This is a genomic window from Methylacidiphilum caldifontis, from assembly GCF_017310505.1.
In the GTDB taxonomy this organism is placed as follows: Bacteria; Verrucomicrobiota; Verrucomicrobiia; order Methylacidiphilales; family Methylacidiphilaceae; genus Methylacidiphilum; species Methylacidiphilum caldifontis.
In genome coordinates, this window is the sequence record NZ_CP065957.1 from 864,479 (window position 1) to 921,218 (window position 56,740).

The 56,740-nt window shown below is 42.1% G+C and carries 58 protein-coding genes (2 of these 58 cut by a window edge); 16 read left to right on the forward strand and 42 right to left on the reverse strand.

The window, feature by feature from the left end:
- Window positions 1–644: the 3' portion of a lipid-binding SYLF domain-containing protein gene (locus IT6_RS04070; RefSeq protein ID WP_242524331.1), read on the forward strand. Its footprint begins 19 nt before the window's first position; 644 of the gene's 663 nt are visible here — the last part of the coding sequence; its start codon lies beyond the left edge, outside the window; it ends in the stop codon at window positions 642–644.
- A 220-nt stretch (window positions 645–864) separates the two neighbouring features.
- Here the strand turns inward: IT6_RS04070 and IT6_RS04075 are convergent, their stop codons facing one another.
- The 11 genes from IT6_RS04075 to erpA all read right to left on the reverse strand — a co-directional run bounded on the left by IT6_RS04075 (window position 865) and on the right by erpA (window position 8,385).
- Window positions 865–1,149 carry a ferredoxin family protein gene (locus IT6_RS04075; RefSeq protein WP_134440340.1) on the reverse strand — a complete coding sequence of 95 codons (285 nt, stop codon included), beginning with the start codon at window positions 1,147–1,149 and terminating at the stop codon, window positions 865–867.
- The gene (locus tag IT6_RS04080) at window positions 1,146–2,444 is read right to left on the reverse strand and encodes an FAD-dependent oxidoreductase (RefSeq protein WP_134440339.1); all 1,299 of its coding nucleotides are present in this window, start codon (window positions 2,442–2,444) and stop codon (window positions 1,146–1,148) included. Before IT6_RS04080 ends, IT6_RS04075 begins: the two co-directional genes overlap by 4 nt.
- On the reverse strand, window positions 2,441–3,565 hold the full coding sequence (locus tag IT6_RS04085) for an electron transfer flavoprotein subunit alpha/FixB family protein (RefSeq protein WP_206828485.1): 1,125 nt from the start codon (window positions 3,563–3,565) through the stop codon (window positions 2,441–2,443). Before IT6_RS04085 ends, IT6_RS04080 begins: the two co-directional genes overlap by 4 nt.
- 38 nt (window positions 3,566–3,603) lie before the next feature.
- A complete protein-coding gene (locus IT6_RS04090) occupies window positions 3,604–4,431 on the reverse strand; it encodes an electron transfer flavoprotein subunit beta/FixA family protein (RefSeq protein ID WP_134440338.1) in 828 nt (275 codons plus the stop codon).
- 9 nt (window positions 4,432–4,440) lie between these two features.
- The gene (gene nifW, locus IT6_RS04095; protein WP_206828051.1) at window positions 4,441–4,809 is read right to left on the reverse strand and encodes a nitrogenase-stabilizing/protective protein NifW; all 369 of its coding nucleotides are present in this window, start codon (window positions 4,807–4,809) and stop codon (window positions 4,441–4,443) included.
- 158 nt (window positions 4,810–4,967) lie between these two features.
- On the reverse strand, window positions 4,968–5,825 hold the full coding sequence (locus IT6_RS04100) for an SIR2 family NAD-dependent protein deacylase (RefSeq protein ID WP_134440336.1): 858 nt from the start codon (window positions 5,823–5,825) through the stop codon (window positions 4,968–4,970).
- Entirely contained in the window at window positions 5,818–6,036 is a 219-nt protein-coding gene (locus tag IT6_RS04105) for a hypothetical protein (RefSeq protein WP_134440335.1), read from the reverse strand. The genes IT6_RS04100 and IT6_RS04105 overlap by 8 nt, the downstream gene beginning before the upstream one ends.
- A 19-nt stretch (window positions 6,037–6,055) precedes the next feature.
- Window positions 6,056–7,204 (reverse strand): DegT/DnrJ/EryC1/StrS family aminotransferase, encoded by a 1,149-nt coding sequence (locus tag IT6_RS04110; RefSeq protein ID WP_206828053.1) that lies wholly within the window; start codon window positions 7,202–7,204, stop codon window positions 6,056–6,058.
- A 27-nt stretch (window positions 7,205–7,231) separates the two neighbouring features.
- On the reverse strand, window positions 7,232–7,441 hold the full coding sequence (nifT, locus tag IT6_RS04115) for a putative nitrogen fixation protein NifT (protein WP_134440333.1): 210 nt from the start codon (window positions 7,439–7,441) through the stop codon (window positions 7,232–7,234).
- Window positions 7,442–7,612: 171 nt separating this feature from the next.
- Window positions 7,613–7,969 (reverse strand): HesB/IscA family protein, encoded by a 357-nt coding sequence (locus tag IT6_RS04120; RefSeq protein ID WP_206828055.1) that lies wholly within the window; start codon window positions 7,967–7,969, stop codon window positions 7,613–7,615.
- A 14-nt stretch (window positions 7,970–7,983) separates the two neighbouring features.
- Window positions 7,984–8,385, reverse strand: a complete 402-nt coding sequence (erpA, locus tag IT6_RS04125; protein WP_206828056.1) for an iron-sulfur cluster insertion protein ErpA — start codon at window positions 8,383–8,385, stop codon at window positions 7,984–7,986.
- Between the two features lie 196 nt (window positions 8,386–8,581).
- On the opposite strand from erpA, the gene nifA reads away from it, so the two are divergent.
- Entirely contained in the window at window positions 8,582–10,168 is a 1,587-nt protein-coding gene (nifA, locus tag IT6_RS04130; protein WP_206828058.1) for a nif-specific transcriptional activator NifA, read from the forward strand.
- A gap of 368 nt (window positions 10,169–10,536) precedes the next feature.
- Here nifA and IT6_RS04135 read toward each other — a convergent pair whose 3' ends face one another.
- Genes IT6_RS04135 through nifB form a run of 9 tightly spaced genes read right to left on the reverse strand, consistent with a single transcriptional unit; the run spans window position 10,537 to window position 16,993 of the window.
- Complete coding sequence (locus tag IT6_RS04135) at window positions 10,537–11,394, reverse strand: sulfurtransferase (protein WP_134440585.1); 858 nt, start codon at window positions 11,392–11,394, stop codon at window positions 10,537–10,539.
- Window positions 11,395–11,413: 19 nt separating this feature from the next.
- On the reverse strand, window positions 11,414–11,971 hold the full coding sequence (locus tag IT6_RS04140; RefSeq protein ID WP_134440584.1) for a nitrogen fixation protein NifQ: 558 nt from the start codon (window positions 11,969–11,971) through the stop codon (window positions 11,414–11,416).
- Window positions 11,972–11,990: 19 nt separating this feature from the next.
- Window positions 11,991–13,214, reverse strand: a complete 1,224-nt coding sequence (locus IT6_RS04145) for a cysteine desulfurase family protein (protein ID WP_134440583.1) — start codon at window positions 13,212–13,214, stop codon at window positions 11,991–11,993.
- Between the two features lie 5 nt (window positions 13,215–13,219).
- Entirely contained in the window at window positions 13,220–13,489 is a 270-nt protein-coding gene (locus IT6_RS04150; protein WP_134440582.1) for a nitrogen fixation protein NifZ, read from the reverse strand.
- Window positions 13,470–14,285, reverse strand: a complete 816-nt coding sequence (locus IT6_RS04155) for a 4Fe4S-binding leucine-rich repeat protein (RefSeq protein WP_134440581.1) — start codon at window positions 14,283–14,285, stop codon at window positions 13,470–13,472. Before IT6_RS04155 ends, IT6_RS04150 begins: the two co-directional genes overlap by 20 nt.
- Window positions 14,282–14,797 carry a hypothetical protein gene (locus IT6_RS04160; RefSeq protein ID WP_206828060.1) on the reverse strand — a complete coding sequence of 172 codons (516 nt, stop codon included), beginning with the start codon at window positions 14,795–14,797 and terminating at the stop codon, window positions 14,282–14,284. Before IT6_RS04160 ends, IT6_RS04155 begins: the two co-directional genes overlap by 4 nt.
- 26 nt (window positions 14,798–14,823) lie before the next feature.
- Window positions 14,824–15,162: a HesB/IscA family protein gene (locus IT6_RS04165; RefSeq protein ID WP_134440579.1), complete on the reverse strand. Its 339-nt coding sequence runs from the start codon at window positions 15,160–15,162 to the stop codon at window positions 14,824–14,826.
- Window positions 15,163–15,164: 2 nt separating this feature from the next.
- Complete coding sequence (locus IT6_RS04170; RefSeq protein ID WP_134440578.1) at window positions 15,165–15,389, reverse strand: YfhL family 4Fe-4S dicluster ferredoxin; 225 nt, start codon at window positions 15,387–15,389, stop codon at window positions 15,165–15,167.
- 32 nt (window positions 15,390–15,421) lie between these two features.
- Window positions 15,422–16,993, reverse strand: a complete 1,572-nt coding sequence (nifB, locus tag IT6_RS04175) for a nitrogenase cofactor biosynthesis protein NifB (RefSeq protein ID WP_134440577.1) — start codon at window positions 16,991–16,993, stop codon at window positions 15,422–15,424.
- A gap of 313 nt (window positions 16,994–17,306) precedes the next feature.
- On the opposite strand from nifB, the gene merA reads away from it, so the two are divergent.
- Window positions 17,307–18,962 carry a mercury(II) reductase gene (gene merA, locus IT6_RS04180; protein WP_242524334.1) on the forward strand — a complete coding sequence of 552 codons (1,656 nt, stop codon included), beginning with the start codon at window positions 17,307–17,309 and terminating at the stop codon, window positions 18,960–18,962.
- Between the two features lie 27 nt (window positions 18,963–18,989).
- On the opposite strand, the gene IT6_RS04185 is transcribed toward merA, so the two are convergent.
- From IT6_RS04185 to nifH, 10 genes are all read right to left on the reverse strand, one after another.
- Window positions 18,990–19,589 (reverse strand): cation transporter, encoded by a 600-nt coding sequence (locus IT6_RS04185; RefSeq protein WP_134440576.1) that lies wholly within the window; start codon window positions 19,587–19,589, stop codon window positions 18,990–18,992.
- Complete coding sequence (locus IT6_RS04190) at window positions 19,586–20,005, reverse strand: heavy metal-responsive transcriptional regulator (protein ID WP_134440575.1); 420 nt, start codon at window positions 20,003–20,005, stop codon at window positions 19,586–19,588. The genes IT6_RS04185 and IT6_RS04190 overlap by 4 nt, the downstream gene beginning before the upstream one ends.
- A 65-nt stretch (window positions 20,006–20,070) precedes the next feature.
- The gene (locus IT6_RS04195) at window positions 20,071–20,658 is read right to left on the reverse strand and encodes an inorganic diphosphatase (protein ID WP_206828062.1); all 588 of its coding nucleotides are present in this window, start codon (window positions 20,656–20,658) and stop codon (window positions 20,071–20,073) included.
- 278 nt (window positions 20,659–20,936) lie between these two features.
- Window positions 20,937–21,407: a NifX-associated nitrogen fixation protein gene (locus IT6_RS04200; RefSeq protein ID WP_134440420.1), complete on the reverse strand. Its 471-nt coding sequence runs from the start codon at window positions 21,405–21,407 to the stop codon at window positions 20,937–20,939.
- Between the two features lie 2 nt (window positions 21,408–21,409).
- Window positions 21,410–21,808 carry a nitrogen fixation protein NifX gene (gene nifX, locus IT6_RS04205; RefSeq protein WP_134440419.1) on the reverse strand — a complete coding sequence of 133 codons (399 nt, stop codon included), beginning with the start codon at window positions 21,806–21,808 and terminating at the stop codon, window positions 21,410–21,412.
- Window positions 21,768–23,150, reverse strand: a complete 1,383-nt coding sequence (gene nifN / locus IT6_RS04210) for a nitrogenase iron-molybdenum cofactor biosynthesis protein NifN (RefSeq protein WP_134440421.1) — start codon at window positions 23,148–23,150, stop codon at window positions 21,768–21,770. Before nifN ends, nifX begins: the two co-directional genes overlap by 41 nt.
- An 11-nt stretch (window positions 23,151–23,161) precedes the next feature.
- Window positions 23,162–24,544 carry a nitrogenase iron-molybdenum cofactor biosynthesis protein NifE gene (gene nifE / locus IT6_RS04215; RefSeq protein WP_134440418.1) on the reverse strand — a complete coding sequence of 461 codons (1,383 nt, stop codon included), beginning with the start codon at window positions 24,542–24,544 and terminating at the stop codon, window positions 23,162–23,164.
- Between the two features lie 35 nt (window positions 24,545–24,579).
- Entirely contained in the window at window positions 24,580–26,160 is a 1,581-nt protein-coding gene (gene nifK / locus IT6_RS04220) for a nitrogenase molybdenum-iron protein subunit beta (protein ID WP_206828064.1), read from the reverse strand.
- A 39-nt stretch (window positions 26,161–26,199) separates the two neighbouring features.
- Window positions 26,200–27,675, reverse strand: coding sequence for a nitrogenase molybdenum-iron protein alpha chain (nifD, locus tag IT6_RS04225; RefSeq protein WP_206828065.1), 1,476 nt, complete (start codon window positions 27,673–27,675; stop codon window positions 26,200–26,202).
- Between the two features lie 111 nt (window positions 27,676–27,786).
- The gene (gene nifH, locus IT6_RS04230; RefSeq protein ID WP_206828068.1) at window positions 27,787–28,680 is read right to left on the reverse strand and encodes a nitrogenase iron protein; all 894 of its coding nucleotides are present in this window, start codon (window positions 28,678–28,680) and stop codon (window positions 27,787–27,789) included.
- A 365-nt stretch (window positions 28,681–29,045) separates the two neighbouring features.
- Between nifH and IT6_RS04235 the strand changes: the two genes are divergently transcribed.
- Window positions 29,046–30,194: a homocitrate synthase/isopropylmalate synthase family protein gene (locus tag IT6_RS04235; RefSeq protein ID WP_242524336.1), complete on the forward strand. Its 1,149-nt coding sequence runs from the start codon at window positions 29,046–29,048 to the stop codon at window positions 30,192–30,194.
- Window positions 30,195–30,293: 99 nt separating this feature from the next.
- Here the strand turns inward: IT6_RS04235 and IT6_RS04240 are convergent, their stop codons facing one another.
- A complete protein-coding gene (locus IT6_RS04240) occupies window positions 30,294–31,004 on the reverse strand; it encodes a phosphoadenylyl-sulfate reductase (protein ID WP_134440609.1) in 711 nt (236 codons plus the stop codon).
- A 76-nt stretch (window positions 31,005–31,080) separates the two neighbouring features.
- Here IT6_RS04240 and cysD point away from each other — a divergent pair, with 76 nt between their 5' ends.
- Window positions 31,081–31,884 (forward strand): sulfate adenylyltransferase subunit CysD, encoded by an 804-nt coding sequence (gene cysD, locus IT6_RS04245; protein WP_206828070.1) that lies wholly within the window; start codon window positions 31,081–31,083, stop codon window positions 31,882–31,884.
- Between the two features lie 31 nt (window positions 31,885–31,915).
- A complete protein-coding gene (cysC, locus tag IT6_RS04250) occupies window positions 31,916–33,826 on the forward strand; it encodes an adenylyl-sulfate kinase (protein ID WP_206828072.1) in 1,911 nt (636 codons plus the stop codon).
- 70 nt (window positions 33,827–33,896) lie between these two features.
- On the opposite strand, the gene IT6_RS04255 is transcribed toward cysC, so the two are convergent.
- The 6 genes from IT6_RS04255 to IT6_RS04280 are packed head-to-tail and all read right to left on the reverse strand — an operon-like array spanning window position 33,897 to window position 39,164.
- Complete coding sequence (locus IT6_RS04255) at window positions 33,897–34,313, reverse strand: molybdopterin synthase catalytic subunit (protein ID WP_134440606.1); 417 nt, start codon at window positions 34,311–34,313, stop codon at window positions 33,897–33,899.
- A 32-nt stretch (window positions 34,314–34,345) separates the two neighbouring features.
- Window positions 34,346–34,600 (reverse strand): MoaD/ThiS family protein, encoded by a 255-nt coding sequence (locus IT6_RS04260; protein ID WP_134440605.1) that lies wholly within the window; start codon window positions 34,598–34,600, stop codon window positions 34,346–34,348.
- A gap of 50 nt (window positions 34,601–34,650) precedes the next feature.
- Window positions 34,651–35,661, reverse strand: coding sequence for a GTP 3',8-cyclase MoaA (gene moaA, locus IT6_RS04265; RefSeq protein WP_134440604.1), 1,011 nt, complete (start codon window positions 35,659–35,661; stop codon window positions 34,651–34,653).
- Between the two features lie 15 nt (window positions 35,662–35,676).
- Complete coding sequence (locus tag IT6_RS04270) at window positions 35,677–36,051, reverse strand: DUF1844 domain-containing protein (protein ID WP_134440603.1); 375 nt, start codon at window positions 36,049–36,051, stop codon at window positions 35,677–35,679.
- 44 nt (window positions 36,052–36,095) lie between these two features.
- On the reverse strand, window positions 36,096–38,633 hold the full coding sequence (locus tag IT6_RS04275; RefSeq protein ID WP_206828081.1) for a M16 family metallopeptidase: 2,538 nt from the start codon (window positions 38,631–38,633) through the stop codon (window positions 36,096–36,098).
- A gap of 39 nt (window positions 38,634–38,672) precedes the next feature.
- Window positions 38,673–39,164, reverse strand: a complete 492-nt coding sequence (locus tag IT6_RS04280) for a Minf_1886 family protein (protein ID WP_206828083.1) — start codon at window positions 39,162–39,164, stop codon at window positions 38,673–38,675.
- A 416-nt stretch (window positions 39,165–39,580) separates the two neighbouring features.
- Here IT6_RS04280 and IT6_RS04285 point away from each other — a divergent pair, with 416 nt between their 5' ends.
- From IT6_RS04285 to pyrE, 7 genes are all read left to right on the forward strand, one after another.
- Window positions 39,581–40,435 carry a type 2 periplasmic-binding domain-containing protein gene (locus tag IT6_RS04285; protein ID WP_206828085.1) on the forward strand — a complete coding sequence of 285 codons (855 nt, stop codon included), beginning with the start codon at window positions 39,581–39,583 and terminating at the stop codon, window positions 40,433–40,435.
- Between the two features lie 104 nt (window positions 40,436–40,539).
- Window positions 40,540–41,802: a tetraacyldisaccharide 4'-kinase gene (gene lpxK, locus IT6_RS04290; RefSeq protein WP_206828491.1), complete on the forward strand. Its 1,263-nt coding sequence runs from the start codon at window positions 40,540–40,542 to the stop codon at window positions 41,800–41,802.
- A complete protein-coding gene (waaF, locus tag IT6_RS04295) occupies window positions 41,792–42,805 on the forward strand; it encodes a lipopolysaccharide heptosyltransferase II (RefSeq protein WP_206828086.1) in 1,014 nt (337 codons plus the stop codon). Before lpxK ends, waaF begins: the two co-directional genes overlap by 11 nt.
- A 4-nt stretch (window positions 42,806–42,809) precedes the next feature.
- A complete protein-coding gene (murJ, locus tag IT6_RS04300; protein WP_134440598.1) occupies window positions 42,810–44,429 on the forward strand; it encodes a murein biosynthesis integral membrane protein MurJ in 1,620 nt (539 codons plus the stop codon).
- 66 nt (window positions 44,430–44,495) lie between these two features.
- A complete protein-coding gene (locus IT6_RS04305; RefSeq protein ID WP_206828088.1) occupies window positions 44,496–45,410 on the forward strand; it encodes a hypothetical protein in 915 nt (304 codons plus the stop codon).
- Window positions 45,411–45,412: 2 nt separating this feature from the next.
- Window positions 45,413–45,934: a hypothetical protein gene (locus tag IT6_RS04310; protein ID WP_134440596.1), complete on the forward strand. Its 522-nt coding sequence runs from the start codon at window positions 45,413–45,415 to the stop codon at window positions 45,932–45,934.
- 437 nt (window positions 45,935–46,371) lie between these two features.
- On the forward strand, window positions 46,372–46,950 hold the full coding sequence (gene pyrE, locus IT6_RS04315; protein WP_134440595.1) for an orotate phosphoribosyltransferase: 579 nt from the start codon (window positions 46,372–46,374) through the stop codon (window positions 46,948–46,950).
- Window positions 46,951–46,992: 42 nt separating this feature from the next.
- Here pyrE and IT6_RS04320 read toward each other — a convergent pair whose 3' ends face one another.
- The 5 genes from IT6_RS04320 to polX form a co-directional block, all read right to left on the reverse strand.
- Window positions 46,993–47,811, reverse strand: coding sequence for an outer membrane lipoprotein-sorting protein (locus IT6_RS04320; protein ID WP_206828090.1), 819 nt, complete (start codon window positions 47,809–47,811; stop codon window positions 46,993–46,995).
- Window positions 47,812–47,869: 58 nt separating this feature from the next.
- The gene (glmM, locus tag IT6_RS04325; RefSeq protein ID WP_242524338.1) at window positions 47,870–49,327 is read right to left on the reverse strand and encodes a phosphoglucosamine mutase; all 1,458 of its coding nucleotides are present in this window, start codon (window positions 49,325–49,327) and stop codon (window positions 47,870–47,872) included.
- A gap of 195 nt (window positions 49,328–49,522) precedes the next feature.
- Complete coding sequence (gene cdaA / locus IT6_RS04330; protein ID WP_206828092.1) at window positions 49,523–50,266, reverse strand: diadenylate cyclase CdaA; 744 nt, start codon at window positions 50,264–50,266, stop codon at window positions 49,523–49,525.
- Window positions 50,263–51,111 (reverse strand): dihydropteroate synthase, encoded by an 849-nt coding sequence (gene folP, locus IT6_RS04335; RefSeq protein ID WP_242524339.1) that lies wholly within the window; start codon window positions 51,109–51,111, stop codon window positions 50,263–50,265. Before folP ends, cdaA begins: the two co-directional genes overlap by 4 nt.
- Before the next feature lie 273 nt (window positions 51,112–51,384).
- Entirely contained in the window at window positions 51,385–53,277 is a 1,893-nt protein-coding gene (gene polX / locus IT6_RS04340) for a DNA polymerase/3'-5' exonuclease PolX (protein WP_206828096.1), read from the reverse strand.
- Between the two features lie 138 nt (window positions 53,278–53,415).
- Here polX and hemL point away from each other — a divergent pair, with 138 nt between their 5' ends.
- The 3 genes from hemL to IT6_RS04355 all read left to right on the forward strand — a co-directional run.
- Window positions 53,416–54,702 carry a glutamate-1-semialdehyde 2,1-aminomutase gene (hemL, locus tag IT6_RS04345; RefSeq protein ID WP_206828098.1) on the forward strand — a complete coding sequence of 429 codons (1,287 nt, stop codon included), beginning with the start codon at window positions 53,416–53,418 and terminating at the stop codon, window positions 54,700–54,702.
- A complete protein-coding gene (locus IT6_RS04350; protein ID WP_134440388.1) occupies window positions 54,699–56,501 on the forward strand; it encodes a SpoIVB peptidase S55 domain-containing protein in 1,803 nt (600 codons plus the stop codon). The genes hemL and IT6_RS04350 overlap by 4 nt, the downstream gene beginning before the upstream one ends.
- A gap of 166 nt (window positions 56,502–56,667) precedes the next feature.
- Window positions 56,668–56,740: the 5' portion of a cytochrome-c peroxidase gene (locus tag IT6_RS04355; RefSeq protein ID WP_134440389.1), read on the forward strand. The gene runs 968 nt beyond the window's last position; only the first 73 of its 1,041 coding nucleotides appear in the window; it begins with the start codon at window positions 56,668–56,670; its stop codon lies off the right edge, out of view.

A 56,740-nucleotide genomic window follows, 5' to 3' on the forward strand; every position in this document is an offset into this window, starting at 1 on the left:
TGTTGCTTAGCTTTTTCTTTTTGAGCACCCCACTTCGGGCTTCATGGGACTTTCAGAAGACAATAGATCATTCCACAGATGTGGTCAAAGAATTTAAAAAGGATCCCAAAAAAGGTATTCCCGAGTCTGTGTTTAACAAGGCCAAAGGGGTTGCTGTTTTAAGGGTTTCCGAAGCAGGATTTATTTTTAGTGGGGAAAGCGGTCATGGATTGGTCATTGCTAGACAAGGCAATAGTTGGTCAGCCCCATCAGCCATTTCAGCTTCAGGGATGGGATTTGGACTTCAGGTAGGGGGAGAAACAACTCATTATATCTTCATCTTAAATACGAAAAAAGCGGTTGATACTTTTGCGCGGGGTGGAAAATTTAAACTAAAAGGTGAAATGGAAGGGGTTGCAGGGCCTACAACGGAAACTGCACATAGGCCTAAATCCCATATCTACGTTTACAAAAGAAGTAAAGGTTTTTTTGGAGGACTTGCCTTATCAGGATTAGACATAGCGGAAGCCAAGGACACCAACAAAAGGTATTACCATAGAGAGGTCAGTTCATCTGAGATCCTGAGTGGTAAAGTAGCGGTACCCAAAGGAGCCCATAAACTCATCCATGCTTTGAACGCTCCTTATGGATCCAAAAAGAGCTAAACATATCCCCTAAAGGCTAAATCCCTGGATCAAGCCCGTATTGATCTTGACCTAGAGGAAGTTGACTCACTTAAATACGTCGGCTCGGAAAGTCTTGCCAAATAAGCCGAAAATGTTCATAGGGTGGGGTTATAAACTTAATCCTTTTTGGCGTCATCTTTTTTCGAGCCGGCCTTAAGGGGCTGTGAATAATTAAAAAGAAAACCATTTAATTTCTTTCTTAACCAAACTTATAGAGAATCCCATATCCTCCCCTGGGATACTCCCAGAGTATGTTTTTATGCTCAAGGCAAATGACCTGACATGTTCCACATTCCAGACAACCATCGGTAATCAAGGAAACCGCGCTATCTGTGCCTTTCCGATAACACCCAGCAGGGCAAAGAACGGTACAGATCTTGTGGGAGCATAATGAACAGATTTCCCGATCCTTGATCTTAATATGCGGTCTTCCTTCGTCGACACGATAGCGGTTCTGGTAGAGTTTTTCTTCAACCTGTATCATCTTGTCGCCCTCCATAGCTGAATTGCATCTTGAAAAATGCCCGTAAGAGATCTTTTTTTCAGTATGTTTTTAAAGGTCTCCCTTTCCTTGGTTTTTTTGTCTGTGCCATCTACCTTGAGCAAAGAAAAGAAAGAAGAGTTTACAATCTGGGGATAAGTCGTTAGGAAATGGGTATTTGTCCTAAAAACGGAATGAAATTTCCTATACTTCCTAAGATCTTTAAGAACAAAACTGTTCTCCAATTTATCCCTATAAAGAGAGAGTTGCTCTTTGTTGAATGCTCCTCCCCTCTTTTTGATTTCAATCACGGTTTGAGCAGCAAGCATCCCCGTTTCCATGGCCAAGTTTGATCCTTCTCTATGAATGGAGTTGACAAACATGGCCGCATCCCCAACAACCATCCATCCCTCACCATAAATCTGAGGAATGCCATGATATCCACCTTCTGGGATCAAATGGGCAGCATATTCTTTCGTTTCCCCTCCTGAAATAAGAGGCTTTATCGCCGGATGATTTTTCAAGGACTCAAGGAACTCAAAAGGAGGTATATTCTTTTTTTTCAAATCGGCTAAAAGACAACCCATCCCAATAGAAACGGATTCTTTGTTGGTATAAAGAAAAGCTGTTCCAAGCATGCCCTGAGTAATCGTACCCACGATTTCAATGGCTACTCCCTGGTTATCAACAACTCCGAAACGGTTTTCCAATGTTTCCTGTGCAATAAAGACTGTTTCTTTTACTCCTAAAGCCACTTCATGAGGAAGAATATCTCTTCTGAATCCCGCTTTTCGTGCCAAAAGCGAATTGACCCCATCAGCCAGAATGACTACGTCGGCGTAAAGATCCCCTTCTTCCCTGTCGGTTCTAACCCCAATAACTCTATTATTTTCTTTGATCAAATCGGTTACTGTCGTTTCACAAATCAACAAAACACCCGCTTCTTGTGCTTTTTTAGAAAACCACCTATCGAACTGGGCACGCAATATGGTATACCGATCGGCCGTCTGCCAGTTTAACGAGTTGGCTCTATGAGTAGTTCCTACATAAGAGTCGCCATCCACAATCCAAATTCGCTGCTCAGCTACAAACCGCTCAAGAGGAGCATCTTTACGAAAATCAGGAATCATTTTTTCTAGCGAATGAGCATATAAAACAGCACCCTGGACATTCTTGGAACCCGGATATTCTCCACGCTCCAACTGTATGACATTAAGTCCAGCTTTTGCCAGGGTGTAAGCCGCTGCCGTCCCTCCAGGCCCGGCACCGACAACAATGCAATCAAATTTTTCTTTCATTTGAGCTCAATTTCAAACGGTTTATCTTTAGCGTGTAGCTCGGTTTTTGTAGATTGCCTTTTCTTGAGTACTCGGATCAAAGCGGGAATAATTTCAAGAAAATCTCCAACAATACCGATGTCCGCATAATCAAAAATCGGGGCGTTGGGATCACTATTAATGGCCACAATCATACCCGCTTTCTCGATTCCTACCCTATGCTGGATCGCCCCCGATATCCCCACAGCAATATAGATTTTAGGCCTTATTGTTTTGCCCGTCTGTCCTATTTGTCTTTCCGCTTCTAGCCAGCCAGCCTGGACCACAGGTCGGGTTCCTCCTACTTCCCCACCTAAAAGATCGGCAAGCTCTCTTAAAAGAGCAAAATGACCCGGTTGTTTTAGCCCTCTTCCTCCCCCCACTACGACTTCTGCTGTAGAGAGTTTTTCGGCCGTCTTATAAGGCTCAGGGATAAAGCTCAATACCTTGGTAAGTATCTTCTCTTCATCAATCTGCATCTGTTCACGGATAACTATCCCTTTTCTACCCGGCTCGGCAGTGGGGATGGGCAATACCCCGGGCCTTGCCGTTGCCATCTGGGGTCTATAATTTAAGGTCAATATCGTACAAAGAAGGCTTCCTCCAAAAGTGGGCCGCGTTGCTTCTAAACTACGGCTTTCCACATCGATGGACAGTTCAGTGCAGTCAGCGGTTAGTCCTGTTTCGAGAAGGGTTGCTACACTACTGGCAAGATCCCGACTCAAGGCGGTCGCTCCGAGCAAAAGAATTTCAGGTTTATATTTCCTTACCAAGTTGACCAAGCAATCGGTATAGGGATCACTCCTGTAATCGCAAAGAGCGGGATCTACTACCTGGTAGACTTTGTCAGCCCCATAACTCAAAGCTTCTGCCGTTATCTTTTCAACCTTTTCTTGGCTCTCCCCAAAAACGACCGCCGCAACTTCAACTTCCAAGGTTGTTGCCAAATATCGAGCTCTTCCCAACAACTCCCAACTTACAGGATGAGCTATCCCCTCTTCTTGCTCTATAAATACCCATATCCCCCTGTACTCAGCGAGTTTTGGGTCTAACGCAATCTTTTTTCTTTTTGACGATTTTGTTTTCTCTGCTCCTTCAGCCATAGTGAATCTTTCTCCTTTTTGCTCAGCAAACAGAATGCTCAAACCCACTTTTTTTCCATTTCTGGATATTTTTCTAAAATTTTTTCTACTAAAAGAGTGCAGGTTTCTTCTGGATTTCTACCCTCTAATTTTTCTGCTGGGCCTCTAGAATTTTGTGGGGCAAACACTTTGCCCACAACCGTTGGAGATCCTTTAAGACCAATTTTTGAAAGCTCTTCTATACCAGCTTCCAAACGGTTCCATATTTTTACAGGTGCCCTCGCAGCCCTAATCATATGAGGTAGGGAAGCATAACGAATGGTTTTTTTGCCTTCGAGCACGGTAATCAGGCAGGGAAGCTTTGAAGCCACAACCTGGATGCCTCTCTCACTTTTTCGATGAACCATAACCGTCTTTTTGTTAAAATCGACATGGCTGATTTCTTGGACGTAGGTAAGTAGCTGGAAACCAAGACGTCGCGCAACACCGGGTCCCACTTGTCCCGTATCCCCATCAATAGTTTGTTTCCCTGTAAAAACGATGTCTATCTTCCTATAAGAGTCGATCTTTCTAAGTGCTGCGGCCAGTGCGTAGGATGTAGCAAGGGTATCAGAGCCAGCGAATGCCCTATCCGATAAAAGAATAGCCTCATCCACTCCATAAGAAAGGGCTTTTCTCAAGGCATTTTCTGCTTGCAGAGGACCCATGGAAAGAACAGTTAAGAATGCTCCATATTTATCCTTAAGCTGCAAAGCCTCTTCTAGAGCATATAAATCATAGGGGTTTAAAATAGCGGGAACTCCTTGACGCATGATAGTCCCTGTTTGGGGATGCACCCGGATCTGGCTTGAATCGGGCACTTGTTTTACCAAAATAACAGCATGCATAATTTAATTTTAAACTTTTTTTCTTTTCAGTTTTGAGCTGCCAATCAAGGAATCCAAAGAGACGAACTGCACCCCTTTGCTTGGGGCAGCAGGTTGCTCTTGCTCTTTAAAAACTTTAAAAACCTTTTCCTCCTGGGCTGTAGAATGGATAAAGTCTTCGTAGGCTTTTGCAAGCAAGGAGCCGTAATATTGCTTGAGTTGTTCTTCGGTTTTGCTTTTTAGATCCATGGTTCCTGCCGCAATATAATCGTGGAATCTCTGGAGGATATGAAGCCTATACACCCTCAGGACTTTCATATCGAAGGGAATCTCCAGCAACCTGAAGAAATCTTCAGCAGCCTCGAGCTTTTCCATCCGTTTTAAAAAAGAATCAGCCATAGCTCTTTTATTTTAGCAGATTGCATGCCAAGCCTTTTATTTTTTAACGTCTAAGCTGGACAAACTCTGAAATAGCTGTAAGCAAGAAATCCAGTTATTTTGAACTTTCTGTTATTTTTCCTACATTGTCGGGTTTTCCTCAATAGCCAGCTGTCATTTTATAAAGAGGAAGCAGGGCTAAAACTAAGAAACTTTTGGACAAAGTCTTCCAGGGATATGTCCAGCTGCTTAATATTCAGCTCAGAAAGGAAACGGGCTTCATTTTTTGTAAGGGGACTTGAAATAACAGCCCAATGGGAAGAGGATGATCGCTTGGTGATCTGTCTTGCCCAAGTCCTTTCAATTTGACTCTGGAAACGGCAACCGAGGAAAAGAAACTGTTTTGCTTTCCTTAATTCCTTTATAAGATCAGGTATAGGAGTCTGGATATCGATTTCGGTCAACACCTCAACATAATCCGAATCGGATATGATAAAATTTTTTTGGGGTTTGACTGAACCCAATGGTTTATAGAGGACCGTATTCCAGCTATACGCCTCGCTAATTTCTACCTCTTTATCCTCGGCATTGTAAGCTTTTACCCAACTACCAGGATATTCCGCCTGACTTACACCTTGAATCTGTCCCCAAGACGGCCTTTCTTTCAAAGCTAAACTCAGTGAGCCATCATACCAAACATCCACAACAAGAGGGAGCCGTGGAATTCGAGCTATCCATTGCTGTAATTCGTTGGGTTCGCATTCTCCATCGAATAGCTGGCTTAAAAGGGCTTTTAGTGTTTTTCTATGCCTATAATTTTCGATGTATTGGCTGGTACTCCATAGGTTTTTCCTTATCCTGGAGGGAACGGCAACCAAAGAGGCAAGCCTTTCTGAAAGCATTTCTGGATTTTGTGGAAGAGATGCCCCTTCTTTGCTTAACCCTAATATCCCTGGACCTAGATAGGGAACAACTTGTCCAGAATCAATGGCTTTCAAAATCTCTTCTATACAACTCTCAACGCTCGCATTATCCATGGCTTAATGTTTCCTTTTTTAGTTCTTCCAAAAATTCTACAGGTAGCCTAAATATGCCTCTACCTCCAGACAAGGCTTGAAACTTATCTCCCGCTTTTCCCCATAGAAAACTAAACCATTGTTGGGGAGTCATGTGCTGAGGTCTCTCTGCAATTTCCATGACCTGTCCATCTGGTCCAAAACGGACATGCAGTATAAAGGGTCTACTCATAACCACCTCTATTGTTTATTCAATAAATTGCCGCTCCAGCACCCACGTTAAGAGAGGCTTCTTTAAGGCTTTTAACAATAAATTCGACTTCTTCAGCTGCTAATTGTCCATGGAAAGGCAATGCGATAGTCCTATCAGCAACCCTTTCAGTTATCGGCAGCATCCCCCTGCGCATTCCTCTTTCAATCGCCCATCCAGCCAAGTGCAAGGGATAACAATAGGGAAAGGCTTCGATGTTGTCCCGACGTAAATCTTCAATAATTGCATCCCGGCTTGATTTAGAAAACCTCGTTCCTAAATGAACAACGTACGAAAACCAATGGATTTCGGTCGCCTCGGGAGATACATAAGGATCCTTAATGCCTTCGAAGCCGGACAGAAAATGGGTATAGAGTTCTTCTATTGTTTTCCTTTTTTGCAAAATTTCATCTATTCTCTGTAACTGAGCCAATCCAAGAGCCGCCTCCAGGCTGCTAAGAGAACATCCTAAGTAGGGTTGTCTGTTCTTGACTACCGACTGTCTTTCTTCCACCGACCGGTCTCTGATGGTTTTAAGCAAAGAGGCCAACTCCTCGGAATCGGTTACAACCATCGCTCCTTTACCTGTAAGGAGAGCCGAAGGTTGCGAAAAATCAAAAAGAGAAAATAGTCCAAAAGAACCTACGTTCCTACCCTTAAAGGAAGAACCAATCGCTTCGGTCGAGTCCTCTATCAAAAAAAGGGAATGGTTTTTAGCTATTTTTTCGAGCTCTTCCCAACATGCAGGATGACCATTGGGGTTTGAACCAACAAGAGCTTTAACTTCTGGGGTTATCTCCCTTTCTATTTTCGAGGGATCTATGGCCATAGACCAATAATCAATATCCACAAATTTAGGACTGATTCCTGCCCAGGCCAACACCTGTCCTAACTCTCTCCATGAACAAGCTGAAAGAATGATCGCATCCCCTTTGCCTATTCCAAGAGCTTTTAAACAAAGATAAAATGCTACTTTGGCCCCCGAAAAACTAACAGCATGTTTTCTTTTCACAAATCGAGCAAAGTTTTTTTCAAAAACTTCCACTTCAGTACCCCCACTGAGCTCACTTGATCCAAGAACCCGATAGATCGCTTCGAGTTCGGCACCTGTCATATCGGGATCCATAAATTTTATCTGTTTTCCATTCATTACTTTTCTAAAGCTCAAATCCAGGGATCATCCTTCAACTTTTCTTGCCTCCAGGGTTACAGGCAACTTTGTTCCAGGAGGAACTTCAGGCAAAAGAAACTTCATCCCGTTGGCAAGGGTCACCACCCCTCCAAACAACCCTTCTTTGTCTGCACTGATAATCGGCTCTTCAAGGTCTTTTTTAGCTATATAAATCGTTATCTGTCCCTCTTCTTTTTTTCTCACCATAATTTTCATAGACTACTTTTAAAGAAAAGAATTGCGGTCCTGTTTTGATAAGCAAAGAAAATGCCAAGCAAAAAGCCTTCTGCTCTTTTTGGCTTCTAGGACGTAGATCTTAAGCTATTCGAGGCTTTCTATTTTTATCATCTTTGCTATTGAAATGGGTAATCACGATTGTCAAAAAACTTACAATTTTGTTTTTTTGACTTGCAAACTCTTTCCTACACTAAAACTTTCCCCACAGCCACAACTTCCTGTAGCGTTAGGGTTGTTGAATACAAACCGTTCCCTAAAGCTATCCTTAACGTAATCGAGCACTAGACCTTCAAGCATTTTCAAGGAGTCCTGGTCCACAACGAGTTTCCCTCCCGGAAATGTACAGACGAAATCATCCGCTTCCACTTGCCTAGCATAATTTAAATGGTAAGAATAACCTGCACATCCCGAGCGCAATACCGCAAGCCTTAAGCCCACAGCCTCTTTTTTTCCCTGCAACGATTTCGCCAGTTTTTCCTGAGCTCTTTGCGTAATCATAATTGCCATAGCAATACCCTCCTTTAAATTTCATGAGAACAGTTTGCAGAAAAAGAAGAACCACAGCTACAGGTTGATCCAGCATTGGGGTTGTTTATTACAAAACGCGCCCCCTCCAGATTTTCCTCATAATCAATTTGTGAGCCTTTTAGATACATATGACTTTGGGGATCAATCACCAGGAAAACCTCATCCTTCTCATAAAGGATGTCTCCTTCCTCGATCTGCTTGTCAAAAGCAAAATTATATTGAAAACCTGAACATCCCCCACCTGTTATAAAAATTCGAAGCTTAAGCTCCGTATCTTTTTCTTCTTCAATTAAAGATTTAATTTTTTTTACAGCCGCTTCTGTTAATTCAATCCCTTGGTTCTCAACTCTTTCTTCCAGTTGTTTATGTTCTCTATCGATAGATGCTTGATTCATAAGTCCTCCTTTTCCATTTTATGAGCAATTACCATGCCAAATGAAAGTGAGGCAGGACTTAAAATCTTTCTTATCTGACAAAATTAAAAAATGCCAAAATCAGATCCCTGTTTCCTGCAAGATCGAGGGGTTAGTCTTAATTGAACAATAATGGCATTTTAAATGGCACACCCTTTGCTTTATTTCAATGAGGCCCATGAAAAAAAGTGGAGAATTTGTTGCCATTTATGAAATTAGCAAGATCCTCACTTCTCCTCAGTCAACGCTTTTTCGATCCTTAAGAGAATCTTTAAAAGTTTTAAGTCTTAATTTAAAGTTACAAAAATCTTTGATTTTTGTCCGAAGAGGATTTAATCCCACTCTTCTTAGCTATTATGGGGATGTCTATGCTGAGGATAATCTTTCTTTCTATTATTCTCTTATCGAACAGATTTTAAAAAATGGCTTTCCCATTGTTGTTCCCGATATCCATAAAGAACCTTACTTCAATACAGTTATTGCTTCCGCAGACAGCACACAAGAACCCGTTTCCCTTTTTTGCTTGCCGATTCGATTCGAAAGAGAATGTATTGGAGTTCTAGTTTGTGAAAAGAAAAGAGAGTCAGCCCTTGAGTCTATATCCGAAATTACCTTGACGTTAAGCTTGGCATCGAATCTTTTCGGACAAAAACTAAAACTCAGCATAGGTAATTTAGAAGACACTTCTTTTTATGAGAACTATGAACCGACAACTAGCTTAACGAAAAATGACGATAGTCGAATCAAAATAAATAATGGGGTCATTGGTAAAAGCAAGACGATGCAGGCCGTGATGGATCTTGTCTATCATGTTGCTCCTTCCCGATCTACTGTTCTGCTTCGCGGGGAAAGCGGAACAGGCAAAGAGGTCATTGCACGGACAATACATTATCTAAGCCCCAGGAAAGATGGACCCTTTATAAAAGTCAATTGCTCGGCTTTGCCCGAGACTATTCTTGAGTCAGAACTCTTTGGACATGAAAAAGGAGCCTTTACAGGAGCTCTTTTTGAAAGAAAAGGCCGGTTCGAACTGGCACATGGAGGTACACTCTTTCTTGACGAGATTGGTGATATATCACCCTCTGTCCAGGTAAAACTATTACGTGTTTTACAAGAAAGAGAGTTTGAAAGGGTTGGGGGAAACAAAACCATTCGAGTAGATGTAAGGGTTATTACGGCAACAAATAGAAACCTTGAAGAAGCGGTCTTAAAGGGTGAATTCAGGGCCGATCTTTACTTTCGGATCAATGTTGTGTCCATTTATCTGCCTCCACTGCGGGATCGCAAAGAGGATATTCCACTGCTTGCCGAGCACATTTTGAATAAAATCGGAAAAGAACTAAACAGAAAATTAAGAATTACCCCTGAAGCCCTTAATCTCTTGATCAATTGCCATTGGCCAGGAAATGTAAGGGAGCTTGAAAACTGCTTAGAACGGGCTGCGACTAACTCTAGAAATAACTGGATAGATGAGATTGATGTCGCGTGCCGTAGGAACCAATGTTCTTCACCGATGTTATGGAAAAAAGACCTCCAGCTCATCGCTACCCCTGTCGTCTCATTTGAAGAAAGCAAGCCTAAAGAAGAAACTCAAAGATCTTCTTTCTACAACCCGCTTGTTGCGGATGACCCCAAAGAAAAAATCATTCAGGCCATGGAAAAATGCGGTTGGGTTCAAGCAAAAGCTGCACGCATGTTGAACATTACGCCCCGTCAACTCGGATACGCTCTCAAAAAATATGGCATTGAAATAAAAAAGTTTTAAAGGAATCTTCCCTTTTACACTTCCTCGCCTCTATTTTTGCCCAAAGTGAGTTTTTAGAAAAAACTTTTTGTAGACAACCCGTCCGCAGAGAGCTGATCCCTGCATATAGAAGCAGCAAGACATGTTGAAGCTTTTGTCCACTCTCTAAAAAAGGTAGGTAATACTGCTCTATTCTTTGTCTAAATCTGTTTTTATATTCTATAAAAAACCAGTTGGATCATTCAGTAGCCATCTGTCTTCTAATCGAATACTCAAATATTTCCTCATAGCTACCGGGTTTTAGCCCGTTTACATGATCAATAACAAAGACCTTTTAAAGAGGATGATTTAATGCTCTTCATGCATCGACACTCTCGTCACAAGGCAAGTTAGCGCTCAATTGGAGCAGCAACCTTGTTTCCCCATTCAGTCCAGGAACCGTCATAGTTCTTTACCTTTTTATGACCAAGCAGATATTTCAGAACAAACCAACTATGACTTGAACGCTCGCCTATCCGGCAATAAACGATCGTTTCTTTTTCTGGATCTAACCCTGCTTCTTTTTCATAAATTTCCCGAAGATCAGCAAAAGATTTAAAGGTGCTATCCTCTTTAACCGCTGTTTTCCAGGGTACACTTTTAGCTCCTGGAATATGTCCTCCCCGCAAAACCCCTTCTTGAGGATACTCAGGCATGTGAAGAAGCTCTCCAGAATATTCCCCTGGACTACGTACATCGATCAATGGTCCTTTGGTCTTTAAGAAAGAAAGGACATCTTCATAAAAAACGCGGATCTCGCTATCCCTTCTTTGGGGAGGCACAGGATAAAACGTCTTTTCATAAGAAGGCTTTTCTTTTGTTAAAGGCAGCCCTAGTTTAATCCATTTATCGCGCCCTCCGTTGAGAATCTTGGCCTTTGTATGGCCAAACAGCTCAAATGCCCAAAGAGCATAACAGGCCCACCAATTCGATTTATCCCCGTAGAAGATACAGGTTGTATCGGCTGTAATTCCATTGCGGGAACAAAGTTGAGCAAACTTTTCTGGTGATATGTAGTCCCTGATCAACTGGTCTTGGAGATCTTTGCGCCAATCGATATGGACCGCTCCGGGGATATGACCCGTGTCATAAAGGAGCACATCTTCGTTACTTTCAACAATCCGAATATCTGGACTAAGAGCATTTAAATTTTCAGCCAGCCATTCGACTTCAACTAATTTGTCAGGGAAAGCATAACCTATACTCATCTATTTCCTCCTTTCTTTTTTATTCTGGACCGTAGCATATTGGTCTATCCAAACAATCCTTACAATTTGGAGCTTTACAGACAAAAAGCCCCTCTTCTTCGCATAATTTCCTATAAAAAAATCTCTTCCAGCGCATATCTTCCTTGTTTGCCTCAAAGAGAGGGAAGAAAAAAGCTCGCAAGACTGATCCCAGTTCATCCCGATTTTTAAGTCCCATATCCTGCCAGAGATGGTTTTCTCCCAGTGAAGCTGTAGCTAAAAGATGGGCTATCCACAAAGACATATCTCCCTGTCGGTTCCGGTAACGGAGAAAAAACTCAACAAGCATTTTATGCTCTTCATAACATTCAAGATAAGTCCCTAAACTTCCCCCTTGGGAATCATCCATAGAAATGGAAAAAAAAGAGAGCATCTTTTCCAACTCTTTATTAGACATTCCCAGGGAAGGAATGAAAGGATCGCTATCCCTATTCCCAAATCTCTGGAGAACATAGCTAAAACTCCTTTTTAGCATGCAAAAAAGAGGAAAGGATATATTTTCTTGGCTAGGCTGTGTTTGATGTAGACAAAGTTCCATAACCTGCTTTTTATTCCTTTTAGCAATAGTCATGCCATGTTTTTAAAAAAAGTTTACTATAAGACTCCTCTTCATCCTTTTCTTTAGCTTGCTGTGGGGTTTTCAACGAGGCTTGATTTTTCAAAAAAGAACTAAGGAGGTGCAAAAACATCTCTATTTCTTTCTGTGTGGTTTCATAGCCCATGGATATTCTTAAAGCTGAAGAAGCTTGCTTAGAATCAAATCCCATGGCTAAAAGAACATGTGAAGGTTGCTGGCTACCCCTTGTGCAAGCAGATCCTGTAGAAACCGCAACCCCATTGCGGTCAAGAAAACTGAGCAGCTCTTCAGCATCAACTCCTGGAAAAATGATGTTCGAAGTATTACCTATGCGCCTATTGTTCTTTCCCACAATTATCGCTTCGGGCAGCTGTTCTTGAATCTCTTTTTCCATCCAGTCTCTTAATTTTTGAAGCCGCAAGGCCTGTTCATTCATTGTCGATTCGGCAATCTCGCAAGCTTTAGCCATCCCTACAACGGCAGCGACATTTTCGGTTCCTCCCCTCAATTGTCTTTCTTGATGACCAGCAATCAAAGGGCTTAGCTTTAGTCCCTTTTTCTTGTAAAGAACCCCAATACCTTTAGGCCCATATAACTTGTGTGCTGAAAACGAGAAAAGGTCTACCTCAAGATCTGAAAGCTGAATAAGGATTTTACCCACGACTTGGGCTCCATCAACATGGAAAGGTATCCCTCGGGCTTTAGCCATAAGCCCAATTTCTTTAATGGGAAAAATCACCCCTGTTTCGTTGTTTGCCCAAAGTAGGCTAACCAGAATGACTGAGGAATCTAAAGCTTTTTCTAATTCATCTAGCCGAAGAGAACCATCCCTATCCACTCCAATTACACAACTTTGAACATTTTCTTTTTCAAGCTGTTTAAGCAAACTTAAAACGGCCGGATGTTCAACCGCAGAGATGACAATCTTATTCTTTCCTTCGGAAGTAGTCGATAAAACTCCCTTTATGGCCATTGCTATGCTTTCTGTACAACCGCTCGTAAAGATGATCTCTTCGGCTTTTACTCCAAGAAACTGGGCAACTTTTTTCCGCGATTGAATAAGAGCCTCTTTAGCCTTCCTTCCTTCGTCATGGCTACTGGAAGGATTACCAAAGTGAGAACGAAGCCAGGGGATCATGGCCTCAAAAACCTCTTCGGACAGAGGAGTCGTAGCATTATAATCCAGATAAACTCGTCCTTTCATTACATTTACTCTTCCTCTTCTAGAGGTTCTAACTCTTCAGATTTCATTCCGACCAGATACCCCCTCTCCACAAAATCAACTCCATAAATGTAGAATTTTTGAAGAAAAGTCCCGATACTGCTGACATAGCCGATTTCCCCTTTTTTGACGAGTATCTCTCCTATTTCCTTTCCCGGGAATGTTCCATCATTACGTATATTCTTTTTGCTCCTTACCCTCTGGCCATATTCAAATACCGGAGGGCCATCCAGCTCGTTAATATCCTTTTCTCTCATCGCTACTCTTTTTATTCCAATTCCTTTCAGAATTGCCCTGCGCTGAACCCAACTCCTCTTCCATTCGTATCTTTGCAAATTCTCTTACGAAAGAATCCTGGTCTTCGCAGAAAAAGGCAAGGTAGCTAGGATTTATTCTTCGAACCACTTCAAACCTCACTTTCCAGCTCGGATCGTTGATAAATCGGTTTAACTCCTTCGCATCTAACCGGGAGACCACGGTGAGCCGTACTTCCTCGTTTAAATCATTAGCCAGTATAATCAACCCTTCTTCTCCCACCCTTTTTGCTACCTCTATTCGGACTGTAGGCTCTGGATCCGAAACCATAAAAATCAACCAGGCCAAGGGAATTTTCCTCGCTACAATTACCCGAACATAGTAATCTGGATCAACCAACATCGGGACAAGATCCATTCCATCAAGCAAACTTGCTGCTCTCACACGAACTTCTCGGTTTTCATCAAAACGCATTCGCAAAAGGAATTTTCGGGGAACGTAGTAAGCTGCGCTCATCCGGACCGTTTCATCTGGATCCATCGATAACCGAATCTGATGATGACTATCCACATGTCTCAACGCAATAGCCCTGATCTCAAAATAAGGATGGTTGATATAATCGATCGCCAAGGAAGGATTGCGCTCAAAAAATCTCTCTATTCTTTTAGCATATCTATCCTGCACACAAGCTTCCCCTAGCCGACACTTCCCTCTTTTTTCCAACTCTTTATGAGGGCAACTCGCACAGTTAATCGGTACACCCTCCCAATCCAGGCATTCCATTGAAAGATCTTTCACGGGATTTCCTCCGCCATTAATATGCCCGCTAGCCTCTCAGCGCCAAGTTGCTTTGATGTATCGATCTCTGACAATACGTTAAGTATTTTCAGGGCTTCATCCTTTTGCCCTAAACGTCCTAAAAGATAGCCGACCGCATGCAAGGCCCTAAGGTAAAGATCAATAAGCGGACTTTCTTCTTTTTTTAACTTCTGCTTATGCTCCTCGGTTAACTCTTCCCAACTCTGGCTAATCCCCAATTTCTTCGCTGTCTCAGCCACACATAACTTTCCCCAGTAAAGGGATTTCACAAGATCACTTTGATAGAAATAAAACCGATACATCCCGATAAGGACAGTCATATGGGATGCTGACTTTTCAAATGCCCTGTTCAAATGATAGAGAACTTTTCTTTTATCGGGATAAGAAAAAGAGGCTTGCTTAAGCTCTTCAACCGCTTCGGGATCAAGCTGTCCCCAGTAATCTTCAGGAATCCCATAGGTATCAATCTTTTGAGGCCGAGTTTCATTCATAGCCATGCTTATGATTTTTTCGGTTCTTATGCAGAAGATTCAGAAGTTGAAGAAGAGCAACTACAGGAGTTTTGTGTTTTTCTTGCCGATAAAACAATAAGCCGAGTTTCAGTAGGACTTTCCACAAAATGCACGATCGCGTCTTCAAAATATGAAGCGCTTTGCTGTGGAATAAAGAGTTTTACTCCCTCTTCCCATACGAGGTCATTTTCCCAAGGCTTTTCTTCCACGCTAAACTCGGTTGTCAATCCCGAACAGCCTCCTTCGCCCACAATAAGTCTCATCCCCGCATTTGTGCTCCCTCCACACATCCTGATCATGCGATTTATAAAACTTTTAGCTTTAGGTGTAATCGCTATTTTCATAACTAATTTTTTGCTTTATACCGTGGTCGGCTTTTATCGATCACACAGGTGTTATCCACTGGACAGACAGATACGCATTGCGGTTCGTCATAAAAACCGATGCATTCTGTACATTTATCCGGATTGATTGCAAAAATGCCCTCCTTTTCATATATCGCCCCATTGGGGCATTCCGGTTCACATGCTGAACATCCGGTGCATTGAGATGCAACGATCTTATAAGCCATAGTGTTTTCTCCTTTTTGTCCTATTCTTTTGGTTATCCATTCTGAGCAATCAAAGCTCCTTGCCGAATCAAGGCATCCGCTTTCTTAGTCGGATCGACTAAGCCTTCATTAACTCTTCTTAGGTAGTCTTTATAGTAGCCTAAGGCAGCCTTCTCAATGTATTCGAAGGCATAATGATCAACCGGTTCGATTCCTGCTTTTTGCAATGCTTCCTTGGGACAGGAGCCAATTTTAGCTACAAATACCGCCACGCAATCCCTTATAGCTCGAATGACAGTCTCAAGAGCGTCATCTTCACCGTATCCACCCTGGCAATAGAGATCGACCCGGCGGTGCCCAATAAACTTCGACCCTTTAGTGCTTACCTCGTAGACCTGAAATTCCTTGGCATGGCCAAAATGTTCGTTAACTTTTCCTCCTCCTTTTGTTGCCACAGCGACCAAAATTTTTAAATCGCTGTTTTCCTTGGCCACTTCCTGGAGTTCTTTTTCTCTCTCCGCCATCCTCTTCTGTCTTTCTTGTTCAACCTGCAGTTTGTAAGCATTTCTTGCTTGCAGGTCATAATTAAGTTCGATCGAAGATAACTTCTCCTTGGTAAATTCACTGCTCCTATCTTCTCCAAGTAATCCCACTGCATCGGCTCGACATTGCCTGCAATGCCGCATCATGTTCATCTGTCCTTCGCATTTATCTTGGAGAGCTTTTAATTCTTGAGCAGTTGGCCCTCTTTGTCCTGTTAACCCAAAATAAGTTCCATGTTCAGGAGCTGAAATAAGAGGCATAATATTATGGAGAAACGCACCCCTGGATTTGACCGCTTTATTAACCTCAACAAGATGTTCATCGTTAATTCCAGGAATCATCACCGAATTGATCTTACAGAGGATCTTTTCTGAAGTAAGCATCTCCAAGCCTTCAAGCTGACGTTCTGATAAAATTTTCGCTGCATCCCTGCCTTTATATCTTTTATGTTTATAAAAAACCCAGGGATAAATCTTTTCTCCTACCTCAGGATCGATCATGTTGATCGTAATAGTGACGTGATCAACGTTAAAATCCTTTATCCGTTTGACATGGTCTGGAAGAGCCAATCCATTGGTTGAAAGACACAGTTTAATATCAGGTGCCTTCTTTGCAACCAATTCAAAAGTCTTGAAGGTTTTATCGGGATTAGCCAATGGATCACCCGGGCCAGCTATCCCAAGGACAGTCATCTGGGGGATAAGCGAAGCCACAGCCAATACCTTGTTGGCTGCTTCTTCCGGGGTAAGCTTCTCGCTGACAACTCCTGGCCTACTCTCGTTGGCACAGTCATACTTCCGGTTACAATAATTACACTGGATATTACAAGCCGGTGCCACCGCGACATGCATTCGAGCATAGTAATGGTGTGCTTCCTCGCTATAACAGGGATGGTTTTTGACTTTCTCCCATATTTCTTCAGGCAGATCTCCCGCCCCTGCTCCTGAGCCGCAACTCGATTTTCCGCTGCCTCCTTTTGAACCGCACCCTTGGTGTTGAATAGAGGAAGTCACGGAAAGTCCTAAGGTTTTCAAACGCTGAAAATTTTTTGCTCTAGGTGGTTCTATCACAGCAGCCGACATCGAGTACCTCCTTGTTTTTATTTTCTTAAATAGCTTGAGCAAAAGATATGCCAACAAGGTTGCTTAACTTGCTTAAACTTCATTCCAGCTAAATAAGAGAGAGAAAAAAAACATGAGGATCAGAGTAAAGAAATATTCATGTCAGAATCAGTACAAAACCGGCGATAAGGGGTGTGAGAAAACTCACACATTAAGCTGTTTTATCATCAGCTCAAAAAAAAATTCTATAAAGTGGGGGTTGACCCTGTAGTTTGGTCCAACCTTTAGATTAGGTTAACTCAGAGAGTTTGATTCTAAAAAAAGAAAAGGACTTATGATGAAAAAACGAGTTTTTTTACAGATCGAAGGGATGCATTGCGCAGATTGTCCTCAGCATCTCAAAGAGGTTCTAGGAAAAATTGATGGGGTTGAAGAGCTACAAATTCCAGACTGGCGCTCAAAGAGAGCAACACTGGTATTATCCAAGGAACTGAACATTGAAATTATTCTTAAAGCCATGGAAAAGCATGGTTACCATGGAACCGTTGTCAGCCAGCAAGAGATTGAAACAAAAAACGCGACGGCTGAAAAAGATTATGATCTTTTGATCATCGGTGGAGGATCGGCGGCCTTTGCTGCAGCGATAAAAGCATCAGAACTCGGAGCAAAGGTGGGAATTGTGGAATCACATACAATTGGTGGAACTTGCGTCAATGTAGGCTGTGTACCCTCCAAATTTCTCATTCGAGCTGCCGAAATATACCACTGGGCAGCTCATCCTCGATTTGATGGTCTCAAATCCAATGCAGTGTCTTTGAACTGGCCGGAGCTTATCAATCAAAAAGAAAGGCTTGTAAGCTCTTTACGCCAAGCCAAATACATTCATCTTTTAGATGTATATCCACAAATTTCAATGCTTCAAGGTGAAGCGAAGTTTGCAGAAGCAAACCGCTTGATAGTGGGAGATAAAAGCTATAGCTCAAGGAAAATTATTATTGCTACAGGCTCTTCCCCTTCAGTTCCTCCTATCCCTGGTCTTAAAGAGGTGGGATACTTGGATAGCTCCTCTGCTCTAAGTTTAAAAGCCCTACCCTCGACTCTTGCGGTAATCGGAGGGGGGGCAATTGGGCTTGAACTTGGGCAGATGTTCAGTAGGTTCGGAGTAAAGGTTGTTCTGCTTGAAGCCCTGCCATCTATAGTCATGTCCGAGGAGCCAGAAATCAGGGATAGCCTCAAAAGGTATCTTGAAGAGGAAGGCATTCAAATTTATACCCATACTCAAATTCTTAATGTTGAAAAAACAACAAACAAAAGAAACCGTATTTATATTCAAAAAGAAGACAAAGTTATCCCAGTTGAAGTTGACCAAATTCTGGTTGCAACTGGACGCGTGCCCAACACCTCTGGTCTTGGACTTGAGAAAGCAGCCGTCAAAGTGGGAAACCGCAGAGAAGTTGTTGTCGATGCTTCCCTAAGAACCACAAATCCAGATATTTATGCGGCTGGCGATTGTGCAGGCTTCCCTCAATTTGTCTATGTATCCGCTTATACAGGAGGAATCGCAGCAGAGAATGCCCTTAGTGGAAAGAGTCGAGTTGTCGATCTTACTTCGCTTCCTCGAGTGACATTCACTGATCCCCAAATCGCTAGTGTGGGATTGACAGAAGAAGCAGCTAAAAAAGCGGGATTATGCACCATGGTGGCGGTCCTTCCCATAAAGGAAGTACCCAAAGCGATCATTTCTTTAGACACGCGAGGGTTGGTCAAGTTAGTAGCCGAGGAGAATACGGGCAGGCTACTTGGAGCTCATATACTGGCTTCAGCGGCGGGCGATTTCATCCAGGAAGCTGTCCTCGCCCTCCGTCATGGTTTAACCCTCTACGATATCATCGAGGCTTTTCATCCTTACCTTACCATGGCAGAAGCTCTAAAACTAGCTGCATTGACTTTCAAAAAAGATGTTGGTCAACTCTCTTGCTGTGCAACCTAATCAGGGGACTTTTTGGAAAAAGCTTTTTTAGTGGACTTCCACAGGCCTGCTATAGACAATAGGCTTGCCTGGTTCATAACCAGTTTGGCGAATTGAAGAAAGAATCTTTTCTAGTTCTACTTCTTTGGGATCATAAATCACCGTGGCTTCTTTTGAAGCAAAGCTTACCTTAACCCATTTTATACCTTTAAGCTGCTTAACTGCGTGGCTAATCTCCATTTCACAGCTAGCACAACTCATCCCTTCAATAGGAATTTTTGCCACCAAGCTTCCTTGAGATAATGCTGCCGCCGGTAGACTTTTATCCGATACCTTCTGGCCAAAAACATAGGGGACAAAACTCATGCTGAGAAAGAATAGAAAAACCCCAGTGGCTAGTAAAAGGGTTATAAGCTCAATACGACTACTTTCCTCTTTTTTGTCCTCACAACTACAACTTCCTTTTTTAAACCCATACCGAATCCATGCCCAAAGAAGTAAAACTGCTCCCCCAATTAAAAAAACCCAGTGAAATTGACTAAAAAAAGCTGATCCCACCCCCAATCCCAGGGCTCCCAAAATAAGAGGACCAGCACAACAGCTCGAAGCCAGAATAGCGGAAAGGATTCCTAGCTTTGTGATTTTCATAACTCGCTCTCCTTTAAAGACCTAAGAATAGGACAATCATCCCTTTCTATTTTATTTTGACAATGACTGACAAGTTGCTCAAGCAGCTGTTTTATTCTCTCGAGATCTCTTATTTTGTTGTCTAGCTCTGCGATTTTTCTTAAAATCTTTAGGTTTACCTTTTCACAGCCATTTTCTTCGGGTAAAAAAAGAAGCTCTTTAATTTCTCGGAGAGACAACCCCAAGGCTTTAGCCCGTCTAATAAACTTGATTGTTTTTAACGCTTTCTCATCGAAAAGACGGTATCCCGAAGCAGAGCGCATGGGCTTATGAATAAGTCCCTTTCGCTCATAAAATCGAATGGTTTCAATTCCTACAGCCGACAGCCGTGCAAGCTGCCCAATAGTTAAAGGTTTATTGTTGGTTTTCTCTCCCACAACAAGAATATAAACCCTAAACTAAAGTATAGGGTCAAAAAAAATATTGATCGATTTTAAGCCCCTTAATCAAAATGAAATGCCTGTTGTTGTCTCCATTTGTTATATCTTTGGAGTGACTCTTCTATAACAGGGAAGGCTTCTTTTGAAGGAAGAAAATCTTCAACCACAACCTTTTTATGCTCAAGGGCTTTATAATCCTCAAAAAACCGCCGTATAACTCTAAGTTTATGGACTGGCAGTTCATGAATGTCATTGAGATGACTGTATTCGGGATCGCTTGTCAGGACACAAACCACTTTGTGATCAAGCTGACCTTGGTCTTCCATAACCATTAGTCCAATAGTCCGTGCATGAACAAGAGTCATAGGCAAGACAGGTTCGTCCCCAAGCACTAAAACATCAAGAGGATCCTTGTCTTCAGCGAGTGTCCGAGGAATAAATCCATAGTTGGCTGGATAGTAAACCGCTGAGTATAGGACCCTATCCAAACGTAAAAGACCTGTTTGTTTATCGAGTTCGTATTTGTTAGAGCTTCCCCGGGAGACTTCGATAACCGCATGAAACTGAGAGGGCAACTCTGTTGTTCCCGGAGAAACATCATGCCAAGGATGAAATACACCCCGCCATAAGGGGGAAAATGACGTTGTCATAAAAAAAAGGTTATAAAAAGACTTTGACAGCTCATAAGAAGAAATCAAGAAAAAGCTTAAAATGATTTATTCCTATTACTTCATTCTATCCTAAAGATGAGGAAATAAAGTGCAGCTACACCCTGTTTTGGGTTAGGCCTAGACTTGCGATCTCTTAGAAAGCAAATCTTAATAAAGTCAAAATGCAATAGGAATAAAGACTACGCCAAAAAAGGGGACCTATGGCAGCTAGGTTAAACAGGAAAAAAAACCAAGCATAAAAGCCTTTGGTTTTTTTATCACCCTTCGAATCTAGCTACCTCAGGAAAACGTGTTATCATTTCAATGCCCATTAGGGCATATTTTGCACCCGCTTCCCCCAGTTTTTCAAGAGTTGGATAACCGAATCGGTGGACGTCACGAAGGGTTTTATTGACCACAACAAGCCTTCCTCCAAACAGGATCACCCTCCCGAAACCTTCATGATGCATGCTCATCATCGGCACAACTAATACTCCAGTCCTTTTCTCGATAGTCAATGCCACAGCATTGAAAAAAAGTTCTACTCTCCACAAAATATCTGGATCTGGATCACCAATAATAGGGATCTCTTTTCTTTTCTGGACATCAATAATATAATCTTTTAACAGTTCCTCATTCTTTTTCCCATCCCAACTTCCATAGGTATCTTGAGCTCGCATTTGATTAACAAGTTCATCAATAAAATCACTCACAAGCTGGCTATCCACTTTTTCTTCTTTTAGTTTCATGTCTATTCCTCTTCAAAATTAAAAACCTTCTCTTTTCCTTTATTCATCGCTTTCCTTAGCCATGGTGGAGGGGTTCCATTAAGAATCTGCCGTAGCCTAATAAGGATATCCTCAATCGACTCAGCATTGTTAGATTTTACAGGATGTATCCCTTTAGCCACTACCCTTGCCGCTCCAGAGCCACCAATGGCAGCCACATAGAGGATCGAGCAATCCTTGATAACTTCTAACTTTGGCTCAAGTTTATCTTCGTTACCATCTTCTTTCAGATCCCCATCAAAGCTGACCGTTTGAAGATGCCGGTGGCTATCTTTTTCCACCTCAAAGATCATGATATTCTTTGCCCAGCCAAAATGGGCATCAACTCTTTTTAAATCCTGCGTTGCAAAGGCAACTTTCATCGTCTATTCCTTCATGATTTGTGTTTTTTAAAGGGCTGACCTCTGGGTTTTCTTCATGATGCTCAATAATGAGATTGGATATTTCAAAAAGAATATTTCGGCTTCCCCTATATCCAACATTTAACTTATGAGCCGCTCCAACCCTATCGAATAGTGGAAAACCTATTCTATAGAGGGGTATGCCCAATCTTCGCGAAACTCCTCTGCCATGCGAATGAGTAAGAATCAGATCGGCCCCAGTAGCCCTTATCTCAAGATCTTCCAGATCCCCTATCATCACCTCTTCACAGGGCAGGCTGTGAAGAAGAACGGAATCTGTAGTGGTTACCGCTGTAGTTATTTGAGCTCCCATTTCAACTAACAAATTGGCTATTGCCCATAAAAGATCGGGCTCCGCACCAATAGCCACTTTGAGTCCCCCAAAATAAAACTGACAATCAAGCATAGCGTCGAGAAGTTGAGACCTTTGACGACGATATTTTCCGGGAACAGGCCTAGCTGATAAACAAGAAAGCCTCTCTAAAAAATGATCAACGGCTCTAAGACCAGTAAGTCGATCGAAAATATAAAAAGGGATTCCTGTTTTCATCTCTAAGGTCAAAGCTGCCCCTCTCATCTGCTCACCAATAGCAATGGTAAATTGGGATTTTGCCATTTCTTGAACCATCTCTAGTTCAGTTCCTCCCGTGGTTGTGGGAGAAAATTCCTCTGGAACATGTCCATCAAGCGACCCTGAAATATCGGGTAAAATAATGGGAAATAGCCCGAAGTCTTCTACCATCTGCCTGATCTCTTCTATATCCGCAGCGGTCAAATGGCTTGCCGTCAGAATGTTGATCTGACCTTTTATCGTTTCTGTAGAGGCTTCAACAAGTTCTTCTATCATTTTAGTCACTGTCTTAGACCAACCATCCTGGAAATCGCCAACGAAATCTGGGGTTGAAACATAAATCAGCTTGCAATCGTCGATCTCGGGATGTCTTTGGCGGACGATTTTTATATAGCTTTCCACATCATCCCCTTTCGTTTCAGTCAGTCCCGTTGAACAGATCCCTATTATTCTAGGTCTTGCTCTTTTATAAATGTTCAATACAGCCTGTTCTATATTATCAAGCCCACCCATTATCGTTGTGACTTCGTTCATGGCTGTTGTTTGCAAGGGGATCATTTCCCGGAAATGACGAACAAAAAGAACAAGACCAAAGGCTGTACAGCCTTGAGAGCCATGAAGAACGGGCATACAACGGTTCATGCCCATAAAGGCAAATGCTCCCCCAATAGGTTGACTCATCTTTAGAGGACTGACTGAACAAGCTTTTTTACCGTGTAAAATCGTTGCCATGAGTACCTCATTCAATCCCATGGAGCAGGGGTTTTAACCACTGCCCAAACAGGATTGCTAAGTGCACGATCGATCTGATCAACCAGATTAACCATCCCTTCGTAACCCGCGTAGGCATGATGTCTTTCTTGGTTGATGTCTAACCAAGGGACTTTGGCTTTCAAGGCCACAAACTGCGATCTTCCTCCCGAAAGCAGAATATCGGCCTCTGCCTCTTTAAGCATTTTATACATTTCTTTAGGAGTCATCTCCTCAATCATGTGAGCATCCTCACCCATGATTTTCTTTATCCTTTCCTTGTCCTCGGCTGTTGATTTCTTGACGCTTGTTCCCACTACAATCAGCCCAACCTCTTGCAAAGCCGAAACGACTGACCAAGATTTAACTCCTCCAGTAATCAATAGGACTCTTTTGCCCGAAAGTCTCTTTTTGTATTTTTCCATCCTTTGCCATGCCCTCTGTTCTTCATGGCGAATTAAAATTTCGGTTTTGGCTAGCAGCTCTTCAGGAGCCCCTCTTTGCACAAGCAATCGTGATATATTTCTTAAAGCATCACTCATGTCCGAAATACCGTAAAAGGACCCCTCAAAAAAGGGAATCCCATAGCGCTCTTCCATCTTTCTAGCAATGTTAACCATCGCTTTTGAACACACCAGCATTGCTGCCCTAGCTCGATGACAACTGGCTATTTCTCGATAGCGACTATCCCCCGTAATACAGGCGGCTATCCTTATGCCGAGCTGGTCAAAAAGGGGTTTTACCTGCCATAATTCTCCAGCCAAGTTATATTCTCCGATAATGTTAATATCATAAGGAGTAGTGATTTCGGGCTCTTCAGTCCCAATCACATAGTCTAAAAGAGCTTCTCCAGCGAGCTTATTTCCAAGATTTTTACTCCCTGCAAAGCCTGGAGATTGTATAGGAACAACGGGTATACCGAATTTTTCTTTTGCCGCCTTACAGACCGCCTCTAAATCATCCCCGATCAACGCAGGGATGCAAGTGTTATAAACAAAAACAGCCGGAGGATGGTATTTTTCGATTGCCTCTCGTATGGCCTTGAATAACTTTTTTTCCCCTCCATAGATAACGTCCATTTCGTTTATGTCTGTCGTAAAGCCCATCCGATAAAGCAGAGAACCCGATGATTTCGATCCCCTATTATCCCAGGAATTGCCTTCACAGGCTATAGGACCATGAACAAGATGGACAACATCAGTAATAGGCTGCAAGGCAATCTTGGCTCCATCGAATGCACATCCACCGGCAGCAGCCCCAGGCTGCAATATTTTTGTGCATCCTTTTTTCCTTTCTTTATCTGATTTTGAACGGTTTTTCTGGCAGGCTGGTTCATTAAATACTTCTTGGATCTTTGCAGAAAGGGTGCCATTCATAGGTCCTCCTCCTTGCAGCCTTTTTTCCCTAATTATCAGCGTATAATGTCATAGCTATAATCTGACTTGGCCGGTACTATTGTATTTTTGTCCATCTCATCAAAGATTTTATCCAAAATCCACACCAGCACGTTTAACCCCCCTTGATATCCCCAAATCGGATAACGGTGATGATGGTGCCGATCGAACAGAGGAAATCCGATGCGAATGAGTGGAGTACCCGTATCTCTTTCCAAGTATTTTGCATAAGTGTTACCAATGAGAAAATCAACGGGTTCGGTAAACAGAAGGGAACGCATATGCCAGAGATCTTTGCCCGCATAGACATTTCCGTTTTTACCAAAGGGAGAAGAAGCCAACAGGGCTTTTGCCTTTTCCTCCCATTCTTTGCCTCCATTGGTGCACAAGACATGAACAGGTTCGGCTCCAAGTTCCAGCAAGAAACCGGTCAAACCCAGGGCCATATCTGGATCCCCAAAAAGGGCAAAACGCTTCCCATGAATATGAGCCGTTGAATCGGCAATAGCATCAACCAGTCTGCCTCTTTCTTTTTCAAGTTCTTCTGGAATTGGTTTTCCCGACAGCTTGCTGATTTCCATCAGCAGTTCATCGGTTGCACGAACCCCAATAGGACAATGAAAGGCAATTGTTTGCTGCCCCTTTTCAGCGATATAAGGAAGGGTTTTTTCCGTGCAAAATCCTTGAATCGAAATTGTCGCTTTCGAATGAAGGGCTTCGGTGATATCTGAAAGTTTTGTCCCTCCATCATACATTCGAAACGTGCCATCAGTAGGGGTATCCCATACATCGCTATTATCTGATACTACGAGGTAGTTTACACCCATCAGATTGAGTATTCTTTTGAGCTCCCTCATGTTCCCAACGGTATAAGGATCAAAACCCCCAATAATATTTATCCTCTCCACTGGCTTTCTTTCCACTGGGGGAATAGTCCCTGCTTTGCCATCCCAAAAATAGCTCAAAATGCCTTTCATCATGTTATCGTAACCGGTCACATGACTGCCAACAAAGGATGGGGTATGGGCGAAGGGAACGTCGAAATCCTGGGGAATACTTCCTTTATCCCTGGCATTCTTAATAAAAGCATTAAGATCATCTCCAATCACTTCGGCCATGCAGGTTGTCGAAACCGCAATCATTTTCGGCTTATAGAGTGAAAAAGAATTGGCCAATCCATCGATCATGTTATTGAGTCCACCAAAAACCGCAGCATCTTCAGTCATCGAAGAGGAAACACAGCTGGAGGGTTCCTTGAAATGCCTACTGAAATGGCTGCGAAAATAAGCCACGCAGCCCTGGGAGCCATGGACAAACGGCAAGGTGCCTTCGAATCCGACCGCAGCGAAAATGGCTCCCAGGGGTTGGCAGGCTTTGGAAGGATTTATGGAAATAGCTTCCCGGGCAAAATTTTTCTCCCTGTAGTCCCAGCTTTTTGTCCATTCCCTAATTTTTTCAACCTCATTCGCTGGGGCAGGGTTTTCAAACTCGCATTTTTTCCTTTCGAACATTTCCAAATATTGGGGTTGTCTAAACAAGTTGAAATGATCAAGAACGTTTTCAGCATTTTGGCTTTTTGAAACATCAGTCTTTTCCATAATCCTTTCCTCCGTCTGGGTTAAGTTTAAATGTCCTTTTTAGGACTTTGTCTTCCAAGGAGCCGCAGTCATTTTCCATACCGGGTTATTAATCGCCATGTCCATATCCCGAGCAAAGATGGCAAATCCATCATATCCATGGTAAGGGCCAGAATAATCCCAGGAATGCATCTGGCGAAAGGGATAACCCATCTTCTGGAAGACGTATTTCTCTTTTATTCCAGAACCGACAAGGTCGGGCTGGAGGGCTTCAACAAACTTTTCAAATTCATAACCGGTTACGTCATCATAGATCAACGTACCATCCTTCACATAATGGGTAGTCCTTTGGTAGTCATCATTATGGCCAAATTCATACCCCGTGCCGATCACTTCCATTCCCAAATCTTCATAAGCCCCGATGACATGCCTTGGCCGCAACCCTCCCACAAAAAGCATCACTTTTTTGCCTTCCAGTCTGGGCCTGTACTTGGCGATGACAGAGTCGACCATGGGCTTATACTTGGCGATAACTTTTTCAGCCCCTTCCTTGATTTTGTCATCAAAGAAACTGGCGATTTTCCTTAACGATTCAGCAATCTTAGTCGGCCCAAAAAAGTTGTATTCTACCCAAGGGATACCAAATTTCTCCTCCATGTACCGGCTGATATAGTTCATTGACCGATAACAGTGCAAAATATTGAGTTTGACTTTAGGGGTTCTTTCTAGTTCTTTTAGGCTTCCATCACCAGACCATTGGGCAACGACTCGCAGTCCCATCTCTTCAAGGAGTATCCGCGAAGCCCAAGCATCCCCACCGATGTTGTAATCGCCGATAATAGCCACATCATAGGGGCTGGAAATAAAATCATCTTTTCTTTCAGCTGTCTTTTCCAAGACCCAATCCCGAATACTATCATTGGCTATATGATGGCCCAAGGATTGAGACACTCCCCTAAAGCCTTCACAACGAACGGGTACAATCGTTTTTCCCCCAAAATCACGACTTTTAGTTTTGGCTACCGCCTCTATATCATCCCCGATGAGCCCAATGGGACATTCAGACTGAATCGTTATTCCTTTATTTAAAGGAAAAAGTAACTGAAGCTCCTCAAGAGCCTTTGCCAGTTTTTTGTCTCCTCCAAAAACGATATCCCTTTCCTGGAAATCTGTCGTAAACTGCATGGTTACAAAAGTATCAACACCCGTAGTCCCTATATAATAATTGCGCCGAGAAGCCCAAGAATACTGCCCACAACCCACTGGACCATGACTGATGTGGATCATGTCCTTTATGGGACCCCATACTACCCCTTTAGATCCCGCATAAGCACAACCCCTTATGGTCATCACTCCGGGCAAGGATTTAATATTGGATTTTACTCCGCAATCCGGTTTACCCGACTCATATATATTAAGATGTTTGTCTCTCTTTTTTGCTGTCTTTTCCGGATAGGCTTTAAGCACTTCCTTAATGAGAGCTTTATTTTTTTCTTTCAGACTTATCGTCTGCGGATCGTCGATCGTCAAACTCATAGGGTATTCTCCTGTTTGGTTTTGCCATTTTCCCCAAAAGCTTTTTTTTTCGCGACTGATCGAACCCCCCTTTATTCATGGAACGAGGGGTTCGATCTTTCTTTGTCGCAATCAAACACACACGGCCGCTTCTTCTTCAACCTTGGCTTTGCCAATCAAGCTTTCGTCTTCTTTCTTCATGATTCCGTATTCCATCAGCATATCTTCAAGTTCATCCATTGTTACCGGCTTGGGAATAACTCCCTTGCCCGCATTCTCGTGTATTTTTCTAGCCAAAGTGCGGTATTCGTCGGCCTGCTTGCTATCTGGAGCATATTCGATCACAGTCATCCTTCTAAGTTCAGCATGCTGCACAACGTTATCCCTGGGAACAAAATGAATCAGTTTCGAACCCAATCTCTTGGCTAGAGCATCAGCAAGATCATATTCCCTATCCGTTTTCCTTTCGTTACAGATCAAGCCTCCAAGCCTTACTCCTCCAGAATTGGCATACTTCAATATCCCTTTACAGATGTTGTTTGCGGCGTACATTGCCATCATTTCCCCAGACATAACGATATAAATTTCCTGGGCTTTATTTTCTCGTATTGGCATAGCAAACCCACCACAGACGACATCCCCAAGAACGTCATAGGAGACATAATCAATGTCTTCGTAGGCACCATTCTCTTCCAAAAAATTTATCGATGTAATAACCCCACGACCCGCACATCCTACACCTGGTTCTGGACCTCCAGATTCTACGCAGCGGATATTGCGGTAACCAATTTTCATCACATCCTCGATTTCAAGATCTTCAACACTGCCTGCTTGAGCAGCCAAGTGCAGAATCGTATCTTGGGCCTTGGAATGAAGAATGAGCCTTGTAGAATCCGCCTTAGGATCGCATCCTACAATCAGGATCCGCTGTCCCATCTCAGCCAACGCCGCTAATGTGTTCTGAGAAGTAGTCGATTTGCCGATCCCTCCTTTACCATAAAATGCGATTTGCCTTATTCCACTCACAATTACCTCCTTTTTGCTAGTTGTTTCTGGCTAAAAACGCCTTTATTGCTCTATGAGCAGTAAGCATGCCAAAATCGTTTTTTTAGAGCAAAAACCTCCTGCCACTCTTATTTTCAGCTCATAGAAAAAAAGGGAGGAGGGGGCTTTGCCAAATTGAACCTATGAAAGCTTGGCTGATTCTTGATTTAGTCTATCTTCCAATCTGGCGCAAAAGCTGTTAAGAAAAAGACAAAAAAGAAAGATTTGTCGAAATGCTTACATGCCCCCCCATTTGATGACGGTCTAAGTATAAGAAGAAAGAATATGTAGGAACCTATCTGTTTTCTAGGGTTACTTTGTGGCATAATTTCTGCTTCAAAATTTGAGTGGGAATCAAAAGCCAGATCCTTTTAGCGGACACGACCTTACGGGATGGTGAACAAGCTCCCGGAGTTGTTTTGATTCCCAAACAAAAAGCTCAGCTTGCAAAGCTTTTGGCTCGATGTGGTATAAAGGAGATAGAAGCGGGAACACCCTCAATTGGCCAAGTTGAATTAGAAGCTTTTGATAAAATTCTTTCCCTCGGTTTAAAGGTTAGAATTGTTGCTTGGGGAAGAATGACCGATGACGATCTCAAAGCGGTTAAAGCCTCACAAGTATCCACGGTTAACCTTTCGATCCCCCTTTCCGATGTCCAGATCTTTACGAAACTAAAGACCGAGAAAAAACAAGTCCTAGAAAAAATAAAAGAATACGTAAGCAAAGCCAAAGAAATGGGACTGGAAGTAGCTGTGGGAGGAGAAGATGCTTCCCGGGCAAACAAATATTTTCTTATTGAAGCCATAGAAATGGCTAAACAGTTTGGAGCTTTTCGTTTTCGCTATGCGGATACCGTCGGTATTCTTGATCCCCTGCGCACCTTTAAAACTCTATCCTGGCTAAAAAAATGGACTTCTCTACCCCTCGAATTTCATGGGCATGACGATTTTGGGATGGCGACCGCCAACTCCATTGCTGCCTGGCAAGCGGGTGTTGATTCGATTAGTGCAACCCTCTGTGGTTTTGGAGAAAGAGCGGGGAATGGAGCACTCGAAGAAATCGCTTTTTTCCTTACTCTCAGGGAAAAAGTGGATACAGGGATTGATCTGAAGGCTCTTTTCTCATTGTGCCCGATTGTTGCTCGTTATTTTAAAAGAAAGATTCCCCCCTGGAAAAGCATTATTGGAGAAGATATTTTCCTTCATGAATCAGGTATACATGTGGATGGCATTCTCAAAAACCCGATAAACTATGAACCCTTTAATCCCAGTATCATAGGTAGAAAACATCGTTTTGCCCTAGGAAAGCATTCAGGAAGAAAGTCAGTCATCTGGACTTATGAAAAACTTGGCATTAAGCTAAGTGAGCAAAAAGCGCTCGAAATTTTAAACAAGATCAAGCAGTTTACCGTTGATAAAAAAAGAATCCCTTCGAAAGTAGAGTTACTCGAGTTTGTAAGTGATCAATCCCCCTGCATTTCCCAGACCACCCCATAAAATTGACTGCTTGCTCAAAGCTTGTTTATAAAATAACAATTTTCTTCTGTTCCATCCTTTTTATCAAGCTTTCTTTCACCCAAATAAGAAGGACTCCAGTTAAAACCTCTCTCGTGATTCATGGAGTCCGCATTCCCTTTTTATGCCAAAAAAACGAGTTTCTTCGACCGACATCCCTTCTTTAAGTTTCCTTGTGGTGTGCACATCACCAATAGAAACGTAACCCTCATAGGCAAGGGGATGAACGGGTAATTTGTATTCAGATATAAATTTTTCAACCCTTTCGTTCGACCAGTCCACGATAGGATGAAGTTTGGCCCGATTCCAATGCCAAGTTAAAATGGGAACGGCTTTTCTTGTGGAAGATTGTTCCCTGCGTAAACCCGAAATCCAACATCGGACATTCAGTTCATCCAAGGCCCTGTACATAGGTTCAACTTTCATTAACTGGTTATATTTTTCTATTCCTTCTTTCCCTTTTTCCCAGAGTTTTCCATACCGCGCTTCAAACCATGCGGCTGAAAGAATTGGCCTATAAATTTTGAGGTTAATTTTAAATTTCTCGACAAGACTATCGATATATTTGTATGTTTCGGGGAAAAGATAACCGGTATCGATCACGACAACGGGAATCTCTGGCCATACCGAAAGGGCAAGCTTTATCATGACAACCGCTTGTGCTCCAAAACTCGAACTGAGCACCACTTTTTTGTCAAAATATTCAATCGCCCAACCAATTCGTTCTATCGGTTCCTTTTTTTCCAAAATTTGGTTATACTTTTCTATAAAATCTAAAGACTCTCTTTTCATTTTTCTTTTATCCTCACCACAAAAAAAGGTTGTAAAAAAATTTAAATGAGATAAAACTATATACACTCTATAGAATATGCAGAATTTAGACAACTTAGAATCTCAAAGTATTTATATTTTTCGTGAAGCTCGTTATGCTTTCAAAAACTTGGCAATGCTCTGGTCCATGGGAAAGGATTCCAATGTCCTTTTATGGCTAGCTAAGAAAGCTTTTTGTGGACATATTCCCTTTCCCATTGTCCATATTGATACCACCTATGAATTCCCAGAGATGCTTGAATTCCGCTCTTGGGCAAAACAATATTACGGCTTTGAGCTGATCATCAAGATCAACCATGAAGCGATTGCCCGAGGAGTCAGTTACAAGACCCATGATCCGGTAACCGTTACTCATGAACTTAAAACAGTTGCCTTAAAACAAGCTTTGGAAGAATATAAGTGGGATGGTCTCATTACGGGTATTCGCAGGGATGAAGATGGAGTGAGAGCAAAGGAGCGCTATTTTTCCCCAAGAAATCAATCGATGGAATGGGAATATAAAAACCAGCCTCCTGAATTTTGGAATCTTTTCTTGGATACTCTTCCCAACAATGGACATGTGAGAATACAACCACTGCTTGACTGGACTGAACTGGATATTTGGCTTTACATCAAAAGAGAAAATATCCCTATTCCTCCTCTTTATTTCTCAAAAAATGGAAAGCGATTCCGTTCACTGGGCTGTTGGCCAATAACACACCCGGTTAATAGTCAGGCTTCAACAATAGATGAAATTATCGAAGAACTTTACCACACCAAAACTTCTGAAAGAGCGGGAAGAGCCCAGGATCACGCGGAGCCCAATGCGATGCAAAAGCTGCGTGCAAAGGGTTTTCTCTAAAACATTCATCCTATTGCTCCTTAAAAAAACAATGAAAAATCTCTTACCTTTAGAGGCGAAAAGCTTAAACGTGATTTTTGCAGGTCATGTTGATCATGGAAAATCAACCTTGATTGGGAGGATTCTGTGGGAAACAGATGCCATTTCAAAGGAAAAAAAAGAAACAGCCATCGCCTATTGTAAAAAGAACAATATCGCTTTTGAATATGCTTTTCTTTTGGATTCCCTGGTCGAAGAAAGGACTCAGAACATTACTATCGATGTAACCGAAGTCCATTTCTTTTATGGGCAAAGAAGATTTAGGATTATCGATGCTCCAGGCCATCTTGAGTTTTTAAAAAATATGATCAGCGGTGCAGCCAAAGCCGACTGCGCTGTACTTGTTATCGATGCGTCTTCGGGAATAGGAGACCAGACAAAACGGCATGCGATGCTCCTCTCTTTATTAGGCATAAACCAGATTGTTATTGCCCTGAACAAGTTTGATCTTGTACACTACAGCCAACACTCTTATGAGACCCTGAGCCAGGAGTGTAAATCCCTCTTTGAAAGACTGGGATTAAGTTATTTATCAATCGTTCCTCTTTCAGCAAAGGCTGGGGAAAACATCGTTGAACGATCCTCACGGTTAAGTTGGTATCGTGGAGGAAGTTTGCTCGAAGTTCTGCTTGGCCTCAAATCCTCTGCCTCAGCTGAATCCTCTCCTTTAAGACTACCCATTCAAGACATTTATCGGTTCGATGATCGAAGACTTCTAGCAGGGAGGGTTGAGGCGGGGAAAATCGAACAAGGAGATCTAATCTGTTTTTTCCCTTCTGGGAAAAAAAGCAGGGTCAAAGCCATCCATCATTGGCCAGCTGAAAGTTCTCCTCGGCTTGTAACAGCCGGAAAATCAACAGCGATTCAGCTTGAAGATGAAATCTTTGTTGAAAGAGGCGAGATCATAGCTCATGAAAATTCTGCCCCTCTCGTAGCGACCGATTTTTCCGCAAGGTTATTCTGGCTAGGCGATTGGCCTTTGGTCATCGGAGCTCCTTACATTTTTAGGTTGGCTACAGGACAATGCATGGCCCGAGTATTGCAGATTAATCGGGTAATTGACGGCTCCACCCTCGAAGATCTCAAGCCTATACCCATAGAAGTGAAGAAAAACGAGACCGCCGAGATCATCCTTCGTACTTCAGCTCCTATTGCCTGTGATCCCTTTGATCAAATCCAATCGACAGGAAGATTTGTTTTGGCCGACAAGGACAGAATTTCGGGAGGAGGTATAATACTGAAAGCTCTGCCGAGCAAACCCCTCCATGAAACTCAAAGCCTGTCCCGTATCAGCTCGATCCAGAGAATCAAGTTTCTGGGTCATCGCAGTGGTGTTTTTTGGATGACTGGGCTGTCGGGGTCTGGCAAAACCACACTCTCCAACCGTCTTGAACAGATGCTTTTCCATAGAGGGATTCTTGCCTATGTTATCGATGGGGATGAACTCCGATCGGGATTAAGCAAGGACCTGGGATTTGATGCTCAAGATCGCAGAGAGAACATCCGTCGAGCAGCTGAATTGGCAAAGACTTTAGCCAAATCTGGTCTTGTCGTCATTGTTGCCCTTATTTCTCCCTTCGATGCAGACAGAAAAAATGCCAGGGCGATCTGTGAAAAGCAAGGTGTGCTGTTTAAGGAGATTTATATAGATGCGCCTCTTGAGGTTTGCAAAGCAAGGGATCCAAAGTTTCTTTACCTGAAAGCGAGTAAAGGTGAAATTCCTAAGATGACAGGTTTAGATTCCCCCTATGAACCTCCTCAACAATGCGACCTTCATCTTTTGACCGCTGAAGAGTCTATAGAGAGTTGCCTTGGAAAACTTTTAGATTTTATTATTCCTCTGGTCCGTATCAGTCCAGATAAAGAGAAAGAGTTACTCGAAGATCCCGCTGCTGAAATATAAAAATACTCTGGCCCCAATAAAAAAATCCTGCATAGGATTAACACCCCATTTGAGACAACCCCCGAAGCCTTTATGACTGCACTGAAGATAAACAAGAGGGGCCATAAGTTAAAGGATTTTTCCAAATAGGCACCTCAGCTTTTAACTTATCGATATATTCCTGAGCAAATTGAAAAGCTTCCATCCTATGTTTTCCAAAAATTCTTATAAAAAGAGAAGGCTCCCCTACTGCCACCGCCCCTAGTCGATGGTGGACTTCTATTTTCTTGCAAGGATACTTTTTCGATAGTTCTTCAGCGATTTCATACAGAATTTTTTTGGCCATCGGCTGATAAGCTTCATAATCCAGCCCAGCTATCTTTTTTCCCTTCTCCATAAGCCTCACCACTCCCCAAAATTCAATAATCGCTCCTGTTTCTCCTTGAAGTGGAAACTCCAATGGAGGAACGACAATTGGCTTTTCTGTGATTAAAATTTCAATCTCCATGGATCTTTTTTATTATTTTCTCTCTCGAAAGGTTAACCTCCACTGACAGGAGGTATAATGGCCATTTCTTGTGCATCCTCTATCGGTTGATCCCAAGATGCATATCGACAGTCTAGCGCTACACGAACAGCGGGTATTTTTTCAAAAAAAAGGGGATCCATAGCCAGGACAATTTCTCTTGGACTTTGAGATCTATCTACCAACTGGGTTTTCTCTTCAAAGCCAAGAAGGAACCGGGCTTGAGCAAAAGCCAAAATTTTCAAGCTTTGAGATGAAACCGAACTCATATATTTTTTATATTTCTTTTCTTTTCTCTCACAAAAAGAAAACGAATGGCCTATCCCCCAATCGCCGTCATTGCCCTACCTGGCTGGTATGTTTCCCTAAAGGAGTGTTCGGGAGGTTTTTTTTGCAAAGCCGACTCAAAAACCTTGTACAACCCCGAAGGGTCAGGGGAAGGTCTTAGAACCCCTTTAATATCAATTTCTAAATGGTTGCCCAAACATGGTCTTATAAAACCGTCACTGGTCAAGCGCATCTTGTTGCAGTTGTCACAAAAGTGGAAATCAGATAGAGCGCCAATAAATCCAACGATAGCATTTCTAGAATGCATCCGAAAATATTTAGCCGGGCCCTGCCCCAGCCTTGTGTCCAAGGGCTCAAGGGTATCCAGCTTTTCCAGCCTACGCTTTAATTCATACACAGACAAAAAATTGGCTCTAGAAATCTTTCCGGTGTAACTCAGGGGCATAAGCTCAATAAACCGAATGACGAGATTTCTTTCCGCTGCATAGTCAATCAAGGATAAAATTTCATCTTCATTGATGCCTCGAAGAAGAACTGTGTTAAGTTTAATAGGCTTTATACCCACTTTTCTGCACTCTTCTATCCCTTCAAGCACCGGTTCAATATCTCCTCCGGTAATCTTTTTGTAAAGAGAAGGATCAAGGGTATCCAGACTAACATTAATGCCAGCAATTTGAGCTTCCTTGAGTTCCCGGGCATAAGACCCCAAAAGCGTGCCATTAGTCGAAAGCCTAACCGACGAAACTCCCTCAGTACGAGTCAATCTTTGAATAAAAGGAAGAGTACCTTTCCTGACCAGAGGCTCTCCACCTGTGATCCTAAAATCCCTAAAACCATGCTTTATCGCCCCATGGATGACCACTGCATGCATTTCCTCAAAGGAAAGTTGATCACCTTTTTTAGACAAAAAACCCAGATCCTGCGGAAAACAGTAAATACAACGTTCATTACATCGGTCTGTAACCGAAATGCGCAAATAGTGAACTTTTACTGACCCAGGGTTGCTTGGCGTATAATCAGACTCAATAAATTCCTTAAACATAATTAAGTATTTTGCTTATCCATAGCTTTTGAAAAATTTCCTCTTTTCTGGATCAGTTTCAAATGGTTTTTCAAGTTTCTGTTCAACTTGAGATTGCTTTTCTTTCGGAGATTCACTATCCTTGGCCACTTTGAGGTAGGATAGCCTCAGCTCGGTCAGAATATGCTCGAGTGTCTTGTTCTCTTCAAAAGAAAGATTTCCTTGAGTCTTTACCTTTAAAGCTTCAAGTTGGTCGATCATCTCGGCCGCTTCTTGAAGTTTGGGAGAAGCCAATTCATGACCAGGAGCCTTTAAAATACCCAGCAAAAAAAGAACTTCATGATATTTCATCATGACAAGCCCCAAGAAATTCCGGGTAATCTCTTCAGGGGTATATCCAGAACCGGACATAAGTTCCTCCTTTTTTAATATCTACACTCAACAATGAAGAAAATTTACGGATAGACAACTCCTATCACACAATCCTTAGAAGAAAAAAGGTTTTGTGCCGCTGCGTTCAGTTCATCGAGGCTGATTTGTTCAATTATTTTGATCTTTTTTTCCTCGTAATCCCAACCCAGTCCTAGAAGGGCATTCACCGTAGACAGAGCTATGGAAGAAGAAGGATATTGAGAAGAGATCTTTTCCTCGCTGAGAAGCTTAGCCTTTGCCCTTTGGAGTTCTTCTTCAGAAAATCCCTCCTTAATGATCTCATCCAACACTTCTAAAATGATCTTCTCCACTTCTTCTTTAGCCCCGGGATCAGTACCCGCAATAATGGAAAAAGATCCCCCTTTCCAACCCAAGAAACGGGTAGGGAAAACAAAATAAGCCAACCCTTTTTCTTCCCTTACTTTAATGAAAAGCCGGGACCCAAGGTCAGAAAGAATTTCAGAGATGACATCCAGAGAGATCTGAATGGGATCATGGATTGGAGGAATCCTAAAGGATAGCCCGACTATGGCCTGTTCTTTACCAGGAATTCTTTGCTCAACCCTCAGTGGCTTCTCAAAATTTGGATAAGCAACTTCGACCATCTTGGGAATAGGCACTCTTGGAAAATCCGAAAAACAAGACTCAATCCCTTTCAACCCTTTCTCGGGATCTAGAGGTCCACACATTCCAAGGACCATTCTGCCCGTTTTAAATACAGAAAGAATAAACTGCTGTATATCCTCAACCGTTATCTGTTCTACAGTTTCCTCGGTCCCCATGGGATTATGGGCATAAGGATGGTCCTGCCAGAGAGTTTTTCTTAACAGGGATTGAGCGATGTAAACAGGATCGTCCCTCATTAAGCGTATCTGATGGAGAAGCTTTCTTTTTTCAATTTCCAACTCCGATTCAAGGCAAGCGGGTTCACGGATCATTTCTGAGAAGATGTCCAATGCAGTTTGCCACTCTTCACTCAAACATTCAATGTAAAGCCCGGCAGAATTATTTCCTGAATCCGCACCAAAACTTCCTCCAATGATCTCGATGTCCCTAGCAAGTTTTTCTGCTGATCTTTTCTGTGTCCCTTTCACCAGAATAGAAGCAGCCAGTTTTGATATGCCGATCTGAGTTGGAAGCTCCCACAAAGGCCCCCCATCGAATGTAGCCCGAAAATATTGAAGAGGTAGAGGGTCAGAACGGTATATAAACTGTATGCCATTTGAAAGCTCAAAACATTTTGAAGAAGACTCTTTTGGAGGAATAGAAAACACTTTTGATTTCTGTTTTTTAGGGATAACTTGCACCTGAGTAAGGTTATCTTCTCGGAAATAGGTAGGCACAAGATTAAGAACTTTCTGCTTTTCTACAGAATAAAGTTTGCGCAAAAAATTCTCCTTATACAGAGGATCTTTGAACATTAACCACCCATTGCCGATGGTTTTTGCCCTGGCACTGGCTGAACGCAACTCCCTTAGCGAATGAGAAAATTGCTGTTTCAAACCCAGGATAAAATCCTCTTCAGTTATTCCTTTTTGCGGCAGAGAATGCAGTTCTTCTAAAATCCTTGCACCGAGCAGCTCTACCTTTTCAGGACTACACTCCGCCTCAATTCCAAATACTCCTACGGAAGCATAGTCGAGGAAAAAAGAAACTACCTGTTGGGCAATGGCTTCTTTTTCCACCAGTTTCTGATGTAAAAGAGAACTGTGCGTCTGTGCTAAAAGGGTTGAAAAAAGTTCTAAAGCGGGCGCATCGGGATGACCGTATCCTGGGACATGAAAAACCAAACAAAGCCTGGCTACTTCAGTCTGTATCTCTTTTGAAGCAAACCTAGGGGATATCTGAGCGGGTTCCTCGGGCAGATCTAAGGGTTCTAAAAAACCCATCGGTTCATTTCCCAAGATCTCCTTTACCTTTGCACAAACTTCTTCAGGAGAAACAGCACCTGAAATGACAAGGAAAACATTCTGGGGAACATATCGGCTATGATAATAATCAAGTACGGCTTGTCTGTCTATCGAGTCAAAGAGCCCAAGCAAGCCAATGATCGGGTACTTCAAAGGATGCTTACTAAAAGCTGTCTCGAAAGCAAGCTCGAATAGAAGACTATCTGGATCATCTTCGACCATCGCAATTTCTCGGCGTATAACCTCTTTTTCCTGTTCGAATTCAGTAGGAGGAATAGCGGCATGGAAAACAAGATCGGCAAGGATCTCCAAGGCTTCTTTCCAATAAGAGGAAGGAAGATCAACATGATAGACGGTCCGATCATAAGAAGTATAAGCATTGAGATGCCCCCCAAGCGATTGCATCTGCCAAGCAATCTGGTTACCGTTTCTTTTGGCTGTGCCTTTGAAAAGAAGATGCTCAAGAAGATGAGAAATCCCTGAGCCCGCATATTTCCCCTCATGAATGCTTCCTGTAGCACACCAGAGTTGAAGGGAAACAACATCAGCCTGGAAATGAGGATCGACAAGAAGAGTCAAGCCATTGGGTAACTCTTCCCTATAAATCTGTGGAAATAAGGATAAAGAAGAGAGCAGAGGACTAGAATGCATAAACCAAATTGCTATTTAGAAAATAAAGCTGACAAATCCTTATTCTTTGGAATGATTGTGGGCTTTTCCTGAACCGTCTACCTTCTTTTTGCGTTTCGAAGAAGACTTTTCTTGCTGGCTATCCTTTTTCTTTTGGGCAGACTTAATCCTGGCCGGAAGAAAAGGCTTTACGAAAGCTGTAGTAAAACTATAGCCTTTTTGGAAATCTTTCATATCCCCCATTTCGGTTTTTCCCAACAGCCCATATAGATCCATGTTTTTGATCATCTGTCCAAAATCTTTGCAACTCTTAACCCCCCACTCATTGAGCACTAACTTGCTCATCGGTCCAAACTCCTTGAGTGCATAATCCCTTAATCCCTCTAGAATCTGTTTACCACTAAGCTGCTCAATCTTTTGGTGTTTCTGTTTCCCCATGGTCTTCAAGGTATATTCCAGGCCATCTCGAACAAAATAATAGCTTTCCTTCAAGTATCTGGAATCTTTCTCGACTATTTCTTCGACGATCGTTGTAAAATCACGTTTGCGCATACACTCACCTCATTGGTTTGCTCGTTAAATCAATAGACCTGTCCAGCAGAAAAACAGACAAATACCTATAACAACTTCTGGCTGCATGGGCTAAAACAAAAAGAATCACCAAAAAGAGAATCATCAGTTGTTCTTTAAGAGTCATTCTTGAATTAAACCATTTCAAGATTTATTCTTATTCTATAACTTCCATGGGTTGAATGAAATAATTTTATTCAATCTTCCGTTCTTTTTTAAAATAATCGATCTTAAGCATGAAAAAAACGAATCTTTTCTTTCGCGCAACGAACAAATAAGAATATTGTTTAACCCTTTGCTAAGAGGGAAAAAAAACTGGACAAGGACCGATTTTTCTGTGTTTCCTAAACAGTTTAGACCTTTGTTTAGAAAAAACTAGAATCTTTTGTAACTATTCTATGAGCCTTCATCTTTTAGTTCCTGAAGGGCACTTGCCCGAAGCCCTGATTTCTGAATATCACACTCGGTCTGGTGAGCAGCTATCTGCTGTTTTTTACACGGATGAACAACGAGCAGTTGAGGATATAAATCACCAGGATTTTGACTTGATTGCTATAACTGATCGGATGGCCTACCTGCTTATTAAACAGAACCTCCTTTCGCCCCTTCCCATAGAGATAAAACGGTTAGGACTGCTCGACCATAAATTTTTATTTCATTATTACGATCCGACTAATACCTATTGCTGGCCTTATGGTTGGACTCTCTTAGGCATAAGTTGGCTTCACAACCCCACTTTAAAGAACTATCCAACCCGTTGGATAGATTTGTTAAGTGCCAACTACAAGATCGACTATCCACCAAATGATCTTCTGAAAACCCTCATCTTTCAATCCCTTTTCCATGGATCACAAGCTCAAGCCTCTTCTTTTGTAAACCGACCTGCTGTTTCTTTTTCAGTTTACATCGATACCGTATCTGAGCTTTTAAAAAGAAATGAAAAAGAAAAGAATCGATTAGTTATTTTACCCAAGGATTATTCCTGGATTACCCTTTTCCATTGGGCGATTCCTCAAAAGAGCCATGAGCTAGAAAAGATCAAAACGGCTCTTTTGTTCCTCTGCACACCCCAGCAACAAGCCTCCATTCTTTCTTGCAACTGGCTAGGGGCTGTCACAGCTGAAGCCTACATGAAGACGGCCGAAATTCAAAGAAAATCTTCCCTTATCTATCCTCCTGCCACTTATTTGAATCTTTGTCGGTTCTTTCGCATGGACCATTATTTGCATAAAAGCGACTTCCAAGGCCTCTAGAGTCATGATGAGAAGAAAGAGGGAATTTTCCAAAGAATCGACTTGAATTCTTGCCCATAACCCTTTCTAATAGGAAGACTTTTTCTTCTGTTCCCCTTTTTCCTATGGCACGTTGGATAGATAAGTTAGAACAATTTGCCGTTGACGTTATCCTCGAAAGACGCTACGGGAAGCGGGCCACTGTTTTCCGTTGGTTTCTCTCCTTTTTATCCTTCCTCTATAATCCCATAGTCAGGCTGAGAGTTTGGCTTTACAAAAAAAGACTTTTACAATCCTATGAGCTTGGTTGTCTTGTCATTAGCGTGGGCAATCTGACGGTGGGAGGCACAGGGAAAACCCCCCTTGTCGAAAAGTTAGCCAAAGAACTTTCAACGGCAGGAAGAAAAGTTGCCATTCTTAGCCGAGGCTATAAAAGTGTACCTCCTCCCTTATGGGAAAGGCTTATAGCAAAGCTCAAGGGGAGCAAAGAATTTAGTCCTAGAGTTGTTTCAGACGGGGAAAAGATTTATCTCGATCCTCTCCATTCTGGAGACGAACCTTACATGCTTGCCAAAAACTTAAAAGGAGTAGCTATCATTACAGGGAAAAACAGGGTTAAAAATGGTCTATGGGCGATTAAAAACATGAATGTAGATACTCTTATTCTTGATGATGGATTTCAGTATCTTCCCTTAAAAGAGAGGTTGGATATTGTTCTCATCGACAGAGAATTTCCTTTTGGTAATCGACACCTTTTGCCAAGAGGAATGCTCAGGGAGCCCAAAGATCATCTCAATCGAGCTGACCTGATATTCATTACTAAATGTGATGGGTCAAATCTTTCATCCCTAAAAGAGGAGCTACGCAAGTTTAATAACCATGCACCGGTCATCGAGAGCATTCATAAACCAAAGTATCTTTTTCATGTTCTGACAAGGGAAAAAGAACCGCTCGAATATCTTAAAGGTTTAAAAGTCTCCGCTATTTCAGGCATTGCTCAACCTGAAAGTTTCGAAAAAGGATTAAAAAAACTAGGGGCTGAAGTGGTCTATACCAAATATTTTGCTGATCACCATTGGTTTTCTGAACAAGAAATCCTTCGTTTTATGGAAAGAAGTAAAGCCAGGAATGCTAAAGCGGCAATTACGACCGAAAAAGATGCGGTACGGATACCCACGACAAAACCCTTCATCTTACCTTTCTATTTTCTGAGGGTGGAAATAGAGATGCTTCAAGGTAAAGAGGCTTTTCAATCGATTCTTTTCGATTCCATTTCTCCTAGAAGGAAATATCGAATATCTTACCCAAGAAAGAGAACAGTGAGCAATGGATTGATTAATAGTTCCTTTCTTACGGGAAGATGTGAAAAAACCTCCAATGGATTTTGAACCTCTTCGAGGCCCTCTTTTGATACGTTCTCCAAATTGGCTTGGGGATGCCATAATGAGTTTGCTTGCGGTAACGGGAATCAAGGAAATAAGTGGATCATGTCCTCTGATCGTTGCTACACCCCAAAAAATTGCTTACCTATGGTCTCTTTGTCCATTTGTTGATGAAGTTTTGGAAATGGAAAATTCCAAAAATGTTTTTGAAAATGTCAAGCGACTGCGAAAGAAAAAAATTGGAACAGCACTCCTCTTTACCCGTTCGGTAAGAACAGCCTTAGAATGCAAGCTGGCTGGAATTCCAAAAGTTATAGGTTTTGGTAGAACTGATCAATCCTTTTTGCTGGATAAAAGAGTCATCATTCCGAAAGCTTCGGAGCTGGCCCATCAGTCCCAAATCTATATTCTGCTTGCCCAATTTGTTGGAGCAAAAAAAATTAATTATTCTTTGCCTTTTTTAAAATTACCCAAGCAGTGGCAGAAACCTCAAGAACCCATTATTGTGAGCGTCTGTCCGGGAGCTGAATATGGACCAGCAAAAAGATGGTTCCCCTCTTCCTTTGCATGGGTTTGTCAGCGTTTAAAAGAAAAATATGGTTGTCATATCCAGATCCTAGGTGCAGAAAAAGATAAAGCGGTTTGTCAACAACTCCAACAGGAGATTCAGTCGGCAGAAAATCTTGCTGGAAAAACAACTCTTAGTGAATTTATGGAACGAATTTTTAGATCCCATCTTTTGCTCTGTAACGACAGTGGAGCGATGCACGTGGGCTCTTTACTCAATACCCCGACCGTGGCTATTTTTGGATCTACAGACCCCCAAAAAACAGCTCCGATCGGAGGTCGTTTCCGAATCTTCTATAACAAGGTTCATTGCAGTCCCTGTTTTTTGAGACGATGCCCGATAGATATGCCCTGTATGCGTAATATTGAACCTCAAAATGTTCTTCAAGCCTGCGAAGAGTTCTTATCTTTAGAAACAAATCAAAAATGGCCTTGCGAATAATCTCATGGACGGTACCCAGGCAAAAGTTCCAAAGAGAACAGGAAAAGCTTTCGGAGTCGTTGGGATCGCGGTAGCCGCTTCAAGGCTGCTAGGACTCGTCAGAGAACTTGTTTTTGCTTCGCTCTTTGGCGCAGGAGCCCTTCTTGATGCTTTTCTTGCCGCTTTCCAAATCCCCAATTTATTGCGCGATCTTTTTGCAGAAGGAGCTTTATCAACCGCTTTTACCACCGTGTTCTCAAAAACTGTTGAAATCGAAGGAAACAGGAGAGCTTTTTTGCTTGCTAACAGGCTTTTTAGCGTATTGTTTGTTTTTCTTCTTTTTGTCTCCTTGCTTGGAATTATCTTGGCTCCCATACTTGTAGAAATCACCAATTTTGGCTTTCATAAAATTCCAGGAAAATTCGAACTGACCGTCCAACTTACCCGGCTCATGTTCCCTTTTATTCTTTTTGTTTCCTTAGCTGCATTGGTCATGGGCCTTCTTAACGCCTACCATATTTTCGGACTGCCCGCATCCGCATCAAGTGCGTTTAACTTTTCTTCCATTCTTTTTGGTGTTCTCTTTGCTTATCTATTCGATCCACAACAAAATATTTTTCATCCTCATTTCGGTCCCTCTTCGTTATATGGCATTTCTCTCGGGGTGCTTCTTGGAGGACTTGTTCAGCTCTGTATTCAATTTCTGGCCTTTCCCCAAATAGGCTTCAGATATTCATGGGATTTTAATACTACCGATCCAAAACTTCTTGAAATCTGGAATCTTCTCTGGCCCACGATGATTGCTGGGGCCGCTATCCAGATAAACGTACTGATCAACGGCATGTTTGCATCCGAAATCAATGGAGCTAGATCCTGGCTTAACTGTGCTTTTCGGCTTATGCAGTTGCCCATCGGCATCTTTGGCGTAGCGATCGCCACAGTCACCCTTCCTTCTGTTTCCAAGCAAAATGCTCGCCAAGACCATCTAGCCTTTAGCCAAACGCTTGAATCTTCACTAAGGCTCGCCTTTTTTTTCACACTCCCCGCAGCACTGGGGCTTATTTTCTTATCCGACCCGATTATCGCTCTCATTTATCAGCACGGCCGATTCAGTCCCTTTGATACAAGACAGACAGCCTACGCCCTCAAAGCCTATGCCATTGGTCTTTGCGGCTATGCCGGTATTAAGGTTCTAACTCCCTGTTTTTCCGCTTTAAATAAACCTCAGGTTCCTTTGCGTGTTACTCTTATCGGAATAGGAATCAATCTCTTATCCAATATTACTCTGGTTAAGGTCTTTTCCATGGGACACGTGGGTTTAGCCACCACGACCTCTTTAGTCAGTCTTGTCAATTTTATACAGCTTTATCTGTCCATCACCAAGTCTGTAAAAATGAGTGGTCTGAAGTCAGGGCTTTTCTTCCTCATAAAGATCGTTTTTTGTGGGTTTCTTTGTGCAAGCTCAGCTCTTTTTCTCTCTTCTTGGATAAGTAAGCTCTTTGGACATTCCTTTTTTTCTTTATTTTTTTCAACCCTCTCTGGAATTGGACTTGCCCTTATCGTATATCTTCTAAGTACCGTAGCCTTAGGCATCGAAGAAGGAAAAACTTTGCTGAGATTTCTATTTAAAAAATTTTATCGATGAAATAAGATAGGCTAGACTCGAAAAAATTTTTATCGGTTTTAAAGGATAATTTGAAATCAATTTTTTATGTCTGAAACTGAAAAGAATAGTAAACCGACTCGAAAGAAGAGCAGCACTAAAAAAACATCATCCCGTAGATTGATCTCCAAAACCAATGCAGATCTGTTGTTCGAATCTTCCCCATCACCTACCGACCTCAATCTGGTAGAAAATAAAATTGAACAGCTCAGTCAAGATTCTGTCCCTGAAAAAGAGCCAATTGATCAGATAGAAAAAAAGAATAAAGAAACAAAACTCGATGATCTATTGCAATATGAAGTTACTCATTCAGAGCCTCCTTTAAATAAAACATCACCTCTATCAACCGCTAGCTTTTCTTCCAAGGAAAAAGAGAAAGGGGAAAATTCTTCCGATTCTGAAAAAAAAGAAAAATCTATGAATACGGCCCCGAATCCTCATGTTAACACATTGAAAAAAAACATTGAAAAACAATCCCAAGAACAGCGTTCTGTACAAAAAATTCTTTCAGTTTTCCTCTTCAGCTTTTTCACTCTTATTGTCTTTGTCCTTATTCTTGCTGTGTATGGAGGAATGGTTATTTTTAAAAAGATTCACTCCCAAGACGTGCTCATCACCGAAGCCGAAAAAAAGTTACAGAATAGGATTGATCAGCTAAACAGCCTTTTTTTCCAACAAAAAAAGGAAATTGAAGAACTGGATACGTCTCTAAACCAAATCCATTCCTACATTACGGATACCGAAAAAGACCTTTCAAAAACCCGGTCCAGGCTTGACAACCTAGATTCAAAAATAGCGGACAATGCCCAAAAAATCCAACAACTCAGCACTGAGATAAAACAGGATAATCAAAGCCGGCTAAAAAAAGAAGATCTTCTTCTTAAAAGAATCACTATTCTTGAAGAAGAAAGAAAAAAGAATGGAAACGAGACTAAAAAATCAAAATCTTCTTCTAGCCCTTAGCAATGAGCCTTTTTACCGAACTGCGAAGGATTTCTCAAGATTGGTCTGCACGCATCCATAGGGCAAAAACCATTCTTTTCCCGCCCCAATGGGGAGAAGCGAAATGGCTTGAATTTTGTAAAGCGCTCTGTCTTTTTATCCAAGAAAAGGGGACAAGTTGGCAACAGGAAGACAAGTTATATTGGGATCTTCGTTGTCAACTTACAGATGGAGGGGAGTTAATATGCCAGGTTGAACAGGATGGCCATGAGAAAATATCCCTTGCCGTTGCCCAGACTGGAGGATTTGTTGAGTCAGGCCAGAGTTATGTATGGCTTCTTGCTGAACTTAGCAAAGAGGGGAAATTTCTAAAGGATCCCTATTTTGTCGATGGCATTTGGAAAGAGGCATTTCTTGTTTTTCTGTTACCACGTCATAAACAAGCTGCTTTTTTTCTTTGCGCCTTCAAAGAGATTGCTTCGCCCTTGCCTCTTGATCAATCCTTAGATGAAGTGGATCACAAAGAATTTTTAATGGATGGATAAGGAGCTCTTCTACCTAAGCCTACGCCGCAGTGCTCCACCTATAATCGCGCGGCGATTTAGGAGGTGGTGAAGCGGCGATATCGTCTGTCAGAGCGATTTTGTTGACATTGAATGGAAGTTTAGTATATTCACAAAATAGATTGGTGGCCGGGAACCGGCCAGGCGTGGAGAGAGGTAAGACCGGCAAGCATTCCAGCCAACCCGGCACTCCCGTAGAAGCGCGAAACTCACGCCATACCATTAGGTTGGCGGGAGTAGTTCATAAATAAAAGGCTTGAGTTGCTGATGCTCAATTGAGCTTTTCTTGAATTATTCTACCTGCTCCTATATAACAAGAAATATCCCCTGCAGGTACAACGCCAATGGGAGTTGAAAAATTACTTCTTCATCTTTTCTCTTCTCATGACCCACTAAGCTCGATAAAATAAAATCTTGTTATGGACATTGTTCACGATAATGATCCTTTAGCTTTAGAACTCCTAGACAGTCTCATCAAAAGCGGGGCTTTACTGGAAGGACACTTTTTACTTAGGAGCGGCCTTCACAGTCGGTATTTCCTGCAGTGTGCTCTTCTTCTTCAAAATCCACTGCTCTGTGCTCGGTATTCTTCTTATCTGGCTCAAAAAATACAACAGCTAGATGCCCAAACCATTGTTTCTGCAGCCATTGGGGGTATTCTCATTGGACATGAAGTGGCAAAGAAACTTGGATTGAGACATATCTATGCTGAAAAAGATAAAAAAGGAATGGTTTTGCGCCGATTTCAGCTACAAGCTTCAGAACGGGTAATAGTTGTCGAAGATGTCATGACAACAGGAGGAACGGTAAAAGCGATTATGGATAGCGTAAGGGCAAAAAAAGGGGAAGTCTGTGCTGTCGGTTGCCTTGTCGATCGCAGTGGAGGAAATATCGACTTTGGGGTGCCCTGTTTTTCTCTTTTAAAACTTAAAATTGAAACTTTTCCTGCTGAAAATCTTCCTGAAGATTTAAAAAAATCAAGTCCTGTGCGTCCCTAACCCCATTTATCTTTTCTCTTTAAAAAAATTAGGGAAGCAATTCTATTTTTTATTCATGGATTCAACGCTGAGCCCACTAGCCGTATATTCTTCATGATCTAGTTGAGGAGCAAGATCTAGATTTTCACTTTCTTTGGCCGAAGCAGGTCGACCTTCTTCAATCTGAATATAAGTCTTAGAAGAAGAGAGCGTCTTACCAGGAGGGATTGTCGCTATTTGCATTTCTTTTATCACATAGGCATCCCCAATGCGTTGTACACTATTGATATCTAATCTTTTGATAATTTGTCCCTCCTTATTGTAGCCTTCAACTCTCAAAAGCGCGTAATATTCTTCAGCAATCCAGTATCTAACTTTAGCATAAGCCGAGAGGATCGATCCGGGATAAGCATCAAAAGCCCAACAACTTAAGGTTTTAATGGAATCGGTTCCCAAGGGTTTAATCTTATCCCACCGGATAAAATCAAGACAGAGATCTTCATAACTTATGTCTGTGTTCAAAATGTGCTTTGTACGATTTAAGCCCGTAATGGGTTGCCAAGGTTCTGAGGGGCGGTTTTTATAGGCAACATAGGTATTATCAGGGTTTATTTCCACGTGTATCTGTAAGGGTAGACCAATAAAATGATATTCCATTGAGCGGTCATGAAGAATGAGAGTTATTGGATAGGTATCTTTAGCTGCTTGAATTGATCCTTTGAGAATGTAATCTTTAAGTCTGAAATTTCTCCAAAATCTACCCTGGATGAATTCAAGGGGAGGAGAAGGTTTGTCAGGATTAGGCTTAGACCAAAGGGAAAAGAGATAGTATGGGTTTAAAAAAAACAAAATAAGAAGAAGACGCTTACCCCAAAAGACCATTAATATATCTCCAGATTATTGTTCAACTTCGAAAAAAATACCTCTTTTATTAAGATAATCAACCTAGGGCTTCTTTAAGGAAATTTAAAAGCTTTTGACCTACCTGATGAACCTGTTCTTCATCCTTAGCCTCAACTAAAAGCCTGATTTTAGGTTCTGTTCCCGAGTACCTCAATAATACTCGGCCTTTGCCATTGAAAGCGGCCTGCAATTCATCCAGCAATTTTTTTAGCCCAACTATTTCTTCTAAAGGTTTTTTTTGTGCTATATCGATGTTCCATAATTTTTGGGGATAGCGTAGCCTATTTTTCCTTAAACTTGCGAGGCTCTTGCCCGTTGAACACATTATCTGCAACACCATCAAAGCGGTAAGCAGACCATCAGCAGTTCTTGAATAATGAAAAGGGATAATATGGCCAGATTGCTCTCCACCCAATGAGAGCCCTTCTTTAGCCAACGCATCGGCAACATTCCTATCCCCTACGGGTGTACGGAGGACCTTTATGCCCTCTTCAGCTAGAGTCTCATCAAGACCCAGATTGCTCATCACAGTCACAGCGATCGTGTTTTTAGCCAGTTTTTCTTTCTTTTTAAAATCAGAAGCAAGAATGCTCAAAATATCATCACCATCACAAAGCTCCCCATTTTCATCACAAAGAACTAACCTATCTCCATCCCCATCAAGAGCTATACCTACGTCTGCCCCAGCCATACGTACAACTTGCTGGATATTCTGTGGAAACATACTTCCACAGTTCAGGTTTATATTGATCCCGTTAGGTTCCTTTCCAAAAGGATAAAGAAAAGCCCCATAATGATCCAAAATAGCTGGTGCCGCCTCGAATGAAGCACCATTAGCTGTATCGAGTACAATTTTGAGCCCTTTCAAATTGATACCACCAGGAAAAAAACTTTTAAGCAGATTTTGATAATCCTGGAGGGGATTAGCCGCTAAAAAAATTTTACCCACCTGTGAGCCCGTAGGACCTTCAGAGCCCAGCCAATCAAAGCTATTTATTTCCCTTTCAATTTCTTTTTCCAACTCAATGCTAAGCTTTGCCCCATCATATCCAAAGAATTTAAGCCCATTGTCATAATAGGGATTGTGAGAGGCACTGACCATTACTCCTCCGATAGCCTCATAAATCTTGGAAAAATTTCCAACAGCTGGAGAAGGAATAACTCCGAGCTCAAAAACATCTACCCCCCTAGCTACTACTCCTGAAATAAAAGCATACTCGAGCATCCGGCTCGATATACGCGTATCTCTTCCCACAACTATCCGGGGTTTATTTTTAAGTGGACAATGGGTAGTGAGAACCTTTGCAGCAGCAACACCCGCGGCAAGAGCGATCTGTGGGGTCATGGGATAAAGATTAGCTTTACCTCTAATGCCATCGGTCCCAAAAAGTGCTTTTGCCTTAGGGTTCATGTAGCCCTCTATTTCAATAATCGAAGAGAAGTGAGCAGTTGATCCAAGGATCCTGGCTCTATCGACTCCTTGAGAATAATCCAAATTGCAACCGCTAGGACCAGGGAAAACAATTTCTGCTTCCAGTGAGAAAAGATGTTCATTATCGTTTCGCCGGAAAAGTTACCTTTTGTCAAGTTTTCCATTGATCAGATTGGCCTCGTAAAGGTTTTCAACACCCTAATCAATAACATGTTGCCAGGGGAAATTTCAAGTTATTTGTTCACTCCAAAAACCTGGTTAAACAAGTATCTGAGTTAGTTTTGCTCTAAGCCCATCGGGATCAAAATGCCTTTCCATTTTTCCTTTGTATGCCACCGAAATAACACTTGTGACCTCAGAGATAACTACGACTACCGCATCGGTCTGTTCACTTAACCCTAAAGCAGCCCTATGCCTCAGTCCCAAAAGTCTTTCCATCTGTTCGACCTGGCTCAAAGGAAAAATGGCTGCCGCAACAACAATCTGATCACCCCTGATAATAACTCCCCCATCATGAAGTGGAGTTCTTGGATAGAAAATAGTGACCAGTAGATCCGCGCTGACCTGAGCATTCAAAATAGTCCCTGTGTCCCTTGCAGGCATAAAAACATCATCTTGTTCGATCGCGATCAGTGCCCCTATGTGTTCTCTCTGGAGAATTTCAGCCGCATTGACGATATGTTCAATGACTTCAGATTTCTGTTGCCTGCCAATATGAACAACGCTTCTACGACCCACTTCTGCAAAAACTTGACGCAGCTCCGGTTGAAATAAAACCACAAGGGCAACAAAAAAGGAGGGAGAAAAAAGCCTAAGCAGCTCAGTCAGTACTCTTAAATGAAACACGGAAGAAAATAAAGTCAGTCCCACAAGGACTACGATGAGTCCCGTCAATACCTGGAATCCCCTGGTTCCCTGGAGCAACTTCCATATTTGATATATGGCGGTGGCGATAATCAAAATTTCCAGTATCCCAGAGATGGGAAATCCGAATAATTTCATTGTACAAAACCCGTATCCCAGAGTTTCTCCAGAAATTCTCTTGCCGCTACAGCCGTCGCAACATCATGCACTCTCCAAATTTCCACACCCATCAAAAAAGCAACTGTTTGCGCAATGATATTCATTATTTCAATATCTACCCCATGTTGTTTTGCAAAAAATTGCAAAAAACTTTTCCTTGATACTCCGATCATAAGTGGCCTTCCTAAATCAAGAAAACGATTTAATCTTCTCAGCAAAATAAGATTGTGGGTCCTGTTTTTTGCAAAACCAAATCCCACGTCACAAACAATTCTTTCCTTCGCTATCCCCATGTCAAAACACCGCTGGAGCCGATTGTAAAGCTCAGCAAACACTTCTTCAACCACATCCCCGTATTGAGCATCTTTTTGCATTGTCTTGGGTCTTCCACGAGAATGGACAAGGATATAGCCAACATTTTCAGCTGCAACCACCTCTAGGATTGACGGATCCCACCCACCTCCTGAAACATCATTAATGATATCCGTTCCTTCTTCTATAGCCATTCGACAGACCGCCGCTTTATAAGTATCCACTGACAAGGGCACAGTCAATTTCATCCTGCATCTTTTAATGACGGGAAGAAGCCTTGAAATTTCTTCCTTTTCACTCACGGGTTCTGCCCCTGGACGTGTAGATTCGGCTCCAAGATCAATAAAGTCAACCCCACTGTCTTGCATCCAGAGCGCTCGATCAACAGCCCTTTGAGGGTTTATAAATTTGCCCCCGTCAGAAAAAGAATCTGGGGTTAAGTTAATGACACCCATAATCATGGGCCGCCCCACAGGAAAATGGAGTATTTTTTTTCCTAAATTCCATTGCATCTCTTTTTTTAACATGGCTTAAAATAAGAGGAATTAAATTTTTTTCCTTTAAGATATTTTGAGAAATGTTTCGAGTTTAAAGATTTTTCTATAGGGATGCTAAAATATAGCCTGCGGAAGGCTCTTTTTTTTCATCTCCTTCAATAGGCTTCAAAAAAAGAAAAAATAATAATAAACAATCTCCAGTTGAAAGCTAAAAATAAATCCTCAGCCCTCCCTGTTTTTTTTCATATTCAAGCCAAACATAGAATATTCTTTTTGTATAAAGAACCCTTAAAAAGGAGTTTTCTTTCTTCCTTTGATCTGCAAAGCCTTGGTAATGTCATTCAAGGATAGACAGTTGATCACGTCTTCTTTGCGTAGCCAACCTTTACGGGCGATGTTGACCCCAATTTTATAATAACCAATTTCCTTGACATGGTGAGCATCAGGATTAATAACACATTTTACTCCTTTATCTCTGGCTGATTTCCAAAGCCTCCAGTCCATATCCAGTCGCATGGGTTGGGCATTCAACTCTATCCAAGTGCCCGTCTTTGCTGCACAATCAATAACCTTTTCCATGTTTACGGGATAGGGTTTTCTAACCAACAACAACCTTCCGGTTGGATGCCCCAACATTGTTACGTAAGGATTTTCCATCGCTTTTATAAGTCTCTGGGTGTTATCCTCTTCATCATTAGAAAAACCGGCATGAAGGGAAGCTACCACATAGTCAAGCTCTTTGAGCAAGGTGTCAGAAAAGTCAAGTTTGCCCTCTTTTAATATGTCACACTCGATGCCGCTCAAGAGCCGGAAATTTTGCAATCGAGAATTCATGTTTTTTATCTTATCTAGTTGGGCATATACTCTTTCTTCGCTTAGCCCGTTGGCTTGGAATGAAGATTTCGAGTGGTCAGCAATACCCAGGTATTCCAGTCCCATTTCCATGGCCGCTTTGGCCATATCTTCTAAGCTGCTCCTGCCGTCACTTTCCGTTGTATGGCAATGGAAAACCCCACGAATATCTTCCCATTGCACAAGCCTTGGAATTTCATTGTTCTGAGCCGCCTCAATCTCTCCCATGTTTTCTCTAAGCTCAGGGGGAATGTAGGCCAACCCCAAAGCAGCATAAACATCTTTTTCGGTTCTGCAGAAAATCTTTGATTCTTGAGGTTGCATAGTCTGAGGATTATCCTCAGATTCGCTTTCCGCTACCGGTTTTTCCTCTAATTTTGAAAGCTGAAAAAGTCCCCATTCAGATAATTTTTTGCCTTGAGCTATCGCCCTTTGCCGTAAAGCCACGTTATGTTCCTTGCTTCCTGTAAAATGAAGAAGAGCATAGGCATAATCTTCATCGGGTACAACCCGGAGATCACAGGAAAGACCTTTGTCAAATATAACGGTAGATTTGGTTTCCCCATGATTCACAATGCGCCTGACTTGAGGAAACTGCACGAAATAATCCATCACAGCCCCTGGATTTTTCGATGTGCAAAGAAAATCTAGATCTTTAACGATTTCTTTCCCTCTCCGAAAACTCCCTGCAACATGAACATGGACAATCGAAGGATTTTTTTTCAGGTAATCAAGAAGTTCCTCAACAATATCAACAAGATCGCCGTATCGATGATAGGCAGAAAAAGACCGGAACTGATTAATGCCAAGAAGAATGTTTTCTTCAGTCTTCTGGCCAAAACCCGCCAATCCCGCAATACGATGCTCTTTGCATGCTTTCTCCAAAGAATCAATGTCCTTAATCCCAAGCTCCTCGTAAAGAACCTTTGCCCTCTTAGGTCCAACCCCTGGAATATCGAGCAATTCCAAAAGACTGGGTGGAAACTCTTTTTTGAGTTCTTCGTAATAAGGCAAATTGCCCGTCGTTACAAGTTGAATGATTTTTTCCCCTATTCCTTCCCCTATGCCTTTTATCCCTTTGAAACGTCCCTGAGCAATGAGATCGCTCAACTCTTCAGCTAAAGTATCAATAACCCTGGCAGCTGTCCGATAAGCTCTGGATTTGAAAGGATTTTCCCCTTTCAGTTCAAGCAAAGTGGCAATGCCTTCCAGGACAGAGACAACCATCGACTTGTCGATTTTTTTTGCAGGATAAGTTTTTTTCTCTTGTGTTTGGGATAGTTGCGGGGAAGAAGAGGGAAGATGAGTTTCCTTTTTTTTCTTTGGCATATCTTTTATTTTAGCTTTTTTTTAGGGGAAAAAAATGGAGAAAATCCGCTTTATTGTTTTATAAGGGTTATGAAATCCAATTGTAAAAATGCATTTTCGTTGCTAGCGCTAAAGAGCTTTATTAGTGTATAAATAAAAATGGTCTTTTCACTCTCCGAAAAGTTATGGGCAGAAGCTCAACAACTGTTTCCTGGTGGCGTTAATTCTCCCGTTCGATCATTCAAATCGGTAGGGGGCATTCCTTTTTATGTAAGCCGGGCCAAAGGTTCAAAACTTTTTGATGTCGATGGGAACAGTTATACCGATTATGTCTGTTCATGGGGAGCTTTAATTCATGGCCATGCTCATCCTGCCGTTGTCCGATCCATCGGTGAGACTCTCCAGGACGGAACAAGTTTTGGGGCTAATAGTCCTCTTGAAATCAAGCTTGCGCAGCTCATCCGTTCCGCTATGCCTTCGATTGAAAAAATCAGATTTGTCAACAGCGGTACAGAAGCATGCATGAGTGCGATAAGAATCGCCAGGGGTTTTAGCGGAAGAGAAAAGATCATAAAGTTTGAAGGTTGTTATCACGGCCATTCAGATAGTCTTTTAGTTAAGGCGGGATCTGGGGCCTTGACCACGGGTGTCCCGGACAGTTCGGGGGTTCCCTCCTGCCTTTCTTCTTTAACTGTTGTTCTTCCTTGGAATGACAAACCAACACTCCTCGAAGCGTTTAAAAAGTACGGGAAAGAAACAGCGGCCGTTATCCTTGAGCCCATACCCGCCAACTGTGGTTTAATTCCTCCTACCGAAGGTTTTTTAGAATGCTTACTTTCCACCGCTAAACAATACGGCACCCTCGTTATATTCGATGAAGTGATCACCGGTTTCAGGTTGGCTATGGGTGGGGCACAGGAACTTTTTGGCATTCAACCTGACCTTACTGTTCTTGGAAAAATCATTGGGGGGGGACTCCCTGTTGGAGCTGTGGGAGGCAAAAAAGAAATTATGGATTGCCTATCTCCTGTAGGAACAGTCTACCAAGCGGGGACATTGAGTGGTAATCCTCTGGCAATGGCTGCGGGTATCGCTCAACTTGAACAGATAAAAAAACTCCCGACCTATAGCCAGCTTGAAACTTTGGGCAGACAACTTGAAACGGCTATTGAAGATATTCAAAAAAAGTTATCTATTCCTTTGCAGTTCCACCGCTTTGGCTCGATGTTCAGTTTTTTCTTTACCCCTAAAAAAGTACTATCAGCTGCTGACGCCTATGGCGTGGATAAAAAGAGATTTTCTCATTTCTTTACCTCCCTTCTCCATTCAGGGATATTCCTTCCACCTTCTCCCTATGAAACTGCTTTTTTGAGTACCGCCCACAGCGAAAGCGACATTGATGAACTGGCTAAGATAGTTTATGATACTTTAAAAAAGATCACATGATTGTGTTATTACGACTCGTTTTGTTGGTTTTTCTTTTTTTAGGGTTCTTTTCTTCTTTGAAGATCCATGATTGCCTTGGATCTGACAGTACCTCCCCTTCCGAATATTACCCCAAGGATAAGTTAAAACCGGGGATGAGAGGCATAACCTACACCGTCTTGCAGGGTGATAAAATTGAACCGCTCCAAACCGAAATTTTGGGTATTGCTAAAAACTACATTGGTCCAGGACTTGATCTGATCATTGCAAAGCTTGTAGATCCCAAGACGGCGGTAATCGGAGCTGTCCATGGAATGAGTGGTAGTCCTCTCTATGTTGATGGGAAACTTGTAGGCGCTCTGTCGCGACGCATCGCTTCCTTTGAAAAAGATGGACACTGTGGTTTTACTCCAATAGAAGATATGCTGAAGGTTGAATGGATGGAAAATCAAAGCTCAGCCTCTCCATCGCAATATCTTTCTATGGGGAGCAGGTCAAGCTGGAATCTTATAGCCCCCCAGCAGCTGGGAGGATTTTCCCAACAAAGAACGGATTGGCTGGCTGTTCCTCTAACAATCAGTGGTATAAACCAAAATCTATTTGAAAAATATCTTAAGCGATTCGGGTGGGATAAATTCCCTTTCCTAGTCGTTTCAGGAGGAGCTGAATCAAGGCCTGTCCCTGTCCAACCTGAATCTTTACAGCCTGGCTCTCCCGTATCTGCTGTCATGATGACAGGAGACATCTCCATCGGAGGAACAGGGACTTTAACATGGAGAAAAGGGATGAATATTTTGGCCTTTGGGCATCCCATGTTTGGTTTTGGGAAAAGCGATCTGCCCATGGCTATGGCTGAAGTCATCACGACTATTCCCAGTTACGAAACTCCCTATAAATTGGCAAACATTGGCTCAGTAATAGGAACGATTCTGGAGGATAGGCTTTCTGCGATTGGGGGTAAAATAGGATCTCTTCCTCCCATGGCTTCCTATAGTTTAAAAAGAATCCATGACGATAAAATGATGAAGCCTTTAGAAGGTCGCTTTATCTCTCATCCTTCGCTTTCTCCAATGCTCGTCAATCTTGCTTTAGCTGAAGCTCTATCTTCTACAGACAGCGCTTCGCGAACATTCTCTGTTAAAGTGGAGGGTAAAGTACTTTTTGAAAACCTTCCCTCGCTTTCACTAGGAGGTTTTTATTCGGGTCATGATACTGACATTATTGATGCCACGATGGAAATCACCAAGCCATTGAATCTCCTTTTTGAGCAACCATGGATAGAGCCCAAAATCAAATCATTAGATCTTTCCGTTGTTTCTTCAGAAAAAGAAAAAATATGGATGGTCGAAAAGATCTTTACCGATTTTCAAAAGTATAAACCTTCTTCACAGGTCCATCTTCAGCTTGAACTAAAAGAAAAGTATGGGGAAAAACTCTTTCGGACCGTAAGCCTAGATATTCCCCCTACGGTCAATACTCCTACGACTTTAAGTGTACGCGTACTTTCTGGAAATATTCTCGACAAGATTATTTTAGATAAAAAAATTCAGGGTATAACCGATGCACGCGAGCTTATTGAGGCCTTGAATAAAAGGCATAAGACCAATAGCCTTTACATACAACTGGTTGCGGAAAGCCCTGGAGAAGTTCGTGCAGGCCATCCATTGCCCTCATTACCCCTTTCTTTTACAGTCCTCTCCAATGCGACGAATATTTCCAAGAACACTGTTCCAGACAACGAGCAGATATTAACAGAAATCGAAATGGAACTTCCAGGTATGGCATGGGCAGATAAGGCTGTAAAAGTTGAAGTCCAATAACGAACTTCTTTCTAAATACAATTACAAAAAGGTTCAAAATCTTTTGTTTTCATTTCTTGACAGTTCCATTAAAAGATTATAAAGCCTTGATTAGTTTGTAGTTAAAAAGCTTTGATATTTTCTGAATTCGTTGTTGGGAACATTTTTACAAAAAAAGAGGTTATCGATGCAAAAGTTCAAGCTCCCTTTTCTTACTTTAATTTGTTCTTATTTTTTCATATCGAATTTTTCCAACCATG

What these genes read in the sequence shown, in the direction of transcription:
- IT6_RS04075 (WP_134440340.1), bottom strand. Translation starts at nt 1,149, where the DNA reads ATGATACAGGTTGAAGAAAAACTCTACCAGAACCGCTATCGTGTCGAC.
- IT6_RS04080 (WP_134440339.1), bottom strand. Translation starts at nt 2,444, where the DNA reads ATGAAAGAAAAATTTGATTGCATTGTTGTCGGTGCCGGGCCTGGAGGG.
- IT6_RS04085 (WP_206828485.1), bottom strand. Translation starts at nt 3,565, where the DNA reads ATGGCTGAAGGAGCAGAGAAAACAAAATCGTCAAAAAGAAAAAAGATT.
- IT6_RS04090 (WP_134440338.1), bottom strand. Translation starts at nt 4,431, where the DNA reads ATGCATGCTGTTATTTTGGTAAAACAAGTGCCCGATTCAAGCCAGATC.
- nifW (WP_206828051.1), bottom strand. Translation starts at nt 4,809, where the DNA reads ATGGCTGATTCTTTTTTAAAACGGATGGAAAAGCTCGAGGCTGCTGAA.
- IT6_RS04100 (WP_134440336.1), bottom strand. Translation starts at nt 5,825, where the DNA reads ATGGATAATGCGAGCGTTGAGAGTTGTATAGAAGAGATTTTGAAAGCC.
- IT6_RS04105 (WP_134440335.1), bottom strand. Translation starts at nt 6,036, where the DNA reads ATGAGTAGACCCTTTATACTGCATGTCCGTTTTGGACCAGATGGACAG.
- IT6_RS04110 (WP_206828053.1), bottom strand. Translation starts at nt 7,204, where the DNA reads ATGAATGGAAAACAGATAAAATTTATGGATCCCGATATGACAGGTGCC.
- nifT (WP_134440333.1), bottom strand. Translation starts at nt 7,441, where the DNA reads ATGAAAATTATGGTGAGAAAAAAAGAAGAGGGACAGATAACGATTTAT.
- IT6_RS04120 (WP_206828055.1), bottom strand. Translation starts at nt 7,969, where the DNA reads ATGGCAATTATGATTACGCAAAGAGCTCAGGAAAAACTGGCGAAATCG.
- erpA (WP_206828056.1), bottom strand. Translation starts at nt 8,385, where the DNA reads ATGAATCAAGCATCTATCGATAGAGAACATAAACAACTGGAAGAAAGA.
- nifA (WP_206828058.1), top strand. Translation starts at nt 8,582, where the DNA reads ATGAAAAAAAGTGGAGAATTTGTTGCCATTTATGAAATTAGCAAGATC.
- IT6_RS04135 (WP_134440585.1), bottom strand. Translation starts at nt 11,394, where the DNA reads ATGAGTATAGGTTATGCTTTCCCTGACAAATTAGTTGAAGTCGAATGG.
- IT6_RS04140 (WP_134440584.1), bottom strand. Translation starts at nt 11,971, where the DNA reads ATGGAACTTTGTCTACATCAAACACAGCCTAGCCAAGAAAATATATCC.
- IT6_RS04145 (WP_134440583.1), bottom strand. Translation starts at nt 13,214, where the DNA reads ATGAAAGGACGAGTTTATCTGGATTATAATGCTACGACTCCTCTGTCC.
- IT6_RS04150 (WP_134440582.1), bottom strand. Translation starts at nt 13,489, where the DNA reads ATGAGAGAAAAGGATATTAACGAGCTGGATGGCCCTCCGGTATTTGAA.
- IT6_RS04160 (WP_206828060.1), bottom strand. Translation starts at nt 14,797, where the DNA reads ATGAATGAAACTCGGCCTCAAAAGATTGATACCTATGGGATTCCTGAA.
- IT6_RS04165 (WP_134440579.1), bottom strand. Translation starts at nt 15,162, where the DNA reads ATGAAAATAGCGATTACACCTAAAGCTAAAAGTTTTATAAATCGCATG.
- IT6_RS04170 (WP_134440578.1), bottom strand. Translation starts at nt 15,389, where the DNA reads ATGGCTTATAAGATCGTTGCATCTCAATGCACCGGATGTTCAGCATGT.
- nifB (WP_134440577.1), bottom strand. Translation starts at nt 16,993, where the DNA reads ATGTCGGCTGCTGTGATAGAACCACCTAGAGCAAAAAATTTTCAGCGT.
- merA (WP_242524334.1), top strand. Translation starts at nt 17,307, where the DNA reads ATGATGAAAAAACGAGTTTTTTTACAGATCGAAGGGATGCATTGCGCA.
- IT6_RS04185 (WP_134440576.1), bottom strand. Translation starts at nt 19,589, where the DNA reads ATGAAAATCACAAAGCTAGGAATCCTTTCCGCTATTCTGGCTTCGAGC.
- IT6_RS04195 (WP_206828062.1), bottom strand. Translation starts at nt 20,658, where the DNA reads ATGACAACGTCATTTTCCCCCTTATGGCGGGGTGTATTTCATCCTTGG.
- IT6_RS04200 (WP_134440420.1), bottom strand. Translation starts at nt 21,407, where the DNA reads ATGAAACTAAAAGAAGAAAAAGTGGATAGCCAGCTTGTGAGTGATTTT.
- nifX (WP_134440419.1), bottom strand. Translation starts at nt 21,808, where the DNA reads ATGAAAGTTGCCTTTGCAACGCAGGATTTAAAAAGAGTTGATGCCCAT.
- nifN (WP_134440421.1), bottom strand. Translation starts at nt 23,150, where the DNA reads ATGGCAACGATTTTACACGGTAAAAAAGCTTGTTCAGTCAGTCCTCTA.
- nifE (WP_134440418.1), bottom strand. Translation starts at nt 24,544, where the DNA reads ATGAATGGCACCCTTTCTGCAAAGATCCAAGAAGTATTTAATGAACCA.
- nifK (WP_206828064.1), bottom strand. Translation starts at nt 26,160, where the DNA reads ATGGAAAAGACTGATGTTTCAAAAAGCCAAAATGCTGAAAACGTTCTT.
- nifD (WP_206828065.1), bottom strand. Translation starts at nt 27,675, where the DNA reads ATGAGTTTGACGATCGACGATCCGCAGACGATAAGTCTGAAAGAAAAA.
- IT6_RS04240 (WP_134440609.1), bottom strand. Translation starts at nt 31,004, where the DNA reads ATGAAAAGAGAGTCTTTAGATTTTATAGAAAAGTATAACCAAATTTTG.
- cysD (WP_206828070.1), top strand. Translation starts at nt 31,081, where the DNA reads ATGCAGAATTTAGACAACTTAGAATCTCAAAGTATTTATATTTTTCGT.
- cysC (WP_206828072.1), top strand. Translation starts at nt 31,916, where the DNA reads ATGAAAAATCTCTTACCTTTAGAGGCGAAAAGCTTAAACGTGATTTTT.
- IT6_RS04255 (WP_134440606.1), bottom strand. Translation starts at nt 34,313, where the DNA reads ATGGAGATTGAAATTTTAATCACAGAAAAGCCAATTGTCGTTCCTCCA.
- IT6_RS04260 (WP_134440605.1), bottom strand. Translation starts at nt 34,600, where the DNA reads ATGAGTTCGGTTTCATCTCAAAGCTTGAAAATTTTGGCTTTTGCTCAA.
- moaA (WP_134440604.1), bottom strand. Translation starts at nt 35,661, where the DNA reads ATGTTTAAGGAATTTATTGAGTCTGATTATACGCCAAGCAACCCTGGG.
- IT6_RS04270 (WP_134440603.1), bottom strand. Translation starts at nt 36,051, where the DNA reads ATGTCCGGTTCTGGATATACCCCTGAAGAGATTACCCGGAATTTCTTG.
- IT6_RS04275 (WP_206828081.1), bottom strand. Translation starts at nt 38,633, where the DNA reads ATGCATTCTAGTCCTCTGCTCTCTTCTTTATCCTTATTTCCACAGATT.
- IT6_RS04280 (WP_206828083.1), bottom strand. Translation starts at nt 39,164, where the DNA reads ATGCGCAAACGTGATTTTACAACGATCGTCGAAGAAATAGTCGAGAAA.
- IT6_RS04285 (WP_206828085.1), top strand. Translation starts at nt 39,581, where the DNA reads ATGAGCCTTCATCTTTTAGTTCCTGAAGGGCACTTGCCCGAAGCCCTG.
- lpxK (WP_206828491.1), top strand. Translation starts at nt 40,540, where the DNA reads ATGGCACGTTGGATAGATAAGTTAGAACAATTTGCCGTTGACGTTATC.
- waaF (WP_206828086.1), top strand. Translation starts at nt 41,792, where the DNA reads ATGGATTTTGAACCTCTTCGAGGCCCTCTTTTGATACGTTCTCCAAAT.
- murJ (WP_134440598.1), top strand. Translation starts at nt 42,810, where the DNA reads ATGGACGGTACCCAGGCAAAAGTTCCAAAGAGAACAGGAAAAGCTTTC.
- IT6_RS04305 (WP_206828088.1), top strand. Translation starts at nt 44,496, where the DNA reads ATGTCTGAAACTGAAAAGAATAGTAAACCGACTCGAAAGAAGAGCAGC.
- IT6_RS04310 (WP_134440596.1), top strand. Translation starts at nt 45,413, where the DNA reads ATGAGCCTTTTTACCGAACTGCGAAGGATTTCTCAAGATTGGTCTGCA.
- pyrE (WP_134440595.1), top strand. Translation starts at nt 46,372, where the DNA reads ATGGACATTGTTCACGATAATGATCCTTTAGCTTTAGAACTCCTAGAC.
- IT6_RS04320 (WP_206828090.1), bottom strand. Translation starts at nt 47,811, where the DNA reads ATGGTCTTTTGGGGTAAGCGTCTTCTTCTTATTTTGTTTTTTTTAAAC.
- cdaA (WP_206828092.1), bottom strand. Translation starts at nt 50,266, where the DNA reads ATGAAATTATTCGGATTTCCCATCTCTGGGATACTGGAAATTTTGATT.
- folP (WP_242524339.1), bottom strand. Translation starts at nt 51,111, where the DNA reads ATGCAATGGAATTTAGGAAAAAAAATACTCCATTTTCCTGTGGGGCGG.
- polX (WP_206828096.1), bottom strand. Translation starts at nt 53,277, where the DNA reads ATGCCAAAGAAAAAAAAGGAAACTCATCTTCCCTCTTCTTCCCCGCAA.
- hemL (WP_206828098.1), top strand. Translation starts at nt 53,416, where the DNA reads ATGGTCTTTTCACTCTCCGAAAAGTTATGGGCAGAAGCTCAACAACTG.
- IT6_RS04350 (WP_134440388.1), top strand. Translation starts at nt 54,699, where the DNA reads ATGATTGTGTTATTACGACTCGTTTTGTTGGTTTTTCTTTTTTTAGGG.